Annotated in this window: 51 protein-coding genes and 1 pseudogene (1 of these 52 cut by a window edge); 28 read left to right on the plus strand and 24 right to left on the minus strand. The window is 73.9% G+C overall.

Annotation, left to right across the window (positions count from 1 at the left end):
- The first annotated feature begins 172 nt into the window (after positions 1-172).
- The 6 genes from FHX78_RS27860 (at position 173) to FHX78_RS27885 (ending at position 9,408) form a co-directional block, all read left to right on the plus strand.
- Positions 173-1,078, plus strand: coding sequence for a S1 family peptidase (locus FHX78_RS27860; protein WP_145870154.1), 906 nt, complete (start codon positions 173-175; stop codon positions 1,076-1,078).
- A 193-nt stretch (positions 1,079-1,271) separates the two neighbouring features.
- On the plus strand, positions 1,272-2,201 hold the full coding sequence (locus tag FHX78_RS27865; RefSeq protein WP_145872184.1) for a slipin family protein: 930 nt from the start codon (positions 1,272-1,274) through the stop codon (positions 2,199-2,201).
- A 243-nt stretch (positions 2,202-2,444) separates the two neighbouring features.
- Complete coding sequence (locus FHX78_RS27870; protein WP_145870155.1) at positions 2,445-3,527, plus strand: S1 family peptidase; 1,083 nt, start codon at positions 2,445-2,447, stop codon at positions 3,525-3,527.
- A gap of 193 nt (positions 3,528-3,720) precedes the next feature.
- Positions 3,721-7,248 carry a DNA polymerase III subunit alpha gene (locus FHX78_RS27875; protein ID WP_145870156.1) on the plus strand — a complete coding sequence of 1,176 codons (3,528 nt, stop codon included), beginning with the start codon at positions 3,721-3,723 and terminating at the stop codon, positions 7,246-7,248.
- Entirely contained in the window at positions 7,245-8,231 is a 987-nt protein-coding gene (locus tag FHX78_RS27880) for a DNA polymerase Y family protein (RefSeq protein WP_145870157.1), read from the plus strand. The genes FHX78_RS27875 and FHX78_RS27880 overlap by 4 nt, the downstream gene beginning before the upstream one ends.
- 316 nt (positions 8,232-8,547) lie before the next feature.
- Positions 8,548-9,408 carry an esterase/lipase family protein gene (locus FHX78_RS27885; RefSeq protein WP_145870158.1) on the plus strand — a complete coding sequence of 287 codons (861 nt, stop codon included), beginning with the start codon at positions 8,548-8,550 and terminating at the stop codon, positions 9,406-9,408.
- 71 nt (positions 9,409-9,479) lie between these two features.
- On the opposite strand, the gene FHX78_RS27890 is transcribed toward FHX78_RS27885, so the two are convergent.
- On the minus strand, positions 9,480-10,532 hold the full coding sequence (locus FHX78_RS27890; RefSeq protein ID WP_145870159.1) for a lytic polysaccharide monooxygenase auxiliary activity family 9 protein: 1,053 nt from the start codon (positions 10,530-10,532) through the stop codon (positions 9,480-9,482).
- A 195-nt stretch (positions 10,533-10,727) separates the two neighbouring features.
- On the opposite strand from FHX78_RS27890, the gene FHX78_RS37975 reads away from it, so the two are divergent.
- Positions 10,728-10,856 (plus strand): hypothetical protein, encoded by a 129-nt coding sequence (locus FHX78_RS37975; RefSeq protein WP_268257201.1) that lies wholly within the window; start codon positions 10,728-10,730, stop codon positions 10,854-10,856.
- 19 nt (positions 10,857-10,875) lie between these two features.
- Here FHX78_RS37975 and FHX78_RS37980 read toward each other — a convergent pair whose 3' ends face one another.
- Positions 10,876-11,010: a hypothetical protein gene (locus tag FHX78_RS37980; protein WP_145870160.1), complete on the minus strand. Its 135-nt coding sequence runs from the start codon at positions 11,008-11,010 to the stop codon at positions 10,876-10,878.
- 162 nt (positions 11,011-11,172) lie between these two features.
- Between FHX78_RS37980 and FHX78_RS37645 the strand changes: the two are divergent.
- Positions 11,173-11,268 (plus strand): annotated as a pseudogene (locus FHX78_RS37645) (SAM-dependent methyltransferase); the annotation flags it as partial.
- Between the two features lie 10 nt (positions 11,269-11,278).
- Here the strand turns inward: FHX78_RS37645 and FHX78_RS27905 are convergent.
- Together FHX78_RS27905 and FHX78_RS27910 are read right to left on the minus strand one after the other, a co-directional pair.
- Positions 11,279-11,788, minus strand: a complete 510-nt coding sequence (locus FHX78_RS27905; RefSeq protein ID WP_145870161.1) for a ribonuclease FAU-1 family protein — start codon at positions 11,786-11,788, stop codon at positions 11,279-11,281.
- Entirely contained in the window at positions 11,769-12,698 is a 930-nt protein-coding gene (locus FHX78_RS27910) for a GNAT family N-acetyltransferase (protein WP_145870162.1), read from the minus strand. Before FHX78_RS27910 ends, FHX78_RS27905 begins: the two co-directional genes overlap by 20 nt.
- A 71-nt stretch (positions 12,699-12,769) precedes the next feature.
- Between FHX78_RS27910 and FHX78_RS27915 the strand changes: the two genes are divergently transcribed.
- Positions 12,770-13,138, plus strand: coding sequence for a GntR family transcriptional regulator (locus FHX78_RS27915; RefSeq protein ID WP_167531871.1), 369 nt, complete (start codon positions 12,770-12,772; stop codon positions 13,136-13,138).
- Here the strand turns inward: FHX78_RS27915 and FHX78_RS27920 are convergent.
- From FHX78_RS27920 to FHX78_RS27940, 5 genes are all read right to left on the minus strand, one after another.
- Entirely contained in the window at positions 13,126-13,992 is an 867-nt protein-coding gene (locus FHX78_RS27920; protein WP_145870164.1) for a DUF72 domain-containing protein, read from the minus strand. The genes FHX78_RS27915 and FHX78_RS27920 overlap by 13 nt on opposite strands.
- 16 nt (positions 13,993-14,008) lie before the next feature.
- Entirely contained in the window at positions 14,009-15,103 is a 1,095-nt protein-coding gene (locus FHX78_RS27925; protein WP_145870165.1) for a DUF5925 domain-containing protein, read from the minus strand.
- 89 nt (positions 15,104-15,192) lie between these two features.
- Positions 15,193-15,984: a polysaccharide deacetylase family protein gene (locus tag FHX78_RS27930; protein ID WP_145870166.1), complete on the minus strand. Its 792-nt coding sequence runs from the start codon at positions 15,982-15,984 to the stop codon at positions 15,193-15,195.
- Positions 15,977-16,975 (minus strand): glycosyltransferase family 2 protein, encoded by a 999-nt coding sequence (locus tag FHX78_RS27935; protein WP_145870167.1) that lies wholly within the window; start codon positions 16,973-16,975, stop codon positions 15,977-15,979. Before FHX78_RS27935 ends, FHX78_RS27930 begins: the two co-directional genes overlap by 8 nt.
- Positions 16,972-17,796, minus strand: a complete 825-nt coding sequence (locus tag FHX78_RS27940) for a glycosyltransferase family 2 protein (protein WP_145870168.1) — start codon at positions 17,794-17,796, stop codon at positions 16,972-16,974. The genes FHX78_RS27935 and FHX78_RS27940 overlap by 4 nt, the downstream gene beginning before the upstream one ends.
- A gap of 610 nt (positions 17,797-18,406) precedes the next feature.
- Between FHX78_RS27940 and FHX78_RS27945 the strand changes: the two genes are divergently transcribed.
- A complete protein-coding gene (locus FHX78_RS27945) occupies positions 18,407-19,213 on the plus strand; it encodes an SGNH/GDSL hydrolase family protein (RefSeq protein ID WP_145870169.1) in 807 nt (268 codons plus the stop codon).
- A 4-nt stretch (positions 19,214-19,217) separates the two neighbouring features.
- Here FHX78_RS27945 and FHX78_RS27950 read toward each other — a convergent pair whose 3' ends face one another.
- From FHX78_RS27950 to FHX78_RS27965, 4 genes are all read right to left on the minus strand, one after another.
- Positions 19,218-20,900: a serine/threonine-protein kinase gene (locus tag FHX78_RS27950; RefSeq protein ID WP_145870170.1), complete on the minus strand. Its 1,683-nt coding sequence runs from the start codon at positions 20,898-20,900 to the stop codon at positions 19,218-19,220.
- A 34-nt stretch (positions 20,901-20,934) separates the two neighbouring features.
- Positions 20,935-22,431, minus strand: a complete 1,497-nt coding sequence (locus tag FHX78_RS27955; protein ID WP_145872185.1) for a nickel transporter — start codon at positions 22,429-22,431, stop codon at positions 20,935-20,937.
- Positions 22,431-24,005, minus strand: coding sequence for a tetratricopeptide repeat protein (locus tag FHX78_RS27960; RefSeq protein WP_145870171.1), 1,575 nt, complete (start codon positions 24,003-24,005; stop codon positions 22,431-22,433). The genes FHX78_RS27955 and FHX78_RS27960 overlap by 1 nt, the downstream gene beginning before the upstream one ends.
- 110 nt (positions 24,006-24,115) lie before the next feature.
- Positions 24,116-25,648, minus strand: a complete 1,533-nt coding sequence (locus FHX78_RS27965; protein WP_145870172.1) for a DUF4331 domain-containing protein — start codon at positions 25,646-25,648, stop codon at positions 24,116-24,118.
- A 246-nt stretch (positions 25,649-25,894) separates the two neighbouring features.
- Between FHX78_RS27965 and FHX78_RS27970 the strand changes: the two genes are divergently transcribed.
- The 3 genes from FHX78_RS27970 to FHX78_RS27980 all read left to right on the plus strand — a co-directional run bounded on the left by FHX78_RS27970 (position 25,895) and on the right by FHX78_RS27980 (position 27,627).
- Positions 25,895-26,437, plus strand: coding sequence for a sigma-70 family RNA polymerase sigma factor (locus tag FHX78_RS27970; protein WP_145872186.1), 543 nt, complete (start codon positions 25,895-25,897; stop codon positions 26,435-26,437).
- Complete coding sequence (locus tag FHX78_RS27975; RefSeq protein WP_145870173.1) at positions 26,434-27,225, plus strand: anti-sigma factor; 792 nt, start codon at positions 26,434-26,436, stop codon at positions 27,223-27,225. The genes FHX78_RS27970 and FHX78_RS27975 overlap by 4 nt, the downstream gene beginning before the upstream one ends.
- Positions 27,226-27,351: 126 nt before the next feature.
- Positions 27,352-27,627, plus strand: coding sequence for a hypothetical protein (locus FHX78_RS27980; protein ID WP_145870174.1), 276 nt, complete (start codon positions 27,352-27,354; stop codon positions 27,625-27,627).
- 169 nt (positions 27,628-27,796) lie between these two features.
- Here FHX78_RS27980 and FHX78_RS27985 read toward each other — a convergent pair whose 3' ends face one another.
- Positions 27,797-28,579, minus strand: a complete 783-nt coding sequence (locus tag FHX78_RS27985; RefSeq protein ID WP_167531872.1) for an ABC transporter permease — start codon at positions 28,577-28,579, stop codon at positions 27,797-27,799.
- A complete protein-coding gene (locus FHX78_RS27990; RefSeq protein ID WP_145870175.1) occupies positions 28,576-29,547 on the minus strand; it encodes an ATP-binding cassette domain-containing protein in 972 nt (323 codons plus the stop codon). The genes FHX78_RS27985 and FHX78_RS27990 overlap by 4 nt, the downstream gene beginning before the upstream one ends.
- Before the next feature lie 63 nt (positions 29,548-29,610).
- On the opposite strand from FHX78_RS27990, the gene FHX78_RS27995 reads away from it, so the two are divergent.
- Positions 29,611-30,324 (plus strand): TetR/AcrR family transcriptional regulator C-terminal domain-containing protein, encoded by a 714-nt coding sequence (locus FHX78_RS27995; protein WP_145870176.1) that lies wholly within the window; start codon positions 29,611-29,613, stop codon positions 30,322-30,324.
- Positions 30,325-30,343: 19 nt separating this feature from the next.
- Here FHX78_RS27995 and FHX78_RS28000 read toward each other — a convergent pair whose 3' ends face one another.
- The 3 genes from FHX78_RS28000 to hmgA form a co-directional block, all read right to left on the minus strand.
- A complete protein-coding gene (locus tag FHX78_RS28000) occupies positions 30,344-31,540 on the minus strand; it encodes a type ISP restriction/modification enzyme (RefSeq protein WP_145870177.1) in 1,197 nt (398 codons plus the stop codon).
- A gap of 25 nt (positions 31,541-31,565) precedes the next feature.
- Positions 31,566-32,315, minus strand: coding sequence for a GntR family transcriptional regulator (locus FHX78_RS28005; RefSeq protein WP_145870178.1), 750 nt, complete (start codon positions 32,313-32,315; stop codon positions 31,566-31,568).
- 147 nt (positions 32,316-32,462) lie between these two features.
- Entirely contained in the window at positions 32,463-33,776 is a 1,314-nt protein-coding gene (hmgA, locus tag FHX78_RS28010; RefSeq protein WP_145870179.1) for a homogentisate 1,2-dioxygenase, read from the minus strand.
- Positions 33,777-33,952: 176 nt separating this feature from the next.
- Between hmgA and FHX78_RS28015 the strand changes: the two genes are divergently transcribed.
- The 8 genes from FHX78_RS28015 (at position 33,953) to FHX78_RS28050 (ending at position 44,769) form a co-directional block, all read left to right on the plus strand.
- On the plus strand, positions 33,953-34,627 hold the full coding sequence (locus tag FHX78_RS28015; RefSeq protein ID WP_145870180.1) for a hypothetical protein: 675 nt from the start codon (positions 33,953-33,955) through the stop codon (positions 34,625-34,627).
- Positions 34,627-35,244, plus strand: coding sequence for a TetR/AcrR family transcriptional regulator (locus tag FHX78_RS28020; protein WP_145872188.1), 618 nt, complete (start codon positions 34,627-34,629; stop codon positions 35,242-35,244). The genes FHX78_RS28015 and FHX78_RS28020 overlap by 1 nt, the downstream gene beginning before the upstream one ends.
- A gap of 127 nt (positions 35,245-35,371) precedes the next feature.
- Positions 35,372-37,636, plus strand: coding sequence for a molybdopterin oxidoreductase family protein (locus FHX78_RS28025; RefSeq protein WP_145870181.1), 2,265 nt, complete (start codon positions 35,372-35,374; stop codon positions 37,634-37,636).
- 133 nt (positions 37,637-37,769) lie between these two features.
- The gene (locus FHX78_RS28030; RefSeq protein ID WP_145870182.1) at positions 37,770-39,203 is read left to right on the plus strand and encodes a CitMHS family transporter; all 1,434 of its coding nucleotides are present in this window, start codon (positions 37,770-37,772) and stop codon (positions 39,201-39,203) included.
- 61 nt (positions 39,204-39,264) lie between these two features.
- Entirely contained in the window at positions 39,265-40,521 is a 1,257-nt protein-coding gene (locus tag FHX78_RS28035) for an MFS transporter (protein WP_145870183.1), read from the plus strand.
- Positions 40,522-40,848: 327 nt separating this feature from the next.
- Positions 40,849-42,189 (plus strand): ABC transporter ATP-binding protein, encoded by a 1,341-nt coding sequence (locus FHX78_RS28040; protein WP_145870184.1) that lies wholly within the window; start codon positions 40,849-40,851, stop codon positions 42,187-42,189.
- An 89-nt stretch (positions 42,190-42,278) separates the two neighbouring features.
- Positions 42,279-43,667 (plus strand): aldehyde dehydrogenase family protein, encoded by a 1,389-nt coding sequence (locus FHX78_RS28045; RefSeq protein ID WP_145870185.1) that lies wholly within the window; start codon positions 42,279-42,281, stop codon positions 43,665-43,667.
- Between the two features lie 16 nt (positions 43,668-43,683).
- Complete coding sequence (locus FHX78_RS28050; protein WP_145870186.1) at positions 43,684-44,769, plus strand: Zn-dependent alcohol dehydrogenase; 1,086 nt, start codon at positions 43,684-43,686, stop codon at positions 44,767-44,769.
- Positions 44,770-44,808: 39 nt separating this feature from the next.
- On the opposite strand, the gene FHX78_RS28055 is transcribed toward FHX78_RS28050, so the two are convergent.
- The 3 genes from FHX78_RS28055 to FHX78_RS28065 form a co-directional block, all read right to left on the minus strand.
- Positions 44,809-45,771: a DMT family transporter gene (locus FHX78_RS28055; protein ID WP_373313039.1), complete on the minus strand. Its 963-nt coding sequence runs from the start codon at positions 45,769-45,771 to the stop codon at positions 44,809-44,811.
- Positions 45,772-45,842: 71 nt separating this feature from the next.
- A complete protein-coding gene (locus tag FHX78_RS28060) occupies positions 45,843-46,565 on the minus strand; it encodes an ArsR/SmtB family transcription factor (RefSeq protein ID WP_145870188.1) in 723 nt (240 codons plus the stop codon).
- A 48-nt stretch (positions 46,566-46,613) separates the two neighbouring features.
- The gene (locus FHX78_RS28065; RefSeq protein WP_145870189.1) at positions 46,614-47,255 is read right to left on the minus strand and encodes a TetR/AcrR family transcriptional regulator; all 642 of its coding nucleotides are present in this window, start codon (positions 47,253-47,255) and stop codon (positions 46,614-46,616) included.
- An 88-nt stretch (positions 47,256-47,343) separates the two neighbouring features.
- Here FHX78_RS28065 and FHX78_RS28070 point away from each other — a divergent pair, with 88 nt between their 5' ends.
- From FHX78_RS28070 to FHX78_RS28080, 3 genes are all read left to right on the plus strand, one after another.
- Positions 47,344-48,498: an acyl-CoA dehydrogenase family protein gene (locus FHX78_RS28070; RefSeq protein WP_145870190.1), complete on the plus strand. Its 1,155-nt coding sequence runs from the start codon at positions 47,344-47,346 to the stop codon at positions 48,496-48,498.
- A 60-nt stretch (positions 48,499-48,558) separates the two neighbouring features.
- Positions 48,559-48,846: a YiaA/YiaB family inner membrane protein gene (locus FHX78_RS28075; protein ID WP_145870191.1), complete on the plus strand. Its 288-nt coding sequence runs from the start codon at positions 48,559-48,561 to the stop codon at positions 48,844-48,846.
- A 76-nt stretch (positions 48,847-48,922) separates the two neighbouring features.
- On the plus strand, positions 48,923-49,561 hold the full coding sequence (locus FHX78_RS28080; RefSeq protein ID WP_145870192.1) for a TetR/AcrR family transcriptional regulator: 639 nt from the start codon (positions 48,923-48,925) through the stop codon (positions 49,559-49,561).
- On the opposite strand, the gene FHX78_RS28085 is transcribed toward FHX78_RS28080, so the two are convergent.
- Positions 49,552-50,013, minus strand: a complete 462-nt coding sequence (locus FHX78_RS28085) for a MaoC family dehydratase (protein WP_145870193.1) — start codon at positions 50,011-50,013, stop codon at positions 49,552-49,554. The genes FHX78_RS28080 and FHX78_RS28085 overlap by 10 nt on opposite strands.
- 131 nt (positions 50,014-50,144) lie before the next feature.
- Between FHX78_RS28085 and soxR the strand changes: the two genes are divergently transcribed.
- Entirely contained in the window at positions 50,145-50,642 is a 498-nt protein-coding gene (gene soxR / locus FHX78_RS28090; RefSeq protein ID WP_145870194.1) for a redox-sensitive transcriptional activator SoxR, read from the plus strand.
- Between the two features lie 702 nt (positions 50,643-51,344).
- Here the strand turns inward: soxR and FHX78_RS28095 are convergent.
- Together FHX78_RS28095 and FHX78_RS28100 are read right to left on the minus strand one after the other, a co-directional pair.
- Positions 51,345-51,947, minus strand: a complete 603-nt coding sequence (locus FHX78_RS28095; protein WP_145870195.1) for a hypothetical protein — start codon at positions 51,945-51,947, stop codon at positions 51,345-51,347.
- A gap of 444 nt (positions 51,948-52,391) precedes the next feature.
- Entirely contained in the window at positions 52,392-53,648 is a 1,257-nt protein-coding gene (locus FHX78_RS28100; protein WP_189908603.1) for an exo-beta-N-acetylmuramidase NamZ family protein, read from the minus strand.
- Between the two features lie 168 nt (positions 53,649-53,816).
- Between FHX78_RS28100 and FHX78_RS28105 the strand changes: the two genes are divergently transcribed.
- Both FHX78_RS28105 and FHX78_RS28110 read left to right on the plus strand, forming a co-directional pair.
- Complete coding sequence (locus FHX78_RS28105) at positions 53,817-54,590, plus strand: SDR family oxidoreductase (RefSeq protein ID WP_145870197.1); 774 nt, start codon at positions 53,817-53,819, stop codon at positions 54,588-54,590.
- On the plus strand, positions 54,587-55,908 hold the 5' portion of the coding sequence (locus tag FHX78_RS28110) for a class I adenylate-forming enzyme family protein (protein WP_145870198.1). The gene runs 340 nt beyond the window's last position; the window shows 1,322 of its 1,662 coding nt (coding positions 1-1,322); the start codon lies at positions 54,587-54,589; the stop codon falls past the right edge of the window. Before FHX78_RS28105 ends, FHX78_RS28110 begins: the two co-directional genes overlap by 4 nt.

The following is a 55,908-nucleotide window of genomic DNA, read 5'->3' on the forward strand; positions in this document are numbered from 1 at the left end:
GGCGACGTCCGAAAGGCACTCTTGCGCCGAACGGTCGGTCGGCCGAATACTCGCCCACAGCGCTTGTCAGGAGCACGCTGTGTTCGGAATCCGGGCACACGGTCCCTGGCTGCGCCTCACCGGGCCCACAACCCCACGAGGGCCCCCTACTTCCTTTGTGGAGGAACGAGAAGTGAGGATCAAGCGCACCACCCCCCGCAGCGGCATCTCGAGACGGACTCGGCTGATCGCCGTATCCACCGGCCTCGTGGCCGCTGCCGCGATCGCGATCCCCAGCGCGAACGCCGCCGACACCCCCGCCACCTTCAGCTCCGCCGAGCTCAAGAGCGTCAGCAGCTCGGTGCTGGAGGCCGACGTCCCGGGCACCGCCTGGGCCGTCGACAGCAAGACCAACCGGGTGCTCCTGACCGTCGACAGCACCGTCTCCCAGGCCGAGATCAACAAGATCAAGCAGCAGGCCGGGGACGACGCGGGCGCGATCACCGTCAAGCGCACCCCGGGCAAGTTCAACAAGCTCATCCAGGGCGGCGACGCCATCTACGCGAGCAGCTGGCGCTGCTCCCTCGGCTTCAACGTCCAGGACAGCAGCGGCGCCCAGTACTTCCTGACCGCCGGTCACTGCACCGACGGCGCCGGCACCTGGTACTCGAACTCCGCCCGCACCACGGCCATCGGTTCGACCGCCGGCTCCAGCTTCCCCGGCAACGACTACGGCATCGTGCGCTACAGCGGGTCCGTCAGCCGTCCCGGCACCGCGAACGGCGTGGACATCACCCGTGCGGCCACCCCGGCCGTGGGCACCACCGTCATCCGTGACGGCTCCACCACCGGCACCCACAGCGGCCGGGTCACCGCCCTCAACGCGACCGTCAACTACGGCGGCGGCGACATCGTCTCGGGTCTCATCCAGACGACCGTCTGCGCCGAGCCCGGCGACTCCGGCGGCTCGCTCTACGGCAGCAACGGCACCGCGTACGGTCTGACCTCCGGCGGCAGCGGCAACTGCAGCTCCGGCGGCACGACCTTCTTCCAGCCGGTGACCGAGGCCCTGAGCGCCTACGGGGTCAGCGTCTACTAGGACCGGCCCGCACCACCGGTCCCACGGGTCCCACCCGCAGCCGGCAGCACGAGGAGCCCCCGCACGCGATCGCCGTGCGGGGGCTCCCCCTCGTGGGCGGCGCGGAGTTACCGTCGAAGGACACACCAGGACGCGCCGGGCGGCACCGGACGCGGGATCACCTGATGCGCCACTTCGGACCCTGGGGGCCGTGATGGTCGAGGAACTGGTGACGGCGGGAGTGACGGCGGCCTCCGCCGGAGCGGTCTATCTGATGGCGGCGGCCCGGGTCGTCAAGCAGTACGAGCGGGGTGTGGTCTTCCGGCTCGGCCGGCTCCGCCCCGCGGTGCGCGGGCCCGGGTTCACCCTGATCGTTCCGTTCGTGGACCGGCTGCGGAAGGTCAACCTGCAGATCGTCACCATGCCGGTGCCGGCCCAGGAGGGCATCACCCGGGACAACGTGACCGTGCGGGTCGACGCGGTGGTGTACTTCAAGGTGGTCGACGCGGCCGACGCCGTGGTGCAGGTGGAGGACTACCGGTTCGCGGTCTCGCAGATGGCGCAGACCTCGCTGCGGTCGATCATCGGCAAGAGCGACCTCGACGACCTGCTCTCCAACCGCGAGAAGCTGAACCAGGGCCTGGAGCTGATGATCGACAGCCCCGCGATGGGGTGGGGCGTGCAGATCGACCGGGTCGAGATCAAGGACGTCTCGCTGCCCGACACGATGAAGCGGTCCATGGCCCGCCAGGCCGAGGCCGACCGCGAGCGCCGGGCCCGCGTCATCAACGCCGACGCCGAGCTCCAGGCGTCGAGGAAGCTGGCCGAGGCCGCCCAGCAGATGGCCGAGACCCCCTCCGCGCTGCAACTGCGCCTGCTCCAGACCATCGTCGCGGTCGCCGCCGAGAAGAACTCCACCCTCGTCCTGCCCTTCCCGGTGGAGCTGCTGCGCTTCCTCGAACGGGCCGCCCAGCCGGCGCCGGCGGCCGCCCAGCAGTCGGTCCCGGCGACCGCGCGGCCGGTGCCGGAAGCGGTGCAGGAGCAACGGCCGTCCGAGGCGGCCCGCATGGATCCGGACCCCGAGGGGTCGATTTTCGGCCACGACCAGATCCGGCGGACCGCACCGCCGGTTACTCCTTCGTAGCGTTTGCAGAGTGAACCTTCCTGCGTGTCCATGACCTGTCAGGACATAGGGGGCGCGCGGCCGTTGTCGCACGCGCGTCCTGAAGTCGACCTTGTGTGCTCCCTGTGGGGTTCGGAAGAGTAGGCGCCGTTCGACCGGCACGGGTGTGGGTTCTTTCGTGTTCCGCCCCCGTGGCCGTACGCCTTCCGGTTCGGTGGGGTCCCCACAACCTCCCCGGGCCGTCCCCCCACAGGAGGACGTGAGTTGAAGCACCGACGCATACCCAGGCGCCGTGCACTGATGGCGGGTGCGGGCATCGCCGCACTGGCCGCCGGCGCGGTCACCTTCCAGACTGCGAACGCCAGCGAGGCCCCGGCGGACTCCGCGCCCCGGACCCTCTCGATCACCGCGGCCGGAAAGCTCGCCTCGACGCTCGCCCAGGACCTGGGCGCCGACGCGGCGGGAACGTACTACGACGCGAAGAGCAAGGCCCTCGTGGTGAACGTGCTCGACGAGACCGCCGCCGAGGCCGTCGAGTCGGCCGGCGCCAGGGCGAGAGTCGTGGCGAACTCCCTCGCCGAACTGAAGAGCGCGCGCACCACCCTCCAGCAGGACGCCACCATCCCGGGCACCTCCTGGGTGACCGACCCGACCACCAACAAGGTCGTCGTCACCGCGGACCGCACCGTCTCCGAGGCCGAGTGGGCCAAGCTGACGAAGGTCGTCGACGGGCTGGGCGCCAAGGCCGAACTCCAGCGCACCAAGGGGGAGTACAAGCCCTTCATCGCGGGTGGTGACGCCATCACCGGCAACGGCGGGCGCTGCTCGCTCGGCTTCAACGTGACCAAGGGCGGCGAGCCGCACTTCCTCACCGCCGGGCACTGCACCGAGGGCATCACCACCTGGTCGGACTCCTCGGGCAACGTGATCGGCGAGAACGCCGCGTCCAGCTTCCCGGACGACGACTACGGCCTGGTGAAGTACACGGCCGAGGTGGACCACCCGAGCGAGGTGAACCTCTACGACGGCTCCACGCAGGCGATCTCCGGCGCCGCCGAGGCCACCGTCGGGATGCAGGTCACCCGCAGCGGCTCCACCACCCAGGTGCACTCCGGCACGGTCACCGGTCTGGACGCCACCGTGAACTACGGCAACGGCGACATCGTCAACGGTCTGATCCAGACCGACGTGTGCGCCGAGCCCGGCGACAGCGGCGGCTCGCTCTTCTCGGGCGACCAGGCGGTCGGCCTCACCTCCGGCGGCAGCGGCGACTGCTCCTCGGGCGGCGAGACCTTCTTCCAGCCGGTGACGGAGGCCCTCTCGGCGACCGGCACGCAGATCGGCTGAGCACAGCACGTCACGACGTCCCGCCCCTCCGTCGCGGAGGGGCGGGACGTTCGTGTGTCCGGGTGTTTGCGCAGGTGGGAAGGGGTCGAACGGATGTCGCACACGCATTCGAAAATTGGTCTATGGTGGGGGTGAGGTAGCTGGGAACAGATGTTCGAGAGCCGGTCGGGGCTCACGAGTGCGGGAGGTGCGTGTGCCGGGTTTCACGCATCTGCACACCGTCTCCGGGTTCTCCCTGCGCTACGGCGCCTCCCACCCGGAGCGGCTGGCCGAGCGCGCCGCCGAGCGGGGCATGGACGCCCTCGCCCTCACCGACCGGGACACGGTCGCGGGCTCGGTGCGGTTCGCCAAGGCCTGCGCCAAGGCGGGGGTGCGTCCGCTCTTCGGGGCGGAGCTGGCGGTGACCGCCCCGCCGTCCCCGGGCGCGCGCGGGGACGAGGCCGTACGGCGTGACCGGCGCCGTACCCCGGTGCGCGGGGGTGCCTTCATCGACGAGTCGACACCCCGCGTCACCTTCCTCGCCCGGGACGGCGCCCGCGGCTGGGCCGGCTTGTGCCGGCTGATCTCCGCCGCCCACACCGCCACCGGACTTCCCCGGCTGACCTGGGACGACAACTATGCCGACGGTCTGACCGTGCTGCTCGGCCCCGACTCCGACGTCGGCCGCGCCCTCGCCGCCGGCCGCCCCGACCGCGCGGCCCGGCTGCTCGCCCCCTGGCGGGAGGTCTACGGGGACGCCCTGCGCCTGGAGACCGTCTGGCACGGACGCGAGGGCACCGGACCCGGTTCCCTGCGGCTGGCCGCCCGCACCCTGGGCTTCGCCGCCGAACAGCGGATCCGGCCCGTGCTGAGCAACGCCGTCCGCTACGCCGACCCCGGCCTCGGCCCGGTCGCCGACGTCCTGGACGCCGCCCGCCGCCTGGTCCCCGTCGACCCGGCCAAGGGGCTCGACTCCGGTGAGGCCTGGCTCAAGGACGCGGGCGCCATGCTGGCGGCGGCCGAGCGGATCGTGGAGGCCGCCGGCTTCCGGCGCGAGGCGGCGTTGCGGCTGCTGGAGCAGACGCAGGCCACGGCCGCCGAGTGCCTGGTCGACCCCGACGACGACCTCGGCATGGGCAGCGTCCACTTCCCCGAACCGCACCTCGTCGGCGCCGGCCGCCGCACCGCCCAGCGGACCCTCGCCTCCCGGGCGGCGGCGGGCATGGTGCTGCGCGGCTACGCCGGGCGCCGCGAGTACTGGGAGCGGATGCACCACGAGCTGGACATCATCGCCCACCACGGCTTCGCCTCCTACTTCCTGACCGTCTCCCAGGTCGTCGACGACGTGCGGGACATGGGCATCCGGGTGGCCGCGCGCGGCTCGGGCGCCGGCTCCCTGGTCAACCACCTCCTCGGCATCGCGCACGCCGACCCGGTCGGGCACGGGCTGCTGATGGAGCGCTTCCTGTCCAAGGAGCGGGTGGTGCTGCCCGACATCGACATCGACGTGGAGTCCGCGCGCCGCCTGGAGGTCTACCGCGCGATCATCGGCCGGTTCGGCACCGAGCGGGTGGCCACGGTCGCCATGCCGGAGACCTACCGGGTGCGCCACGCCATCCGCGACGTCGGGGCGGCGCTGTCCATGGACCCGGCCGAGATCGACCGCGTCGCCAAGTCCTTCCCGCACATCCGCGCCCGCGACGCCCGCGCGGCCCTCGACGAACTGCCCGAGCTGCGGGAACTGGCGGGGGAGAGGGAGAAGTACGGCAGGCTGTGGGAGCTGGTCGAGGCGCTCGACGCGCTCCCGCGCGGTGTCGCCATGCACCCCTGCGGAGTGCTGCTGTCCGACGCCTCCCTGCTGACCCGTACGCCGGTCGTGCCGACCAGCGGCGAGGGCTTCCCCATGGCGCAGTTCGACAAGGACGACGTCGAGGACCTCGGGCTGCTCAAGCTCGACGTGCTGGGCGTGCGGATGCAGTCGGCGATGGCGCACGCGGTCGCGGAGGTGGAGCGGGCGTCGGGGGAGCGGATCGACCTGGACGCGGTGCCGGAGGACGACCCGGCGACGTACGGGCTCATCCGGTCCACCGAGACGCTCGGCTGCTTCCAGATCGAGTCGCCGGGCCAGCGGGACCTGGTCGGGCGGCTCCAGCCGTCCACCTTCCACGACCTGGTCGTGGACATCTCGCTCTTCCGGCCCGGCCCGGTCGCCGCCGACATGGTGCGGCCGTTCATCGAGGCCCGGCACGGACGGGCGCCGGTGCGGTACCCGCACCCGGACCTCCGGGAGCCGCTGGAGGGGACGTACGGGGTCGTCGTCTTCCACGAGCAGGTCATCGACATCGTCGCCACCCTGACCGGCTGCGGGCGCGGTGAGGCGGACCGGGTGCGGCGCGGGCTGTCCGACCCGGAGTCGCAGGGACGGATCAAGGTCTGGTTCGCGCAGCGCGCGGAGGCGAACGGCTATGACGCGGAAACGATTCAGCGGACCTGGGGGATCGTGGAGGCCTTCGGCTCCTACGGCTTCTGCAAGGCCCACGCGGTCGCCTTCGCCGTGCCGACGTACCAGTCGGCGTGGCTGAAGGCGCACCACCCGGCCGCCTTCTACGCGGGACTGCTCACCCACGACCCCGGGATGTACCCCAAGCGGCTGCTGCTGGCGGACGCGCGGCGGCGCGGGGTGCCCGTCCTGCCGCTGGACGTGAACAAGTCGGGGGTCGCCCACCGGATCGAACTGGTGTCCGACCCGAAGGGTCCGGCGGTGTGGGGGCTGCGGCTGGCGCTCTCCGACGTGCACAACATCAGCGAGGCCGAGGCCGCGCGGATCGCCGAGGGGCAGCCGTACGCCTCCCTGCTCGACTTCTGGGAGCGGGCCCGCCCCAGCCGTCCGCTCGCCGGACGCCTCGCCCAGGTCGGCGCGCTGGACGCGTTCGGCGCCAACCGCCGTGACCTGCAACTGCATCTGACCGAGCTGCACCGGGGCGCCCGCGGCGGACGCGGCGACCAGCTCCCGCTGGCCGGCGGCCGCAGGACCGCCCCGGCCGGGCTGCCCGACCTCACTCCGGAGGAGAGGCTCAGCGCCGAACTGGGCGTGCTGTCCATGGACGCCTCGCGCCACCTGATGGACGACCACGGCGCCTTCCTCGCCGAGCTGGGCGTGGTCTCCGCGCGGCGGCTGCGCGAGGCCCGGCACGGCGACACGGTGCTGGTCGCGGGCGCCAAGGCGGCCACCCAGACCCCGCCCATCCGCTCCGGCAAGCGGGTCATCTTCTCCACCCTGGACGACGGCACGGGCCTGGTCGACCTCGCCTTCTTCGACGACTCCCACGACACCTGCGCCCACACCGTCTTCCACTCCTGGCTGCTGCTGGTCCGCGGGGTGGTGCAGCGCCGCGGCCCGCGCAGCTTCAGCGTGGTCGGCTCCGCCGCCTGGAACCTCGCCGACCTGCTGGAGATCCGCCGCGAGGAGGGACTGGAGGGGGTCGCGGCCCGGCTGGCCGGAGCGGCAGGCACCGGCACCGGGCCCGCCGACGACGGCGACGGCCCGGCCCGCAGGCGGCTCGCCGGATCGGAGGGGCGGCCCGCGCCGGCCGGCTCCGCGGCCAAGGACCCCATGGAGGACCGCAGGATCCGCATGCCCACCGGGTACGAGATGCACCCCTGGGCCGATCTGCGCCCCGCGGGCGAAGGGCCCGCGGCGGGAAGGAAGTTGTGGCACCGGAGTCCGGGGAGTGCGGGATGACCATCCTCTGCGTACGTTTCCAGCTGCCTCCGGCGGACGAGGCCGCCCTGCCCCGGCTGCTCGGCCTGCTGGAGGAGTTCACGCCCGTGGTGCAGGCCCTGCCGCCGGACGGGGCGCTGGCCGATCTGCGCGGCGCCGAGCGGTACTTCGGGCGCACCGCCGTCGAACTGGCCTCGGTGATCCGCGTCCGCGCCCTCGCCCTGCACGGCGTCGACTGCGCGATCGGCGCCGGGCCGGGCCCGATGACCGCCCGCATGGCGGCGCGGGAGGCCCGGCCGGGACTGACCCGCGCGGTGACCGCGGACGGTGTGCGGGAGTTCCTCGCCGGGCGGCCCGTCGTCGCGCTGCCCGGCGTCGGCACCAGGACCGCCCGCACCCTGTGCGAGTACGGCCTGGACACCCTCGGCCGGGTCGCCGCCGCGCCGCTGTCCACGCTGCAGCGGCTGGTGGGCGCGAAGGCCGGACGCGACCTGCACGAGAGGGCGAACGGCGTCGACCGCGACCGGGTCGTCCCCAACGCCCTCTCCCGGTCCCTGGCCACCGAACGCCCCTTCACCCGCGACGAACTGGACCCCGACCGGCACCGCCGCGCCCTGCTCTCGGCCGCCGAGGAACTGGGCGGCAGGCTGCGCGTCCTCGACACGGTCTGCCGCAACCTGACCCTCACCGTCCGCTACGCCGACCGGCTCCGCCCCGGCGGGGGAAACCCCACCACCCGCACCCGTACGCTCCCGGAGCCGACCGCGCACTCGGCCGCGCTCACCGAGGCGGCGTACGGCCTGTACGAGGCGCTCGGCCTCCAGCGTGCCCGGGTGCGCGCGCTCGCCCTGCGCGCGGAGGGGCTCGACCCGGCCGGCCGGGCCTCCCACCAGCTCACCTTCGATCCGGTGGACGAGAAGGTGCGCCGGATCGAGGAGGTCGCGGACCGCCTGCGGGCGAGGTTCGGCCCCCGCGCGGTGATGCCGGGGACGCTGGCCGCATAGGACCCGGCCGCGTAGGACCCGGCCGGGGAGGCGGCGGGGGCCGTGCGGGCCCGGGGCGAGGTGCCGGGGAAGGCGGAGCCGCGCGCTGCGCGGGAAGCTGCCGCGTATCGCACCCGGCGGGCCGGTCCGGTCCACTTGGTGAGCCCCTACCAACAAGCGGCGGCCGGCCGCCGGTTGGCCCCGGGATTTTTTACTGACCCGTAACTTCCAGCTTTTACTACTCGCCCGTAACTTGATGGGTGAACAGCATCCTCGTGATCCGGATCACAGGGCGTACGGACCCCACCTCCCCCCTGCACCGCAAGGAGATCACACGATGCTGCCCTGGAAGCGAGTGATCAGACCCCTGGCCGCACTCCTGCTGGCCGCCGCCGTCACCGTCCCCACCGCGGCCGGCGCCCACGCCGCCGACGCGCCGAACTCGGGCTGGAACGACTACTCCTGCGAGCCCTCCGCCGCCCACCCCCGCCCCGTCGTCCTGGTCCACGGCACCTTCGGCAACTCCGTCGACAACTGGCTCGGCCTCGCGCCCTACTTGAAGCACCGCGGCTACTGCGTCTTCTCCCTCGACTACGGACAGCTCGACGGCGTCCCCTTCTTCCACGGCCTGGGCCCCGTGGAGAAGTCCGCGGAACAGCTCGACGCCTTCGTGGCCGAGGTGCTCACGGCGACCGGCGCCACCGAGACCGACATCGTCGGCCACTCCCAGGGCGGCATGATGCCCCGTCACTACCTCAAGTTCCTCGGCGGAGCCGACGAGGTGAACGCCCTCGTCGGCCTCGCGCCCAGCAACCACGGCACCACGCTCAACGGCCTCACCCGCCTGCTGCCGTACTTCCCGGGCGCCGAGGAGCTGCTGAACGACACCACCCCCGCCCTCGCCGACCAGGTCGCCGGCTCCGACTTCCTCACCCGGCTCAACGCGGGCGGCGACACCGTGCCCGGCGTCCGCTACACCGTCATCGCTACCCGCTACGACGAGGTCGTCACGCCGTACGGCAGCGGGTTCCTGACCGGGCCCGGCGTGCGCAACGTCCTGCTCCAGGACCTGTGTCCGCTCGATCTGTCCGAGCACCTGGCGATCGGGCTGTTCGACCGGATCGCCTTCCACGAGGTGGCCAACGCCCTCGACCCGGCCCACGCCGAACCCACCACGTGCGCCTCGGCGTTCGACTGACACGTGCGAACGGCGGGAAACACGCCGGTGCCCTGTCCGGCCCGAGCCGCCGGACAGGGCACCGAGCCGGTTCAGCGGCCGTGCCGCCCGCCCGCGGTGCGCCGCCGCGCGGAGGCGAACAGCGCCGCCGAGCCCAGCGCCAGCGCCGCGGCGCCGCCGATCATCAGGTACGGGGTGGTGGCGTCGCCGCCGGTCTCCGCGAGGTTCCGCGCGGCACCGGCCGCCTCGGGCCGGTTGGCGGTGCCCGCGCCGGAGGTGTCCGCGCCGGAGGTGTCCGGGGCGCTGTCGTTCGACGCGACGGCCGGCTCCGCCGAGGTGCTGGCGTCGTCGTCACCGTGCCCGTGGTTCTCGACGGTCGACTTGTCGCCGCCCTCCTCGATCTGCTCCTGGGACGGGGCGGACGCGACCGGCGCCGGGGCGGCCTCCTGCGCGGGGGCGTCACCGCCGCCGGCCCCCGCTTCGTCCGCCCCGGGTCCGTCGGCCCCGGCCCCGTCGCCCCCGAAGGTGACGTCCGAGCAGGAGTAGAACGCCTCCGGGCTGTCCGACCGCTGCCACACCGCGTACAGCAGCTGCTTGCCCGAGCGCTCGGGAAGGGTGCCGGTGAAGGTGTAGAAGCCGCCCGTGGCGGCGGGGTCGGTGGACGTCGCCACCGGGTTCGCCAGGTCCAGGTCGCCCCAGGCCAGCGGCTGCGACGGGTCGTAGCCGGGCTTGGTGATGTACACCTTGAACGTCCCCTTGTGCGGGGCCGTCACGCGGTACTTGAAGGTGTACCGACCGCTGCTCACGCTCGTCGCCGGCCAGTCGGCCCGGGCCAGGTCCAGGCCCTTGAACGCCTCGCTGTTGGCGCTGCACAGCTTGCCGTCGGGAATGAGCTCCTGATGGCGTCCGCCCGCGTCACCGATGCGGACGCCGTTCCAGTCGTAGAGCGCCTGGGTGCCGCCGGCCGCGACCGCCGCCCGGCACCCCTCGGACTTCGGGTTCTCCGGGCCCTCCGCGAAGCACTGCGCGACCCGGCTGACCGGGTCGCCCATCGAACCGTGCGCGGACGCCGGCGCGGCGGACAGTCCGGTGAGGGCGAGCGGGACGAGACCGGCGGCGACAGCGGCCTTGCGGCGTGCGGACATGGGGCAGCAACTCCTCGACAGCGATCACTGGATCGGGGTGGGGGGTGGATCCCGTGCGGGGGTGGATCCCGTGGGGTGCCTCAGAAACTAGCCCCGGAACAGCGCGAAATCGCCCGCGGAACGCCCGTGGGGGAGATCCTTATGGCCGCGTTAAGGGAGTGCTCAGGCTGCGCTCAGGTAGCCACCGCGCGGGGCATGACCCACGACCGGATCCGGCCCTCCGTCGCCGCCGACGTCCCGGCCGCGCGGGCGACCGTCGACGCCGTCGAACGAAGGGTCACCGGCCCGCACGACCGCCCGCACCACCGCGAGCGCCCGCGCTGAACGGGCCGGACGGCGGGGGTCACCCCTCGGGCCACCAGGTGCGGGCGACGTCCTCGCGCACCTCCGGCCGCCCCGCGGGGCGCTCGTCGGCCCGCTCACGGACCCGGCGGGCGTCCGTCTTCCTCAGGGGCTTCTGCACGGTGACACGGCGCATGGCTGCCTCCTTCCGGGCCCACCGGGTTCCGTGGTCCCACGGAGGCGGACCTTTCGGGGGACAGTTCCTCATCGGTCCCCCTCTGTCTGTGGCCGCCGTCACCACCGGGACTGTCAGTGGCGGGTGTCACCCCGGGGCCATGAGCATCGACGGCGGTGACGGGGGCAGGTCCGGGTGGAGCGGCTGTCACCGGACACGGCGCTGTGGGGCCGAGCCGTGGACGACGAGCGCTACGCGGTGGTCACGGTCCCGCACTGATCCGGCACCCTCACCCGAGCAGCCCGCCCAGCCCGCCCAGCCCGCCCCCGCGGGCCCGGGCGTCCAGCTCGTCGAGCGCGGCCACCGCCGCGGCCGCCGCCTCCGGGTCCGTCACCGCCAGGCCGCTCGCCGCGAACTCGTCCTCGTCCAGCCGCCGTACGTCCGTGCCGTCCGCGGAGACCCACAGGTCGAGGTCGAGGTCCTCGACGACCAGCCGGCCGGCGGAGAGGCCGGCCGGGCGGGTGATGTCGCAGTAGTGGCCCTTGAGGGTGCCGTCGGCGGCGCGGACCTCCTTCACGGAGTACCACCGGTCGCGCCAGTAGTGCTCCGTGAAGACGTCACCGGGCTCGAAGCGGACGAAGCCGAAGTCGCGCACGCCGTCCCCCGCCCAGGGGGCGCGCACGGTGACCCGGGTGCCGTCGTCGCCGAGCAGCTCCGCCGGGTAGCGGATCTTCACGCGCCCCGCCTTGACCAGCACGACCTCCACCAGGGGCGGCCGCTCAGCCGAGTGCGCGGACATGGCGCACCTCCGTGGCGCAGACCTCGTAGCCGAACCACTCGTTGATCGCGATCATCGGCCCGTTGCCGGTGTCGTTGCCGGTGAACGCCTCCGTGTACCCGGCCGCGCGGGCGCGGTGCAGGGAGTCGTTCTTGGCGAGCTTGGCCAGCCCCCGGCCGCGGTGCGCCCGCGCGGTGCCCGTCATGACCGTGCCGTAGCGGGTGCCGCCGTCCGTGCGGGCCGCGGAGAAGGCGGCGGGACGGCCGTCGACCAGCGCCACCGAGGTCAGCTCGGGGCTGAACAGGGGGTGCCGCCAGGTCTCCGCCAGCCAGGCCTCGTAGTCGGTGAACTCCGTGTCCACGTCGCTCGGTTCGTCCGCCGTCGTCTCCGCGTCCAGCGCGAACAGCGGGCGCGGGTCGCCGGCGAAGTCCGAACCCTTGCGCAACTCCACGCCGGGGGGCGGGTCCTGGAGCGGTGGGAGGGCGCCGCCGGCCAGGTCCAGGCGGAGGAAGTGGGCGGCGCGGCTCGCCCGGTAGCCGTGCCGCTCGGCGAAGGCGCGGTTGCCCGGCTCGTCCAGCACCCAGGCGAACAGCCTGGTCGCCCCGTGCGCGGCCAGGTGCTCCTCGGCGGCGCGCACCAGCAGCGTCCCGGCGCCCCGGCGGGTGTGCCCGGGGTGCACGTACACGTTGACGTTGCCCTGGCCCGGCTCGGGGCTCTCGTGGGTCAGGTGCACCTGCGCCGTGCCGATCACCTCGCCGTCGGCCACGGCGACGAGGGGACGGTAGTGGGCGTCGGGGTGCATATGGGTGAGGTCGTGGGCCAGAGAGGCCGGGGTGACGAGGAGGAACGGCAGCGCGGCCTGGCGGACGCGGGCGAAGCCCTCGAGATCGGCGCGGGCGTCGGGGCGGAGATCGCGAACGGTCACACTCATGAAGGCGCACGCTACGGGGGGACGCGCCGGGGGTGCCTCTCATTTTCCGCCGGGTGCGGGACAATCGGGCCGTGAACGTGAAGATCCGGATCGATGACGGCACGCCGCCGTACGAGCAGGTGCGGGCGCAGATCTCCGAGCAGGCCCGCTCGGGGGCGCTGCCCGTGGGGTACCGGCTGCCGACCGTGCGGGGGCTGGCCGAGACGCTCGGCCTCGCCGCGAACACGGTGGCCAAGGCATACCGCGCGCTGGAGGCCGACGGGGTGATCGAGACGCGGGGCCGCAACGGCACGGTGATCGCCGCCGCGGGGTCGGCGGCGCAGAAGGAGGCCGCGTCGGCGGCACAGGCGTACGCGGAGCGGGTTCGGCGGCTGGGACTGGGCGAGGACGAGGCGCTGGCCGCCGTGCGGGATGCCCTGCGGGCGGCTTACGGGGGGTGAGCGCGCCGGTGCGGTGCGGCCGGCTCAGGGGAGGTTTCGTGGGGGTGGGGGCTCGGCGCCGGCCGCGGGTCGGCGGGGGCCGGTCGCGCGGTTCCCCGCGCCTCGGGGGTGCGGGTGACCGTCAGCCGGGCCGTACGGGCCAGGTGGGCGAAGCGGATCGCGTCGGTCACCGCCGCCGCGTCCGGGTCGTTGTTGAAGTACGCGTGCACGTCCTCACCGGCGGGCCAGGTGGTCGCGACGCGGTCGACCCAGGTCCGCAGCGACCGCCGGCCGTAGTGCGGCCACGGCTGGGCGCGGCCCTGGTGGAAGCGGACGTACCCCCAGTCGGCGGTGCGCCACAGCGGGGTCGCGGGGCGCCCCAGGACATCGGCCCAGCACAGGGCGGCCCCCCGCGCTTCGAGCACCGAGCGCACCTGGGGCGTCCACCACGACGCGTGGCGCGGCTCGACCGCCACCCGGGCCGAGGCGGGGAAGCGGCGCAGGCACGCGTCCAGCAGCTCCGGGTCCGCCCGGAGGGTGGGCGGGAGCTGGAGGAGCACCGGACCGAGCCGGTCGCCCAGCCCGGCCGCGTGGGTCATCAGGCGTTCCACCGGCTCCTCGGGGTCCCGCAGCCGCTTGATGTGCGTCAGGTACCGGCTCGCCTTGACCGCGACGACGAAGCCCGGCGGGGTGCGCGCCCGCCAGGTGGCGAACGTGTCCCGCGACGGCAGCCGGTAGAAGGCGTTGTTGATCTCCACGGTGGCGAAGCGCGCCGCGTACTCCTCCAGCCAGAGCCGCATCGGCAGCCCGGCCGGATACAGCACCTCGCGCCAGTCCTTGTACTGCCACCCCGACGTCCCGACGAACAGGGTCATGACCCCATGGAAACACCTAGAGGTACAGTCCCGCGTCCGCGTCGCCCCGCGGCTCCGGCAGTGCCGTCGGGGACGTGCCCCGGCGCAGCGCGTACAGCTCGGCCAGGGTCGCGCCCTCGCGGCCGACGCCCTCCTCGCGGCCCAGCCAGTTCACCGCCTCCGGGCGGGTCAGCGGCCCGACCTCGACGCGGGCCAGGCAGCGGCCGGGGCGCACCACGGCCGGGTGGAGACGCTCCAGGTCCTCGTTGGTGGTGACCCCCACCAGCACGTTGCGCCCCTGGCCGAGCAGACCGTCCGTCAGGTTCAGCAGCCGGGACAGCGCCTGCCCGGCGGTGTGCTTGGCCTCGCCGCGGATCAGCTCGTCGCAGTCCTCCAGCAGCAGCAGCCGCCAGCGGCCCTTGCCCGCCGCGTCCTCCTCGCCGATGGCGATGTCCATCAGGTAGCCGACGTCGGTGAAGAGCCGCTCGGGGTCCAGGACGCAGTCCACCTGGCACCAGTCCCGCCAGGAACGGGCCAGGGTGCGCAGCGCGGAGGTCTTGCCGGTGCCCGGCGGGCCGTGCAGCAGGAGCAGCCGGCCGGAGATGTCCTCGGGGGTGGTCCGCATCAGACGGTCCATCGCGTCCGCCACCGGTGCGGTGTAGTTGGGCCGGATCTCCTCCCAGGTGCCCGCCGAGATCTGCCGGGTGGTGCGGTGCGGGCCGCGGCGCGGGGAGACGTACCAGAAGCCCATGGTGACGTTCTCCGGCTGCGGTTCGGGTTCGTCCGCCGCGCCGTCGGTGGCCTCGTCGAGGATCTTCGCCGCGAGCTCGGCGCTGGTCGCGGTGACGGTGACGTCGGCGCCCCGGTTCCAGCGGGACACCAGCAGGGTCCAGCCGTCGCCCTCGGCGAGGGTGGCGCTGCGGTCGTCGTCCCGGGCGAGCCGCAGCACCCGCGCGTCCGCGGGCAGCAGGGTCGCGCCGGACCGGACGCGGTCGATGTTGACGGCGTGCGAGTACGGCTGCTCGCCCGTCGCGAAGCGGCCGAGGAACAGCGCGTCGACGACGTCGGACGGGGAGTCGCTGTCGTCGACGGTGAGCCGGATCGGCAGTGCGTCGTGCGGGTGCGAGGACATGCGGCCATGATCGGTCACACGGGCGCCGCGTGCACCCAATTTCCGGGGTCGCGCGGATTGTCGCCCGTGTGCGGTCCGACCCGGCGTGTTCAGTCCGGCGGGCGGCGGAGCAGCCGCCGGGTGCGCCGTACCACCGCGTAGCCCTTGGTCAGGGCGCGGTCGCGGGCGAAGGCGCGGGCGACGGCCCGCCCCTGGACCAGCCGTTCGAACTCGGCGGTGTCCGTCGACCGCCGTACCGTGACGCGCCGCAGGGCGTACGGCCCCTGGGCGCGGCGGGCGAGGCCGTTGCCGACGGCGAGCGCCTGGGCGTACCCCGTCTCCCGCACCGCCTCGCGCACCCGGCGGCTGGAGTAGCCGTAGGGATACGCGAACGAGGCGGGTACGGTGCCCAGCTGGTCGGAGACGATCTCCTTGCACAGGATCAGCTCGGAGCGCAGCGTGCCGTCGTCGAGCTGGTCGAGCTGCGGGTGGCTGTGGCTGTGCCCGCCGATCTCGACCCCGCCGTCGGCCAGTTCGCGCACCTGGTCCCAGTCCAGCATGGTGTCCAGACCGCCGCCGGTGTCGTACGGGCCGCGCAGCCAGCCCGTGGTGACGAAAACGGTGGCCGGGAAGCCGTGCCGGGCGAGCACGGGCAGGGCGTGCCGGTGCACGCCCTCGTAGCCGTCGTCGAAGGTGACCAGGACCGGGCGGGCGGGCAGCGGGCGGCCCGAGCGCCAGTGGGCGGCCAGTTCGGCGGTGGTCACGGGGGTGAGGCCCCGGTCCGCGATCACCGCCATCTGCTCGGCGAACGCCTCCGGGGTCACGGACAGGGCGCGGGTCGCCTCGCCGGGATCCGACGAGACGGCGTGGTACATCAGGATCGGCACGCGTGCGTCAGTCACGACGGCCCTCCCCGATCGCCACCACGGAGAAGGTGACCCCGCCCCGCCTGGCCCGTACGCTGCCCACCAGGTAACCGCCCGCCGCCGTGAGCACCCCGGCGACGATCGCGCCCGCGCGGCCCGCGCCGCCCGGCCGGGTCAGCAGGGCGTCGCGCAGGCCCCGCGCCACCCCGGCCGGCAGCACCCGTGTGGTGTACCGGCGTTCGGACTCCAGCCCCTTCTGCGCGCCGACGCTGCGGGCCACCAGCGCCTTGGACAGCCCCTCGGCGTACGTCCGCGTCCGGAAGTAGCGGAAGTGCTCGCGGGCCTCGGGCACCCGGTGGTGGATCACCGCCCGGTCGTCGATCAGCAGGATCGCGTCCGGCCGGGCGCGGCTGAGGCGGATGCACAGCTCCGTCTCCTCCCCGCCCAGCGGGCGCTTGTTGCCGTCGCGTCCGATGCCGGTGGCGAAGCCGCCCGCCGCGTCGAAGGCGCTGCGCCGGAACGAGGCGTTGCCGCCGAGGACGTTGCGCACCCGCACCCGCCCGGGCGGCAGGCCGCGGTAGGTGCAGCCCACCACCCAGTCGAACTCCTCGGGGAACCAGTCCGGGCGCCGGCCCGACGCCCACACCGGCTCGGTGCGCCCGCCGACCGCCATCACGCGCGGATCGGCGTAGCCCTCGGCGAAGTGCTTCAGCCAGTCGCGTTCGGCCACGGCGTCGTCGTCGAGGAAGGCGATGATCTCGCCGCGCGCGGCGGCGATGCCGGTGTTGCGGCCGGCGGACAGGCCGCGGGGGCCCGCGTTGGCGAGCACCCGTACGTCCCCGGCCTCCTTGTACTCCTTGCCCAGACGGTCCAGGAGAGCCTGGTTGTGGTCGACGACCAGGAGGGTCTCCAGGGCCGGCCGTGACTGCGCCCGTACCGAGGCGACCGCCGCGAGGACGTCCTCCCAGCGGTCCTCGGTGTAGGCGCAGATCACGACCGAGATGCCCGGGGTTCCGGGATCGCTCAAGACACCTTCCCCCGGACCGTGTCGAGCAGCGGCGAGCGGTGCGGGCGCCGGCGCAGCGCACGCCGGTTGGAGCGTTCCTGGAGGATCACCTTCAGCACGCGGAACCCGTCGCGCACGGCCCGCAGGTTGCTGGTGCCGTGGATGCGGAGGTACTCGTGGCTGGGGATCTCCTGCACCTTCAGACCGGCCTTGACGACCCGGATGTTCATCAGGGTCTCGACCTCGAAACCGGTGCAGTCGAGGTCGATCTTGTCCAGGCAGTGCCGCCAGAAGGCGTTGTAGCCGTAGCAGAGGTCGGTGTACCGCGCGCCGAACTTGCGGTTGACGACGGCGCACAGCACCCGGTTGCCCAGCTTGCGGATGAAGGTCATGTCGTCGGTGCCGCCGCCGTTGGCGAAGCGGGACCCCTTGGCGAAGTCCGCGCCGGAGACCAGCGCGGAGACGTAGCTGACGATCTCGTTGCCGTCGGCCGAGCCGTCCGCGTCGACCATCACGATGATGTCGCCGGTGCAGGCCTCGAAGCCGGAGCGCAGCGCGTCCCCCTTGCCCTTGCCGCGCTGTCCGACGACCTTGACGCCGGCCCACAGTTCGCGGGCCACCTCGACGGTGTTGTCGGTGGAGTTGCCGTCGACCAGCACCACTTCGTGGATCCAGTCGGGAAGCGTCTTGAAGACGTACGGCAGGTTCTCCGCCTCGTTCATGGCCGGTATCACCACGCTCACCGGTGGCGCGATGGCCAGGTGCGAGGAGACGGGCCGGTACTTGGTGCCGACGGTGGGCGGATCCTGGTCCGCGGTCGCCGGCGGCAGAACGGAGCTCATGAGTCTGGTCCCTCTCGTCCGGTGGACCGCCCGCCCCTCGGGCGGCCCGGCATTTCGTCCGGTTCGAAAGGGGGGTTCTCACCCCACGGCATGACGGACGGAACCGCCCCGCACGCATGGGTGAGCTGGCAAAACTGGTCGGCCGCGGAAACGCCGGCCGACCGCGCGGCACGGCCCGGTCACCGTTGTGGTCACCGGGCGCGGCACCCCCCTACCGCGCCCCGCGCCGGTTCGTCGCGGTCCTGAGCCCTCCCCTGGAGCCACGTACTGACGGACCGGTGCGGGTGAGAACTATGACGTTATTGACGTTTGAACCTGTATGGCAAGACCTGAGCGGGGTCTCGCTTTGATCCTTGCGTGTGCTTCTTGTCCTGATGTGCGGTCGGCATGGCCGAGTTTGCCCCTCAAGGCGTCGGATGCCGGGCTTCAATGTGGCCCACCCCGTAAGGGGCGTCAAGGGTGGGCCGTTCCCGCGGCCGGAATCAGGCGGAGATTGAACGTGAACAGGCCGAGTGGTGTCCGGTGTTGCAAGTTTTGACATGGACACTACCGATCAACGCGCGTAGTCACTACAACGGATCGTGCAGCGAACCTGCTAAATGGAGGCTCCATGAGACATCTCCGCCCAATGACGCTTCTGGGCTCACTTCTCCTCGCCGTCGTCGCGGCCCTCACCGGGACCGCGGCGGCGCAGGCGGCGACACAGGCCGCCCGCGGGCCCTATGTGGCGCTCGGCGACTCCTACTCCTCCGGAGTGGGAGCGGGCAACTACATCGGTTCCAGCGGTGACTGCAAGCGCAGCACGAACGCCTACCCCTACCTCTGGGCCGGCCTCAACTCACCCTCGTCGTTCTCCTTCACCGCCTGCTCCGGCGCCCGTACGGGTGATGTCGTCGCCGGTCAGCTCGGCCCCCTCAACAGCGGCACGAGCCTCGTCTCGATCAGCGTCGGCGGCAACGACGCGGGCTTCGCCGACGTCATGACGACCTGTGTGACCAGCAGCGACAGCACCTGCCTCGACCGCGTCAACACCGCGCGGGCGTACGTGTCCTCGACCCTGCCCGGCAAGCTCAACACCGTCTACTCGGCGATCCGCAGCAAGGCCCCGAACGCCCGGGTCGCCGTGTTCGGCTACCCCCGCTTCTACAAGCTCGGCACCGTCTGCATCGGCCTCTCCGAGACCAAGCGGAAGGCGATCAACGACGCGGCGGACCACCTCAACTCCGTCATCTCCCAGCGCGCCGGCGCCTACGGCTACGTCTTCGCCGACGTGCGCGGCATGTTCACCGGCCACGAGATCTGCTCCGGCAACTCCTGGCTGCACAGCGTGGACTGGACCAACATCGGCAACTCCTACCACCCGAAGGCCGTCGGCCACTCCAGCGGCTACCTGCCGGTCCTCAGCTCCGTCGACTGACCCGTCAGTTCCCGTCCGCCGAACCGGAAGCCGAACCGGAAGCCGCATCCGACGCCGGACCGGAAGCCGAAGCGGAGGCCCCGCCCGTCGGGGTCTCCGTCTCGCACGTCACCGAGAACGGCACCGTCGCGGAGGCCGTCCGCACCGGCTCCCGCACCTCCACCCCGATCGCGCTCTCGAACGTCCCGGCCCCCGAGTACGTCGTCACGGCCACCGTGTCCTGCCGGGAACGCCCGCCCCCTTCGGGGAAGGAGAGCGTCCGCCAGCCCGGATCGGCCACCGATCCGTCCTCGGCCACCCAGCGGTAGGAGACCTCGGCCGGCACCCGCCCCACCGTGAACGTCGCCGTGAACGCGGGCGCCTCCTCCCGCGGGGGCGGACAGCCCCCGGCGTACTCCGTGCGCGCGCCGGTCACCGTCACCGAGACGGTGTGCGGCGGGGGAGAGCTCTCCTCGTCGTCACGCCCGGTGGGGGAGGGGCCCCGCCCGTCCGGCTCCGTCGTCGCGCCGTGGCCCCCGGTCCCGCCGCCGGTCCCGTCACCGGTCGGCGCGGGGGAACTCGCCCGCCCCGGAGACGTGCCGGCCCCGGAGCCGCCGTCCTCGCGGTCGAGCAGCGCGTACGTCAGCCCGGCCAGCGCCAGGGCGAGGACGACCACACCCGCGACCAGGACGACGACGGCACGCCGGCCGCGCCCGGACCCGGTGACCGCGGTGGTCCCGCCCGGCCCCGCCGGGACCGGCGGCCCGGGCGCGGGCGTGCGACGCTCCGGATCCGGCGGGGGAGGCGCGGTCACCACGGTCGGGGCGTACGGCGCCGAACGCGCCGTGTCCGTGCGGGGAGCGCCGCCCGAGCCGATGGCCCGCAGCTCCCGTTGCGCCCCCTCCGCCGACAGCCGCTCGGCCGGGTCCTTGCGCAACAGCCCCTCGATGACCGGCGCGAGCGGACCGGCCCGGCGCGGCGGCGGCACCTCCTCGTCCACGATCGCCCGCAGGGTGCTCAGCGGGGTGTCCCGCCGGAACGGCGAGGCGCCCTCCACCGCCGCGTACAGCAGCACACCGAGCGACCACAGGTCCGACTCCGGGCCCGGGGTGCGGCCCAGCGCCCGCTCCGGGGCGAGGAACTCGGGCGACCCGACGACCTCCCCGGTCATGGTCAGCGCCGAACTGCCCTCGACCCGGGCGATCCCGAAGTCGGTGAGCACGATCCGCCCGTCGTTCCCGATCAGCACATTGGCGGGTTTCACGTCCCGGTGCAGCACCCCCGCCCCGTGCGCCGCCCGCAGCGCGGCCAGCACCTCCGCGCCGATGTGCGCGGCACGCCGCGGCGGCAGCGGGCCCTCGGCCTCCAGCACCTCGGCCAGCGACAATCCGCGCACCAGCTCCATGACGATCCACGGACGCCCGTCCTCCAGGGCCACGTCGTACACCGTGACCACGTTGCGGTCGGCGATCCGGGCCGCCGCCCACGCCTCGCGCTCCAGCCGCGCGTACATCCGCTCGACGTCGGACGCCGGGAGTCCGGCCGGGGCGCGCACCTCTTTGACGGCGACCTCGCGGCGCAGCAGGTCGTCACGGGCGCGCCACACGGTCCCCATGCCGCCCTCGCCCAGCGGCGCCAGCAGCCGGTAGCGGCCCCCGATCACCCGCTCACTGCCCGGTTCCTCGGACACGGCGCCCCCAATTCGCATCCGGGCGAAATCTCCCTTTCCTGAAGAAAGTAGCTCAGCCGAGTGCGGATGCCGCCCCCCTGAACACCAATCCGGCTCCCAGCACCACCACGGCGAACGCCGACACCAGGGGCGCGCTCCGGCGCACGAGCGCCGCCCACGGCGCGCCCGTCCAGCGCGGGCGCCGGGCCAGCAGCCGGGCCGCTCCGCCGCCCGCCCCGACGACCGCGCAGCCGGCCGCGGTGAGGGTCAGGGCCAGCCCGGCCCCGTACGCCACCACGAGCAGCAGTCCGAACCACGCCCGGCCGAGCGCGGCGGCGCCGACCAGCACCACCACGGCGGACGGGCTGGGCACCAGCCCGCCGGCGAAACCGAGCAGCAGGGCGCCGCGCAGGGTGGGGGCGGCGGGATGGGTGTGGGGGTGACCGCCGTGGGTGTGCTCGACGGGCCCGTGCCCATGGTCGTCGGGGCGCCCGTGGTGCCTGTGGTGCTGCCTGTGGTGCCCATGGTGCTCGTGGTGCCGGTGGCGCAGGGCGCGGCGTACGAGGCCCGCGCCGGCCAGGGTGACGAGGACGCCGCTCGCGATGCCCAGCCAGGCGAGCGCCGAGGGCGCGGCGGCCGAACCGGCCGTGACCAGCAGGCCCAGGGCGACCACGCCGAGGGTGTGGGTGACCGTGACCGAGGCGGCCATGGGCAGCACGTCCCCGAGCCGTGCCCCGCCCCCGCGCGCCGCGGCGGCGGCCGCCATCAGGGTCTTGCCGTGGCCGGGCGCGAGCGCGTGCAGCGCGCCGAGGACGACGGAGATCAGCAGGGCGAGCGCGGCGGGACCGGCGGTCAGGTGCCGCCGGGCGACCAGGTCGTCGAGCGCACGCGTCCAGCGGTCGGCGGCGCGCGGCAGGACGGCGGAGGCGGGCGCGTCGCCCCGTTCCCCGGTCAGCGCCGGGCCGCCGGGCCGGACGGTCAGGGCCGCGGTCCCGGTGTCGGCCGGGGAGGACGCCGACCGCCGCGGATACCGGGTCAGCTCGGCGGACACCGACCGCTCCGGTACGTCCGAGGCGGTGAGCGTCGTACGGTCGCCCCGCGCGGTGATCTCCCGCCACCCCGGCCCGGACGACGCGCCCGCCCCACGGAAGCCGACGTCCACCGTCCTGCCCGCCGGGAGCGGAGCGGCCAGCCCGCACTCCACCCGCAGGGTGTCGAGCCCCGCCTGCCCGGGCCGTACGCGCGCGTGGGCGCCCCGTACGGTGAGCGGCACCGCCCGCCCGTCGACGCGCACCTCGCTGTCCCGCGCCGCCGCGGCGCAGCGCTGCCGGGCCCAGGTGTCCCGGCCCAGCCGGCCGATGTCCGGCCGGGCCTGCGCGGCCGGGATCTCGGCGAGGTCCTCGACGTGGCGGACGCGAAGTTCGCCGGGCGCGGCGACCAGACCGTCGTAGCGGTTGACGGTGAAGTCGCCGAGCGGGTGGGCGCCCGCCGTCGTGGCCGGGAGCAGCGCGAGCGCGCCCGCGGACGCGAGGACGGCGGCGGCGAGGGCGGCGGCGCGACGACGGGGGATCACCGTGCCCCCTCCAGGTCCTTCAGCGCGGCCCGGGCCGCACGGGCGCCGAGCGGCGAGAAGCCCGGGTTCAGCTCCAGTGCCTCGGTGAGGGAACTCCGGGCGGCGCGGTCGTGCCCCGTGGCCTTCTCGATCACGCCCCGGTGGTAGAGGAAGGCGGCGTCGCGGTATCCGGTGGCCGTGGCCCGGCGGGCGTACGCGAGGGCCTCCCGGTCGCGGCCGTTGACGTGCAGGGCCCAGGCGAGGGCGTCCGCCGTGTGCACGGTGTGCCGCCGGTCCCACTCCGCGCGGGCCGCGCGCAGTGCCTCACCGGCGTCGCCGTGATCGGCGGCGGCGAGCGCGGTGTCGAGGCCGGGCTCGACACCGCCGGCGCGGGCCAGCGCGGTCCAGGCGTCGACGAGGGCGTACTGCTCCCGTGCCCTCGCGCGGTCGCCGTCGGCGCCGCGCTCCTCGTACAGCTCGCCGAGGGCCACCAGGGGGCCGGGCAGCGGGGCGCGGACGACGACCCGCTCCAGCGTCTCCACGGCGCCGGGCCGGTCCCCGCTCGCGGCCAGCGCCCTGGCCCGGCCCTCCAGCGCGGGGAGGTGGTCCTCGTCGGCGGCGAGCGCCCGCGCGTAGTGCCGCAGGGCCGTCGCGTGGTCGCCCCGGCTCCAGGCGAGCCGGCCCAGCGCGGTCGCGACGTACGCCACGTCCGCGGGCGAGGACGCGCTGTCCAGGGCCCGTTCCAGCACCTTCCGCGCGGTGCCCGCCTCGCCGCGCAGCTCCCGCACGTAGGCGTACCGAGTGAACACCGGGATCCCGGGACGCCTGCGGTCGGCGGTGGCGGCGGCCGCGGCGGCCTCGTCGTACCGGCCGAGCTCGACCAACGCGTCGATACGGGAGCACAGGGCGCGTTCGCTGTAGGGGTTCTGCTCCAGGGCACGGTCGGCGTGGGCCAGGGCGGCGCTGAAGTCGTGCCGGGCGGCGGCGAGGGCGGCCCGTCCGGCGAGGGCCTGCTCGTTGCCCGGCTCCAGGGCGAGGGACCGCGCGAGGGCCCGCTCGGCGCGCGGGTAGGGCGAGGGGTCGCCCTGGGTCCGCGCCTGTTCCACGAGGGCGAGGCCGAGGGCCGCCCAGCCGCCGAAGTCCCGCGGCTGGGCCCGCAGATGGGCCTCCAGTGAGCGGATCCCGGCCACGGGACCGGCCCCGGCGAGCAGACCGGGCGCGAGCGCCCCGGCCGCCGGTGCCGCGCCGGTGCCGGACCGTGCCGCGTCCCGGACGCCTCCCGCCGCGACGGCCCCGCCGGTCAGGGCGACGGCCAGCAGGACGGCGCACGAGGCGCGACGCAGCCCCCGTCCGCGCCGGGCAGCGGCGGCGAAGCGCCGCAGGGCCGCGGCGCGCCCGGCGGGGTCCCCGTCAGCCTGGCCGCCGTCCGCCTCCGCCCCGAGCCCCGTCCCACCTCCCGGCGGATGCCCGTCGCACGGCGCGTGTCCCGGTGGTCCGTGCGGTGCCCTTCGGTGCCCGGACGGCGGCGCCGGTGCGGGCGGTGTGCCGCCCCGGTCGCTCTCGCGGGCGCTGTCGTGCGGGTGCGGAGCCATGGCCTCTCCTCGGGATCGGCGGCGCGGCCCGTGCCGTGGGGGGAAGGGGACGGGCCGCGCCTGTCGGGTGAGGGGCGGGCCGAAGGCACCGGCCCCTGGGGACGGCCGGGTCAGTACGCCCGGCCGCGCATCCGGCGCCACCACATCAGCGCCACGCCGATCAGCAGCAGCCCGCCGGCCCCCGCGCCCGCCGACGCGGCGATCAGCGTGGTGTCGCCGGAACCCTGCGCACCGGCCGGCCGCAGCGCGTCACCGAGCTGGTTGCGCACGTCGTCGCCGCCGTCCACGCCCTTGGCGAGCGGGCCGCGTGAACCCTCCGTGGGGTTCGCCAGATAGGGGAAGGCGGCACCGAACTCCTTGTCGTTGGCGTCGACCGCGTCACCGAGGTCGTTCTCCGCCCCGACCAGTTCCCCCTCGACGACCTGGAGCGAGGCGTCGATCACGTCGTCCGTCAGCCGGCGCCCGTTGGGGAAACCGGCGTTGTCCCCGTCCAGGACGCCCAGCCGCTTCGGCTCGGCGGCCGGCTCGATCGACGTGTTGAGGCGCAGCATCTCCGACGGCGTCCCGTGCGGCGGCCGGTTGAGTCCCTCGACGCCCTTCAGGAACACGTCGACGAGGTCGTCGCGCGGCTCGTCGGGCGCGTCGATCCGGTAGATCGCCTCGATGAGCCTCGGCAGCTCCGGTTCGGTGACGTTCTTCAGGAACCGCGCGTCGTCCCACGGCGCGGACGCGTTGAACACGTCCTTGTCCCTCAGCGGATTGACGACCTCGTTCACGAGCGGGTTGCCCAGCCGCGACACCTGCACGAAGTGCCCCTCGGCGTTCTCGCGCTGTGTCGTCGACCAGATGCCCACGACCGGCTGGTCCGCGGACTCGGTGATCATGTCGGTCGGCACCTGGAGCGCCAGGGAGTTGACGTTGTAGCCCTTGAGCGTGTCGTTGCCGACCTCGGAGAGGTTCCCGCCGTACAGCAGGTCGAAGACGCGCAGGTCGAGGAAGAACGGGTCGTCGGCCTGCCCGGCGAACGTCGTGGCGCCGCCCGCCAGTTCGCGCACCGCCTGCTTCCGCAGCGTGTCGTAGTCCGGCATGGACGCCCTGCCGACGTTCGACGGAGCCACCGGCACGTCGTCGGCGATCTTCGTGCGGGACACCGGGCGCTGGTCCCTCAGCTTCAGCAGCTCGATGTCGTAGGTCTGCGTGATGTTGAGGTCCGGGTCGTCCAGGGCGGTGACCGGGCCCGTGGCGTAGAGGAACGTCGCGTCGTTCTTCGTGTGGGTCCTGAAGGTGTAGCGGAACAGCAGATCGCCCTGCGCGTCACCGTCGTGGTCGATGTGGAGGTCGTACCGCGCGTCCTCGGCGAACGTGAAGAAGTTCGGTCCGCCGGCCGGCTCCTCGAAGGGGATCCAGTTCGCGATGATGGTCGTCGTGTCCGGCTTGTCGGGGCTGACGAACGCGTACAGGTCCGTGTTGTCGTACTGCGGGGTGCCCGAGATCAGCGGGGCCTCCCGGTGGCTGGAGGCGGAGGCCGCCTCGGGTTCCAGCGCGGTCACGCCGGCGGCCGCGAGCCCCCCGGCGGCCAGCGCACCGCAGATCAGGGCCGCGACACCGCCGCGCCCCGCGCCAATCCTGGAAGTAGGTGCCATGCCGTCCGTCCTCAGTGCCGACTTGCCTGACGCCCTGGCATTCGGAACGCGCGGCGGGCCGGATTGGTCGCATCCCGGAACGCGCTGCCGGACCCCTCCGTACGACGCTGTCCGCCCGTGGCATTTCCCGCTGCCGACCCGCGTTTTCCGCTCCCTCGTCCGTACTTACCGTGCGGAGGCGCGCACGCCGCGCACGCCTCGTGTGACCGGGCGGCCCGGCCGGGCCGGGAGATGGGGGGACGCGCGTTGGAGGCGGACGAACTGTTGACGCGGGTGGCCGCGGGTGACCAGAAGGCGTTCGAGGACCTGTACGGGCTGGTCTCCGGACCGGTGTACGGACTGGTGCGCCGCGTGGTGCGCGACCCCGCCCAGTCCGAGGAGGTCGCCCAGGAGGTGCTGCTGGAACTCTGGCGCTCCGCCGCGCGGTTCGACCCCGGCCGGGGCAGCGCGCTCTCCTGGGTCCTCACCCTCGCCCACCGCCGCGCCGTCGACCGGGTGCGCAGCGCCCGCGCGGCGGGCGAACGCGAGCAGCGCGAGGCCCGGCGCGGTCACGGCCCCGCCTTCGACCAGGTCGCCGAGGAGGTCGAGGCCGGACTCGAACGCGAGTGGGTGCGCCGCTGCCTGGACCGCCTCACCGCGCTCCAGCGCCAGTCGGTCACCCTCGCCTACTACGACGGCTACACCTACCGGGAGGTGGCCGAGCGGCTGTCGCTGCCGCTGGGCACGGTCAAGACCCGTATGCGCGACGGCCTGACCCGGCTGCGCGACTGCCTGGGAGGCGCGGCATGAGCCTGTTCGGCCGACTGGTGTCCCGCGGGGACCCGCACTCGCTCGCCGCCCCCTACGCCCTCGACGCCCTCGAACCCGCCGAGCGGGTCCGCTTCGAGAGGCATCTGACGTCCTGCGGCCGCTGCGCCGCCGAGGTGCGCGCCCTCACCGAGGACGCCGTCCGCCTCGCCTGGTCCACGGCCGCCCCCGCACCGCCGGCGATGCGCGACCGGGTGCTGACCGCCGTACGGGCCACTCCGCAGGAACCTGCACCCGCGCGGGGGGCGCACCCCCCGCCGTCCGTCCGGGGCGCCCGCCCCGCGCCCCGGGTCCGGGCGGCGCTGTTCGTGCCGTTCGCCACGGCCACCGCCGCCGCGGCGCTCGTCGTCGCCTCGCTCTTCGCCGTCCAGGCGGACCGGACCCGGGACCGGCTGGACGCCGAACGCGACCGGTCACGTGAGATCGCCCACGTTCTCGCGGCTCCCGACGCCCGTGCGAGCAGCGGACGGGACGCGCGGGGCCGCACGATCGGAGTGATCGCTTCCGTATCGGCCCGGAGCGCCGTCGTCACCCTGGGGGGATACGAGGACCCTCCGAACGGACGTGTGCGCCAGCTCTGGCTCATGGACCGGGACGCCCGGCCGCTCTCCCTCGGGCTTTTCGAGGGCGACACGCCCCTGGTGGCGTCCGGTCTCGACCCCGCCGCCACGTCACTCGCCGTAACCGTCGAGCCGGACGGCGGGTCGCCGCGGCCCACCTCCCGGCCCATCGCCCAACTCGCCCTGAAAACGGTTGGATTCGGAGAGTAGTCGACGCGTGTTCGTCAACCCCCTTATGGGGAAGGTGAATCCTGTGACCTCGATACGCGAGTGCCCGGACGGGGCGATAGGGTTACCCTGCCCGGGCCGGGTGGACTCGTACGGGTGGGGAGTGACATGGAACAGATAACAGTGCGCAGCAGGGCAAGGGTCCCTGCGATCACTTGCGGTAGCAGCGCGACCAGCTCGCGCCTCGACCGCCACCTCTCGGTTCTCGCGGGACCCGCCGTCCCGCAGCGGGAGACGGCTGAGGCGACGTCGCTGATGCGTGAGCTGACCGCGCGTGACACGGCGCACGACCGCGGCGCCAGGGGCGCACGGGCCCGGGCGAGCCGCGTCTCGCTCTTCGCCCCGCTGCGTCGACTGCGCCGCTCCCTGTTCGGCAGCCGGTAGCGTCCGCGCCGGACGGGTCCACCGTCCCGGCGCGGCGCCCGCCCCCGTCCGTCGTCCCCGCGGCACCCGCGGCATCCGGCGCCCACCGCACACCGGCCCGTCCCCACGTCGGCCCCCGATCCCACCCGGCAGAGTCACCGGGATCGGCCGGCCTCCCCCGCCCCGCGCCTCACCGCTCCCCGTGCGCGTACCGTCGCACCGCGAGCGGCACGAACACCGCCAGCAGCACCGCACACCAGGCCAGCGATCCCGCGACCGGGTGCGCCACCGGCCAGGCCGCCCCCTCCGGCACCGGGGCGTTGCCGAACAGCTCCCGCAGCGCCGTCGCCACCGCGCTGATCGGATTCCACTCCGCGACCGTCCGCAGCCCCTGGGGCAGCCCGTCCGCCGGGATGTACGCGCTGGACAGCAGCGGCAGCAGGAAGGTCGCCCCGCCCAGCTGACCGGCCGCCTCCTCGTTCCGGGTGAGCAGACCGAGGAGGATCCCGGCCCACACGCACGCGAACCGGAACAGCAGCAACAGGGCCAGGGCGCCGACCGCTTCGAGAACGGTCCCCTCCACCCGCCAGCCCACCGCGAGTCCCACCAGCAGGAACGGCACCGTCCCGGCCGCCGTCACCAGCACGTCCGCCACGGCCTGGCCCAACGGCACGGCCGCCCGGCTCACCGGCAGCGTACGGAACCGGTCCGTCACCCCGCGGTGGACGTCCTGGGCCGACTGGAACATGCCGGTCATGACCCCGCCCGCCGCCGTCGCCACCAGCAGCCCCGGGACCAGGAAGGACCGGTACGCGGTGCCCGGCACGGCGAGCGCGCTGCCGAAGACGTAGCCGAAGAACAGCAGCATGCTGACCGGCATCGTCTGGGTGAGGACCAGCAGCCCCGGGTTGTTCCGCATCCGCCGCAGCTGCCGGCCCGCCATCGCGGTGCCGTCGTACGCCAACGTGCTCACGCGGCACGCTCCTTGTCGTCGTCGCAGGGGTGGAAGGCCCGCGCGTCGGTCAGCCGCAGGAACACGTCGTCGAGGCTCGGGGGCCTCAGGCTCGCGTCGAGCAGCGGCACGCCCGCCGCGTCCAGCGTGCGCACCAGGTGCGGGAGGGTGAGCGTGGGGTCGCGGGAGACCACGCCGACCGCGTCGCGCTCCCGGTCGAGGGACGGCCGCGCGCCGGTGAGCCGGTCCAGCACCCCGGCCGCCGCCACCAGCGCGCCCGGATCCGCGACGACGACCTCGGCGTGCGCGCCGACGAGCGCCTTGAGCTGCCCCGGGGACCCGGTGTGCGCGACCCTGCCCCGGTCCACCAGGGCGATGGCGTCGGCGAGCCGGTCGGCCTCCTCCAGGTACTGGGTGGTGAGCAGCACCGTCGTGCCCCCGCCGGTCAGTTCGCGCACCGCGTCCCAGATCAGACCGCGGCCGGCCGGGTCCAGACCGGTCGTCGGCTCGTCCAGGAACAGCACCTCGGGACGCCGGATCAGGCTCGCCGCCAGGTCCAGCCGGCGCCGCATGCCGCCCGAGTAGCCGGAGGCCGGCCGGTCGGCCGCCGGCGCGAGCCCGAAGCGGTCGAGCAGTTCCCCGGCCCGCCCGGCCGCCCCGCCCACCCGGTGCAGCCGGGCGAACAGCCGCAGGTTCTCCCGGCCGGTGAGGTCCCCGTCGATCGAGGTGTCCTGCCCGGTGACGGCGATGGCGCGCCGTACGGCCGCGGCCTCCCGCACCAGGTCGTGGCCCGCGACCCGCGCGGAGCCCGCGTCGGGGCGCAGCAGCGTGGTCAGCAGCCGGACCGCCGTCGTCTTGCCCGCCCCGTTGGGCCCGAGCAGCCCGCACACCGTGCCCTCGGCCACCGCCAGATCCAGCCCGCGCAGGGCACGGACCTCCCCGAAACGCTTCTCCAGACCCTCACTAAGTACAGCGTACGTAGTAGTCATGGGGTGACCATAGCGCACTACGTACGGTGTACGTAACTACGATGGTGGGCGAGGTGATGACCGATGGCGGGCCGAGCGGCCGAACCCGAAGTGATCTGGGCGCGCCCCGAGCGCACCGGCCGTGGACCCAGACCGGCGTACACGCGCGCCGACATCGCGGCCGCGGCGGTGCGGATCGCCGACGCCGAGGGCCTGGACGCGGTCTCCATGCGCCGCGTCGCCGCCGAACTGGGCTGCGGCACCATGTCGCTCTACAACTACGTCCCCCGCAAGGAGGACCTGTACGAGCTGATGGTGGACGCGGCCGGCGGCGAGCACGAGCTGTGGGAACCCAGCGGTGACTGGCGCGCCGACATGCTCCGCGCGGCCCACCAGACCCGCGCGCTGATGCACCGCCACCCGTGGCTGCCGAGGCTGATGTCCCCGGTCTACGGCTTCAGCCCCAACGCCCTGCGCTACCTGGAGCACTGCCTGGCCTGCCTGGACCCGCTCCCCGAGCCCTACGGCACCAAACTGGAGCTGATCGCGATGCTGAACGGCATCGTGACCACCTACGTCACCAACGAACTGGCCACCGCCGAGCGCACCCGCTCGCTGCCCTGGACGCCGGAGCAGGAGAACGCGGCCCGGATCGCCTACCTGGGCGGCCGGATCGCGACCGGCGCGTATCCGCGGATGGCGGCGGCCTTCGCGGAGGACGCGGGGCCCATCGATCTGGAGGCGGTCTTCGAGCGGGCGCTCGGCCGGATGCTCGACGGCTTCGCGCCCCGGCCCTGAGCTTCGGACCGGGCGGCCGTCAGAGCAGGGCGAGCTGGCCCTCCGGGCCCTCCTCGCGCGCGTCCAGCACCGAGGCGGGGCGGCGCGCGGCGGCGGGTACCGGGAGCACGCCCGCCGCGCGCAGCTCCGCCGGGGTGACCGGGTCGGGGACCTCGGCGCCGGCCGCCCGCGGCGGGCGCCCTTCGGCCAGCAGCGCGAGGACCGTGATCAGCTCCAGCAGCTCCGAGGTCCAGGCCTGCGGCCAGGTGGGCGGCCGGATCGCGGCCAGGGTCCCCGGCTCGGCGGACTCCGTGCGGGCCGTGAACCACTGCTCCAGCACCCTGACCCCGCCGGCCTCGAAGTCCCAGGCCCCGGGCGGCACCGGCGCGACGCGGCCCCCGTCGAGCAGCAGGGCCTCCTCGTCCCGGTCGTAGCGCAGGGTCAGCGGCCGGGAGGGCAGCGGGGCGCGCACGTAGGGGCGGCGCCCGCCGGGCAGCCTGGGGCGTTCGCCGTCGCGCCGCATCAGCCACAGCATCCTGCGGCCCACCGCCACACCCTCCTCCCAGGCGCCGGCGTCGCCGGTGAGCGGCACCACGAGGCCGCCGGGCGAGGGGCGCGCCGCGGCCATCACCCAGGCCAGGACGTCCATCGCCGAGGTGTCACGGCCGAGCCGGGCGGCCAGGTGCCCGGTGAGCCCCGGGGCCAGATTGGGTTCGACGGCACCGGGCCGGCGGTACAGGGGGCGGATCCGGCCGGTGCGGAGCACGGGCAGCAGGGAGGTGGCGAGCAGCGGGGGACCGGCGGGGCCCTGGGCGGCGCCGCCGCCCCGCGCGGCGGCCGCCTCGACCACGAAGACCTGCCGCTCGTCCGCCACCCGCCACAGCTCCGGGCGGGCCGCGTCGATCAGCCGCTGGTCGGGGATGAGCCACTGCTCGTCGAACGGGGCGTGCAGCACCCGCACCGGTTCCGGGCACGGGCCCGAGGCGCGGGCCAGCTTCCGCGTGCCCCCGCTCCCTCCCGGCAGCTGCGCGACCGCCGTGTGCGGGGTGCGGGAACGGCTCGGCTGGAACAGGGCCTCGCGGTCCGGTCCCTCGGCCCGCACCAGGGCGTCCCAACGGGCCCCCAGGGACGCCGCGTCGGGCGCCGCCGGCCAGCCCCGGCCGAGCCGCGGCGGTGCGACGGACCACGGCATGAGGTCCGCCAGCAGCGGAGCGTCGTCGTGCGTCACGCTGGGCATCGTACGACCTGGGGGAGCGGGCGGATCAGGTGGCGTCCAGGGTCACCGTGAAGGAGAAGCGGTCGCCCCGGTAGTTGATGACGGCCACGTCCAGCGGCCGGCCGGCGGTGTCGTACGTGATGCCCGTGTAGTGCAGGATCGGGCTGAGCAGCGGGACCTGGAGCAGGCGCGCCGTCTCCGGGTCCGCGAGTCGCGCCTCCACCGTGTCCGTGATGCGGCTGATGTCCGCGCCGACCACGTCCCGCAGCACCTTGGTCATCGGCCAGCGGACCAGGTCGTCCAGGTCGATGCGGGCGGCCAGTTCGGGGCGCACGTAGTTGCGGGCGTGGTTGGTCGGCTCGCCCGTCTTCTCGTCGCTGCGCAGCCGGTGGTACGCCGCCACCCGCGGCACGCCGGGGAAGTACTCGGCGAGGCCGGCCGGCACCGGTGCCGGCCCGTGCTCCAGCAACTCGGTCGTCATACCGGACTGCTGGGCCACGATCGCGTCCACCGAGCCCAGCAGCCGGACCGGCGTGCCCCGCCGGGCGCCGGGCTCGATGAAGGTGCCGCGCCGCCGATGGCGGGTGATCAGCCCCTCGTCCTCCAGCTCCTTCAGCGCCTGCCGCATGGTCAGCACGCTCACGCCGTAGTGCCCGGCCAGCTGTTCCTCGGTGGGCAGGCGCAAGGGGTCCTGGGGCGAGCGGCCGAGGATCGAGGCGCGCAGCGACTGCGACACCTGATACCAGAGCGGCAACTTGCGGTTCAGGACGATCGAGTCCGGGGCGAATGAGGTCACGGGCTATCCGTACCGGTCGGGGAACGGTCAGTGCAATGTCGGGCGCAGGGGTGGGCGGGGGCCGGGAGTCCGAGCGCGCGGCGGCCCGGGGGGCGGAGCGCGGCCGGGCTCCCGGCACCGTCCGTGGTGCGGGGGGAGCACACCGGGTCACGGGGCGCGGTAGTGACGCTCCAGGCCCTGCCACACATCGTCGTAGCCCCGCTGCAGGTGGTCCGCCCGGGCCGCGTGCGGGGTGAGCGACACCGGCCAGCGGGTTTCGAACATGAAGGCCAGGCCGTCGTCGATCTTCTGCGGGCGCAGTTCCGCCGCGCTGGCCCGTTCGAAGGTCTCCCGGTCCGGTCCGTGCGCCGACATCATGTTGTGCAACGAGCCGCCGCCCGGCACGAAGCCCTCCGCCTTCGCGTCGTACGCGCCCTCGATCAGGCCCATGTACTCGCTCATCACGTTCCGGTGGAAGTACGGCGGGCGGAAGGTGTCCTCGCCCACCAGCCAGCGCGGGGCGAAGACCACGAAGTCCACCCCGGCCAGCCCGGGGGTGTCGCTCGGCGAGGTCAGGACCGTGAAGATCGACGGGTCCGGGTGGTCGTACGAGATGGTGCCCATCACATTGAAACGGCGCAGGTCATAGGCGTACGGCACATGGTTGCCGTGCCAGGCGACGACATCCAGCGGGGAGTGGTCGTACGTCGCCGACCAGAGGTTGCCGCAGTACTTGTTCACCACCTCCACCGGGCCCTCGACGTCCTCGTACGCGGCGACGGGCGCCCGGAAGTCCCGGGCGTTGGCCAGCCCGTTGGCGCCGATCGGGCCGAGGTCGGGGAGGCGGAACGGCGCCCCGTAGTTCTCGCACACATAACCGCGGGCAGAGTCGTCGAGGAGGTCCACACGGAACCGCACACCACGAGGCACCAGCGCGATGTGTCCTGGCTCCACATGCAGCAGACCGAACTCCGTGCGCAGCAGCAGCCCGCCGCGCTCGGGGACGATCAGCAGCTCGCCGTCGGCGTCGCTGAAGACGCGGTCCATCGAGGCGGTGGCGTGGTACAGGTGCACGGCCATGCCCGTGCGCTGGGTGACGTCGCCGTTGCCCCCCAGGGTCCACAGACCGGCCAGGAAGTCGGTGCCCCCGGCCGGTTCCGGCAGCGGGTTCCAGCGCAGGCGGTTGGGGTCGGGCACGGTCTGGTTGAAGGGGGCCGAGCGCAGCGCCCCGTTGCCCGTGCGGGTGAACGCCGGGTGGGCGGCCGACGGGCGGATCCGGTACAGCCAGGAGCGGCGGTTCTCCGCGCGGGGCTCGGTGAACGCCGTGCCGCTCAGCTGCTCCGCGTACAGCCCGAGGGGGGCGCGCTGCGGCGCGTTGCGGCCCACGGGCAGGGCGCCCGGCACCGCCTCGGAGCTGTGCTCGTTGCCGAAACCGGAGAGGTGTTCCAGTCCTTCGGCGGCCTTGCGCGCGTCCCCGCTCATCTTCGGTACTCCCTTGCGATCCGATTCCTATGGAACACCGTAGGATTGCGTTTTCCCGGGCGCAAGAGGGCCGCGCGATCCCGCCGCCGTCCGGCCCCTCCTCCTCTCGGTGGAGGATCCGGAACCCGACTTCAGGTGGATTCGCTCGTTCGGACCGGTGTTCTACGCTCCCCGGCATGTCGTGGAAGCGGAACCTGATCACCGCGCTCGCGGTCTGTGTCGCGCTGGCCGGATCCGCGGGCTGCGTCTCCCGTGATGCCCGGGGGCAGGACGGGGCGTCGCCCTCGCCGGCGGGCCGGCTCCTGGACGAGCGGGACGCGGAGGGGCGCCCCTACCGAGAGGTCGACGCGCAGGACGCGCCCGAGGTCGGCGTCGAGGTGGTGCCCGACGCGGGCGGCGGCTGGGACGTACGGCTGCGGGTGCGCAACTTCCGCTTCTCGCCGGACGGGACGGGCGGACGGGCGGTGGCCGGCCGGGGTCTGGCGCACCTCGAGGTGGACGGCCGCCGCGTCGCCCTGCTGCGCACCCCCGAGTACCACCTCTCCGGCCGTCTGGTCCCGCGCGGCACCCACCAGGTCACCGCCCGCCTGTACGCCGACGACGGCTCGGTGTGGGCCGTGGACGGCGAGCCCGTGGAGAGCACGGCCGACATCACCGTGTCGGAGCGCTCGCCGGAACCGGACCCGAGCGCGGAACCGATCGCGACGGGGACGGCCACCGGGGCGGCGGTGTCCGCGTCGGCGCGGGCAGGGGTGCCGGTGCCCCCCGCGACCGGCGGACGGGTGTACGAAACGGGCGGCAGGGGCGGAACCGGAACGCGAGGTTCACCGGACGGCTCCGAACAGGCATGATGAGGCCCGTGCCCCACGCGACATCGCTCCGCCGAGCGCCGGTGCAGCGGCGCAGCGCCGAACGGCTGGCCAGAATCCTCGACGCCTGCGCCGAACTCCTCGACGAGGTCGGCTACGACGACCTCAGCACCCGCGCCGTCGCCGAGCGCGCTGGTGTGCCCATCGGCTCCGTCTACCGCTTCTTCGGCAACAAGCGCCAGATGGCCGACGCGCTCGCCCAGCGCAACCTGGAGCGCTTCTCGGAGCGGGTCACCGAACGCCTCAAGGTCACCGGCGAGCAGGGCTGGCGGCACGCCATGGACGTCGTGCTCGACGAGTACCTGGACATGAAGCGCACCGCGCCCGGCTTCTCCCTCGTCGACTTCGGCAACCAGATACCCGTCGGCGCCCGCCGGGCCGAACCCAACCACCGGGTCGCCGACCGCCTCACCGATCTGCTCTCCCTCTACCTGGGCCGCGACACCGACGAGGACCTGCGCCGCACCTTCCTCATCGCCGTCGAGACCGCCGACGCCCTCGTCCACCTGGCGTTCCGGATCTCGCCCGAGGGGGACGAGCGGGTCATCGGGGAGCTGAGGGAGATGCTGCGGGCGTACCTGGCCCGCGTCCTGGACTGAGCGGCCGGCGGGGCCGATTCCCGGCGCCGCCCTGTCCGTCCGCGCACGACCCCTCCCCTCCGTGCATACCGGTCGGTATGCTCGGTGCGCCCGTGCGTCACCTTCGCCGCCGTACCCGGGAGGCCCCGTGCCCCGCACCGCCCTTCGTATCTGCCCGCTGTGCGAGGCCACCTGCGGCCTGACGCTCACCGTCGACGGCGGCAGGGTCACCGGCGCCCGCGGCGACCGCGACGACGTGTTCAGCAAGGGCTTCATCTGCCCCAAGGGCGCCGCCTTCGGCGACCTGGACGCGGACCCCGACCGGCTGCGCGCCCCGCTCGTCCGCGTCGACGGCGAACTGCGCGAGGCCACCTGGGCGGAGGCGTTCGACGCGGTGGCCGCCGGGATCCGGCCCGTCGTCGAGACGTACGGCCCGCACGCCGTCGGCGTCGTCCTCGGCAACCCCAACGTCCACACCATGGCCGGCGCCCTCTACCCGCCCGTGCTGATCGCCGGCCTCGGCACCCGGAGCCTGTTCACCGCCTCCACGGTCGACCAGATGCCCAAGCACGTCTCCAGCGGACTGCTCTTCGGCGACGCGAACGCCATCCCCGTACCCGACCTCGACCGCACCGACCACCTCCTGCTGATCGGCGCCAACCCCCTGGAGTCCAACGGCAGTCTGTGCACCGCCCCCGACTTCCCCGGCCGCCTCAAGGCCCTCAGGGCCCGCGGCGGCACCCTCACCGTCATCGACCCGCGCCGCACCCGCACCGCCCGCCTCGCCGACCGGCACATCGCCGTCCGGCCCGGCACCGACGCGCTGCTCCTCGCGGCGACGGCGCACACGCTGTTCGCCGAGGGCCTCGTCGACCCCGGGGACCTCGCGCCGCACCTCCAGGGGCTCGGCGAACTGGCCGCGGCCCTCGACGCCTTCACGCCCGAGGCGGTGGCCGACGCCTGCGACGTCGACGCCGACACGATCCGCGCCCTCGCCCGGGAGCTCGCCGCCGCCCCCACGGCCGCCGTCTACGGCCGCATCGGCAGCTGCACCGTCCCGCACGGCACCCTGGCCAGCTGGCTCGTCGACGTCCTCAACATCCTCACCGGCAACCTCGACCGGCCCGGCGGAGCCCTCTTCCCGCAGGCCGCCACCGACCGCACCCCGCGCCCCGCCGGGCCCGGCCGCGGCTTCGCCCTCGGCCGCTGGCACTCCCGGGTGAGCCGGCATCCCGAGGCCAAGGGCGAACTGCCGCTCGCCGCCCTCGCCGAGGAGATCGACACCGCCACCGGCCGGGGCGAGCCGATCCGCGCCGTCATCGCCGTCGCCGCCAATCCGGTGCTCTCCGCACCGGACGGCGACCGGCTCGACAAGGCGCTCGGCTCACTCGACTTCATGGTGAGCGTCGACCCGTACCTCAACGAGACCTCACGCCACGCGCACGTCGTCCTGCCGCCGCCCCCGCCCGCGCAGAGCCCGCACCACGACTTCGCCTTCAACACCCTCGCCGTGCGCAACCAGGTCCGCTACACCCGGCCCGCCGTCCCCCTGGAGCCCGGCCGCATGGCCGAGACGGAGATCCTCGCCCGTCTCGTCCTGGCCGCGACGGGCATGCACGGCGCCGACCCCGCCGCCGTGGACGCCCTGGTGATCGACCAGACCCTCGGCAGGGCGGCCCGGGAACCGCACTCCCCGGTCCACGGCCGCGACCCGGAGGAACTCGCCGGCCTGCTCACCGGCGAGAACGGCCCCGAACGCCGCCTCGACATGATGCTCCGCCTCGGCCCCTACGGCGACGGCTTCGGCGCCGACCCGGACGGACTCACCCTGGACAGGCTGCTCGCCCACCCGCACGGCATCGACCTCGGCCCGCTGCGCCCGCGCCTGCCCCAGCCGCTGAGGACCCGCAGCGGCAAGGTGGAGCTGCTGCCCGGACCGATCGCCGCCGACCTCCCGCGCCTGCGCGCCGCCCTCGACGAACGCCCCGGCGGACTCGTCCTCGTCGGCCGCCGCCACCTGCGCTCCAACAACAGCTGGATGCACAACGTGCCCGCCCTCACCGGCGGCTCCAACCGCTGCACCCTGCACCTGCACCCCGAGGACGCCGAAGCCCTCGGCGTACGGGACGGGGAGCCGGTGCGGATCAAGGGCGCCGGGGGAGAGGTGACCGCCCCCGCCGAGGTCACCGACGTCGTGCGCCGGGGCGTGGTCAGCCTGCCGCACGGGTGGGGCCACGACCGCCCCGGCACCCGTACGCGGCACGCCGCCGCCGACCCCGGCGCCAACGTCAACCAGCTCCTCGACGGCAGCCTCCTCGACCCGCTGTCGGGCAACGCCGTCCTCAACGGCGTGCCCGTCGAGGTGGCCCCGCTGACCGCCGCCGTGACCAAAACGTTCCGTGCTCTGACCTGAGCAAAGCTGTGACCTGGGGTTTTGCGCTTATTGCTCGCAGGTCAACGTCTTGTTAACGCCGCTTTACGGAACCTAACGTCGACCCACCGCCGGCCCTGGTGGGAGTTCAAGGGCGAACGTTAGGTGTCCATTCATGCTGACCATCCTCGGCTTCACCATGATCGCGACCTTCCTGGTCCTGATCATGCTGAAGAAGATGTCGCCGATCGCGGCGCTCGTGCTGATCCCCGCGCTGTTCTGCGTGTTCGTCGGCAAGGGCGCACACCTCGGTGACTACGTCATCGACGGCGTGTCCACGCTCGCCCCCACCGCGGCGATGCTCATGTTCGCGATCGTCTACTTCGGGGTGATGATCGACGTCGGTCTCTTCGACCCGATCGTCCGCGGGATCCTGAGGTTCTGCAAAGCGGACCCGATGCGGATCGTCGTCGGCACCGCGGTGCTCGCCGCGATCGTGTCGCTGGACGGCGACGGGTCCACCACCTTCATGATCACCGTCTCGGCGATGTATCCGCTGTACAAGCGCCTGAAGATGAGCCTGGTCGTGATGACGGGTGTCGCCGCCATGGCCAACGGCGTGATGAACACCCTGCCCTGGGGCGGCCCGACGGCCCGTGCGGCGACGGCGCTGAAGCTCGACGCCGGCGACATCTTCGTCCCGATGATCCCGGCCCTGCTGGTCGGTCTGCTGGGCGTCTTCTTCCTGGCGTACGTGCTGGGTCTGCGGGAGCGCAAGCGGCTGGGCGTGCTGACGCTGGACGAGGCGCTGGAGCAGGAGGAGGCCGAGGAGACGGAGACCGTGCTGGTCGGCGCGGGTTCCGGCACCGTTGCCGGTTCCGGTTCCGGTTCCGGTTTCGAGAAGGGCGCCCGCCCGGCCGGGGGTTCCGGTTCCGGTACGGACGCCGACGCGACCGAGGACGGCGGCTTCCAGGGACTCGACCCCCACCGCCCCACGCTGCGGCCCAAGCTCTACTGGTTCAACGCGCTGCTCACGGTCGCCCTGCTCACCGCCATGATCACGGAACTGCTGCCGATCCCGGTGCTGTTCCTGCTCGGCGCCGCGATCGCGCTCACCGTCAACTTCCCGCACATCCCCGACCAGAAGGCCCGTATCGCGGCCCACGCCGACAACGTCCTGAACGTCTCCGGCATGGTCTTCGCCGCCGCCGTCTTCACCGGCGTCCTCCAGGGCACCGGCATGGTCGACCACATGGCCAAGTGGCTGGTGGACATCATCCCGGACGCCATGGGCCCCCACATGGCCCTCGTCACCGGTGTGCTGAGCCTGCCGCTGACCTACTTCATGTCCAACGACGGCTTCTACTTCGGTGTCCTGCCCGTGCTCACAGAGGCCGGCGCGGCACACGGCGTCTCCCCGCTGGAGATGGCCCGCGCCTCCCTCGTCGGCCAGCCGCTGCACATGTCCAGCCCGCTCGTCCCCGCGGTGTACGTCCTCGTCGGCATGGCCAAGGTCGAATTCGGCGACCACACCCGGTTCGTGGTGAAGTGGGCCGCCCTCACCTGCCTCCTGATCCTCGGGGCCGGATTCCTGTTCGGCATCATCTAGGTCCGGGGCACCCGGACATCCGGGTCCGGAACGTCCGGTACACCTCAGGGAGGACACGATCATGGCGCCCGGTGGGAACCGCGGCTGGCTGCTCCGCCTCGTCATCGCCTTCACCTTCGCGCAGGGGGCGGTGTCGATGGCCCGGCCCGCCGTCTCCTACCGGGCGCTGGCGCTGGGGGCGGACGAGCGGGCGATCGGCGTGATCGCGGGGGTGTACGCGCTGCTTCCGCTGTTCGCCGCCGTACCGCTCGGCCGGCGCACCGACCACGGCCGGTGCGCGCCCCTGCTCCCGGTCGGCGTCGTCCTCATCTCCGGTGGCTGCGCGCTGAGCGGCATCGCCGGCTCGCTGTGGACGATGGCCCTGTGGAGCGGGGTGATGGGCCTCGGCCACCTGTGTTTCGTCATCGGCGCGCAGTCGCTCGTCGCCCGCCAGTCGGCGCCGCACGAACAGGACCGCAACTTCGGCCACTTCACCATCGGGGCGTCGCTCGGACAGCTGATCGGACCGGTCGCGGCGGGAGCGCTGATCGGCGCGGACATGGCCCGCACCAGCGCGCTCGCCCTGCTGGTGGCGGGGGCGGGCGGTGCGGTGGCGCTGACGTCGCTGTGGCGCATAGAGCGGCCCGGGGCCCCGAAGTCCCGTACGGAACGGGGCGAACGGGTGCCGGTCCGCGGCATCCTGCGGTCCCGGGGCGTGCCCGCGGGCATCCTCATCAGCCTGGCGGTGCTGTCCGCGACCGACATCCTCACCGCCTACCTGCCCGTGGTCGGCGAGCACCGGGGCATCGACCCGGCCGTCATCGGCCTGCTGCTCAGCCTCCGCGCGGCGGCCACGATCGCCTGCCGGCTGGTGCTCACACCGCTGCTGCGGCTGCTCGGCCGCAAGGTGCTGCTGACCATGACCTGTCTGCTGGGGGCGCTGCTGTGCGCGGGCGTGGCGCTGCCGGTGCCGGTCTGGGCACTGGCGCTGGTCCTGGCGGTCCTCGGCTTCTGCCTGGGCGTCGGCCAGCCGCTGTCGATGACGACGGTCGTCCAGGCCGCCCCCGCCGGGGCCCGCTCCACCGCCCTCGCCCTGCGCCTGACCGGCAACCGCCTGGGCCAGGTCGCGGCGCCCGCGTCGGCCGGCCTGATCGCCGGGGTCGCGGGCGTGGCCGCCCCGTTCGTGATGCTGGGCGTCCTGCTGTTCCTCTCCGCGGGCGTCGCCCTCCGCACCCCGTCGGGCCCGCCCGCCGGTCCGGACACCGGTCCGGACACCGGGGCCGGGCCGGCTGCCGGGTCGGACGCCGAGGCCCGGCCCCGGCGCGGTACGGCGCGGTAGCCGGTAGCCGGTGGCCGACGGGCGCGCCCCCGCGCGCGCCCGAGCGCCCCCAGCCTTGGCGATTCCGCGCCGCAGCGCCCGCGCCCCGGCGATTCCGCGCCGCAGCGCCCGCGCCCCGGCGATTCCGCGCCGCAGCGCCCGCGCCCCCCGCGCTGAACGTGGGCGTCCGTTTTCTCGCGGATCGGACGGTGCTGCCAAATTCCGCCCATGTCTTCCCCCGGACGCCTACTTTCCGTTAGCTTCCGTGACTCACGCGCCCCGTACGACCCGCACGAGGCGTCCGACCGTGGAGCACCAGCGACCTGACGAGCCCCCGGGGGCAGCCTCATGACACGCGCCATCTCCTTGCACGACGTGAGCAAGTCCTACTCGCGCGGCGTCCGCGTGGTGGACCGGCTGTCGCTGGACATCGCGCCGGGCGAGTTCCTCGTCCTGCTCGGCCCGTCCGGCTGCGGCAAGTCCACCGTGCTCCGGATGATCGCCGGACTGGAGGACATCGACGAGGGCCGCCTCTTCCTCGACGGCGAGCTGGGCAACGACCTGCCCCCGTCCGACCGGGACATGGCGATGGTGTTCCAGAACTTCGCCCTGTACCCGAGCATGACCAGCCGCGACAACATCGGTTTCCCGCTGCGCATCGAGGCACCCGGCACCGACCCCGCCCCGCGCGTGGACGCCACCGCCCGCATGCTCGGCATCGAGGACCTCCTCGACCGCTTCCCCGCCCAGCTCTCCGGCGGCGAGCGCCAGCGGGTCGCCATGGGCCGGGCCATCGCCCGCCACCCCTCCGCCTTCCTGATGGACGAGCCGCTGTCCAACCTCGACGCCAAGCTCCGCAACCGTCTGCGCGCCGAGATCTCCCAGCTCACCCGCGAGCTGGGCGTCACCACCGTCTACGTCACCCACGACCAGTCCGAGGCGATGTCGCTCGGCGACCGCGTCGCCGTGCTGCGCGGCGGCGTCCTCCAGCAGGTCGGCACCCCGCGCGCGGTGTACTCCCTGCCGGGCAACGTCTTCGTCGCCGCCTTCATCGGCACCCCGCGCATCAACCTGCTGCGCGGTCTGGTCCGCGCCCCGCTGGACGGCGCGATGACCATCAGCCTGGGCAAGCAGTTCCTCCGGCTGCCCGAACCGCTCTCCCTGGACCACCAGTTGCTGCGGGTGCAGCAGGGCCGCGAGGTCATCGTGGGCCTGCGCTCCGAGGCCGTCCGGATCGCCAAGCCCGCCGCCGCCCGCCCCGGCGAGGTCGTGCTCACCGGCCTGGTGGAGCACCTGGAGTTCCAGGGCCACGAGGTCCTGGTCCACTTCGACACCGGCTCCCGCCCCGCCGTCGTACCCGAGCTGGAGGCCCCGCGTCCGCGCCCCGGCCGCCCGGCCCGGCGCCGCCGCCGCGACGGCACGGTCCTGGGCCGCCTGCGGGAGCGGGCGGGCGCCCTGCGGGCCGGGCCCGTGGTGGCCCTGGACGACCCCGAGCAGGACGGGCCGCAGCCGGCCGCCGCGGAGCCACGGGTCCCCGGTGACCTCATCGTCCGCACCACCCCCGACATCCGTCTGCGGCACGGCATGCAGGTCCCGCTCCTCGTCGATCTGGCCCACCTCTTCGTCTTCGACCGGAACGGCGAACGGATCTGCCCGAACCCGGCGCGGCTGCCCGACCTGGAGGAGTGACCCGACGCGCGCACACCCCCTCTGGCGCCGAAAAACTAACATCGCTAGTTTAGGAGTGGCAGACGACGCCCCGTCCCGGAGGAAGCGCGATGAAGGCATACGACGGCATGTACATCGACGGCGCCTGGCGCCCCGCCGCGGGACCGGACGTGATCGAGGTCGTGAACCCGGCCGACGAGCAGGTGATCGCCACCGTCCCCGCCGGCACCGTGGAGGACGTCGACGCCGCCGTACGCGCCGCCCGTGCCGCCCTCCCCGCCTGGGCCGCCACCCCGCCCGCCGAGCGCGCCGCCCGCCTCGCCACCCTCCGGGACGTCCTGACGGCCCGCCGGGACGAGATCGCCGAGACGGTGACCGCCGAACTCGGCGCGCCCCTCAAGCTCTCCCAGACCGTCCACGCCGGCGTGCCGATCGCCGTGGCGGGTTCGTACGCCGAGCTGGCGGCGGCGTACGCCTTCGAGGAGCGGACCGGCAACTCGACGGTCCTGCACGAGCCGGTCGGCGTGGTCGGCGCGATCACCCCCTGGAACTACCCGCTGCACCAGATCGTCGCCAAGGCCGCCCCCGCCCTCGCGGCCGGCTGCACCGTCGTCGTCAAGCCCGCCGAGGACACCCCGCTGGTCGCCCGGCTCTTCGCCGAGGCCGTGCACGAGGCCGGCATCCCGGCCGGCGTGTTCAACCTCGTCACCGGCCTCGGCCCGGTGGCCGGGCAGGCCCTCGCCGAACACCCGGGCGTCGACCTGGTCTCCTTCACCGGCTCCACCGCCGTCGGCCGCCGCATCGGCGCCCTCGCCTCCGGCATGGTGAAGAGGGTCGCCCTCGAACTCGGCGGCAAGTCCGCCAACGTCATCCTGCCCAGCGCCGACCTGGCCCGCGCCGTCAACGTCGGCGTCGCCAACGTCATGTCCAACTCCGGCCAGACCTGCAGCGCCTGGACCCGCATGCTGGTCCACCGCGACCGCTACGACGAGGCCGTGGAACTCGCCGCGGCCGCCGCCGCCAAGTACGGCGACCGCATCGGCCCGCTCGTCAACGCCCGCCAGCAGGAACGCGTACGCGGCTACATCGAGAAGGGCGTCGCCGAGGGCGCCCGCCTCGTCGCGGGCGGCCCCGACTCCCCGCACGCCCGCGGCTACCACGTCAGCCCCACCGTCTTCGCCGACGTCACCCCGGAGATGACCATCGCCCAGGAGGAGATCTTCGGCCCGGTCCTGTCGATCCTGCGCTACGAGGACGAGGACGACGCCCTGCGCATCGCCAACGGCACCGTGTACGGCCTGGCCGGCGCGGTCTGGGCGGGCGACGAGGCGGAGGCGGTGGCGTTCGCCCGCCGCATGGAGACCGGCCAGGTCGACATCAACGGCGGCCGCTTCAACCCCCTCGCGCCGTTCGGCGGTTACAAGCAGTCCGGTGTGGGCCGCGAACTCGGCGTGCACGGCCTGACCGAGTACCTCCAGACCAAGTCCCTCCAGTTCTAGGGGAGTCGAATCCGCCATGGCCGTACGTGCCGCCGTCCTGCCCGCCGTCGGTGCCCCGCTGGAGATCACCGGGATCGACCTGCCCGAACCCGGCCCCGGCCGGGTCCGGGTCCGGCTCGCCGCCGCCGGGGTCTGCCACTCCGACCTGTCCCTGTCCAACGGCACCATGCGCCTGCCGGTCCCGGCCGTCCTCGGCCACGAGGGCGCCGGCACGGTCGTCGCCGTCGGCGAGGGCGTCACCCATGTCGCGCCCGGTGACGGCGTGGTCCTCAACTGGGCCCCGTCCTGCGGCGCCTGCCCCGCCTGCGCGCGCGGCGAGGTCTGGCTGTGCGCGGACGCCCTGGCCGGCGCCGCCGAGGTGCACGCCCGCCGCGCCGACGACGGCACCGACCTGTACCCCGGCCTCAACGTCGCCGCGTTCGCCGAGGAGACGGTGGTGGCCGCCTCCTGCGTGCTGCCCGCACCGGACGGCGTCCCGCTGGCCGACGCCGCGCTGCTCGGCTGCGCCGTCCTCACCGGCTACGGCGCGGTCCACCACTCCGCCCGGGTCCGGCGGGGCGAGACGGTCGCGGTCTTCGGCGTCGGGGGAGTGGGCCTGGCCGCCCTCCAGTCCGCCCGGATCGCGGGCGCGTCGAAGATCGTCGCGGTCGACGTCTCCCCGGCGAAGGAGGAGCTCGCACGGTCCGCTGGCGCCACCGACTACCTGGTCGCCTCCGACACCACCGCCCGCGAGATCCGCGCCCTCACCGGCAAGGAGGGCGTGGACGTCGCCGTCGAGTGCGTCGGCCGGGCGACCACCATCCGTACGGCCTGGGAGTCCACCCGGCGCGGCGGACGCACCACGGTCGTCGGCATCGGCGGCAAGGACCAGCAGGTCACCTTCAACGCCCTGGAGATCTTCCACTGGGGCAGGACCCTGTCCGGCTGCGTCTACGGCAACTCCGACCCCGCCCGCGACCTCCCGGTGCTCGCCGACCACGTCAGGGCCGGCCGCCTCGACCTGGGCGCCCTGGTCACCGAGCGGATCACCCTGGACGGCGTCCCGGCCGCCCTCGACACCATGCCGGCCGGCAAGGGCGGACGGGCACTGGTGATCTTCTAGCCCGTCCCGCACCGGCCGCCCCGGACCGGGCCCGGCGGCTCACGCCGAGTCCCGGGCCCGGTCCGGGCGCGGCTCCCCGGCCCCCCGCCGCGGAGCCGCGGCCGCCGCCTCGGCCCGGGACCGCGACACCGCCACACCCGCGAGACACAGGGCGCCGCCCACCAGGGTGAGCGGGCCCGGTACCTCGCCGAGCGCCAGCCACGACATCAGCACCACCAGGGCGGGCACCGCGTACGTCGTCGCCCCCATCCGCCCGGCGGTCGTCCGGGCCAGGGCGTAGGCCCAGGTGGTGAACGCCAGGGCGGTCGGAAAGACGCCCAGGTAGACCATGTTGAGCGTGGCGGACACGGGTGCGTCGGCGACCTCACCGGCCAGCTGCCCGGCGAACGGCAGACAGGCCACCGCCCCCACCAGACAGCCGTACGTCGTCACCTGGAGCGGGCTCGCCGCGCTCAGCGCCGGCTTCTGCGCGACGACCCCGGCCGCGTACGCCACCGCCGCCAGCAGGCAGAGCACCACGCCGAGCACCGAGGACCCGCCCTCGCCGGACATCGACAGCCCGACCGTCACCGCGCCGGCGAACGACACGGCCATGCCCGCCAGCAGCCGCGGCGGCAGCGCGTCCCCGAACAGCCGGGCGCCGAGCAGGGCGATGAGGATCGGCCCCACGTTCACCACCAGCGCGGCCGTCCCGGCGTCGACCTGCTGCTCGCCCCAGTTGAGGGCCACCATGTAGAACCCGAACCACAGCAGCCCCGAGACCAGGATCCCCCGCCAGGCCGCCCTGGGGGGCAGCCCTTCCCGCCGCAGCAGGCAGATCGCGCCCAGCGTCAGCGCCCCGGCCAGCAGCCGCCCGAGGGCGAGCGCCCCCGGCGAGTACGCGGTCCCGGCGCTGCGGATGGACACGAAGGCGGAGGCCCACAGCACGACGGTGACGCCGGCCGCGCAGGCCGCCGTCACGTCCGCGCGACGGCCGGGATCGGGGGTGGAGAGGCGCATCATGCTCCAGAACATAGGAAGGGGAGAGGCCGGGACGCTCGCGGTTTCCGGACGGGGGCCTGCTGACCCGCCGCTCACCGCAGCGCCTCCGCCTCGATGCCCAGCAGGTCGTGGAGCGCGTGTGCGCCCGTCTCCGTCACCTTCACCGCCCGCTCCGAGCCGATGCGCACGCACCACCGTGCCCCGAGGGCGTGCCCGCACAGGGCGGCGCCCGCCACCCCGGCGAGGTGGGGGCGGCGTTCCGTCCAGTCCAGGCAGGCGCGGGCCAGCGGGCGGCGGCCGCGCAGGTCGAGGGCGATCCCGGCGGCACCGAACCAGCGCAGTCCCGCGTCGGTGAGCGCGAACCCGGTGTCCTGGCGCAGCAGCCCCCGCGCCGTGAGCGCGTCGGTGAGAGCGATGCCGAGCCGTCCGGCGAGATGGTCGTAACAGGTGCGGCCCCGGGCCATCGCCGACCCGGCGCCCGCCTGCCGCAGCGTGCGCGGGCGTTCGGCGGCGCCCGGGGCGACCTGCGCCGCCAGGTCCTCCACCAGCTGCGCGACCCGGGTGCCGGCCAGCCGCACGTACCGGTGCCGCCCTTGCCGTTCCTCGGCCAGCAGTCCGCCCGCGACCAGCTTGCCCAGGTGCTCGCTCAGCGTGGAGGCGGCGACGCCGCAGTGCCGGGCCAGCTCGCCCGCGGTCCAGGCCCGGCCGTCCAGCAGGGCCAGCAGACACGCGGCCCGGGTCTCGTCGGCGGCCAGCGCGGCGAGCCGGGCCAGCCCCGCCGCCCGGGGGTCCTTGGTGCTCATGTCCCCCAGCATGCGGCAGGGACACTTCGGCCTTCACCGAAGTGTCCGGCAGCCCGTCGTCTAGGCCCCGCCCGTGACCTGCTCGTACTGGAGCGCCAGCCCGTCCAGCAGCGCGGTCAGGCCCGTCTCGAAGGCCCGCTCGTCGATCTTCTCCTGCTGCTCGGCGAGCAGGTGGGCCTGTCCGAGGTGCGGGTAGTCGGCGGGGTCGTAGGCGCTGGCGTCGTCGACGAAGCCGCCTGCGAAGGAGCCGAGGGCGGAGCCCATGATGAAGTACCGCATCAGCGCGCCGATGGAGGTGGCCTGCGCGGGCGGCCAGCCGGCCTCGACCATCGCGCCGTAGGCCGCGTCGGCCAGCCGCAGCGCCGCCGGACGGCGGCCCGGGCCGCGGGCGAGCACCGGGACGATGTTGGGGTGGTCGCGCAGCGCCGCCCGGTAGGAGACCGCCCAGTCGTGCAGCGCGGTCCGCCAGTCCCGCCCGTCCTCGAACATCGACAGGTCGACCAGCGCGCTCACCGAGTCGGCCACCGCCTCCAGGATCTCGTCCTTGGTGCGGAAGTGGTTGTAGAGGGAGGGGCCGCTGACGCCCAGTTCCGCGGCGAGCCGGCGGGTGGAGACGGCCGCCAGGCCCTCGGAGTCCACGAGCGCACGCGCCGTCTCCACGATCCGGTCGGTGCTGAGCAGGGGCTTGCGCGGTCGGGCCATGGCGCACATAGTAGGGCTGCGACCATAAACTAGCAGTGCTAATTTAAAGGTCCGGATTTCAAGCGGCTCTCACTTGGGGTGACTCGGTATGAACCTGGAGCTCAGCGAGGAGCAGGAGGCGGTCCGCCGGCTCGCGCGGGACTTCGTGGAGCGCGAGGTCGTGCCCCACGCCGCCGCCTGGGACCGCGCCGAGGAGGTGGACCGGGGCATCGTGGAGAAGCTCGGCGAGGTCGGCTTCCTAGGCCTGACGGTCGACGAGGAGTACGGCGGCTCCGGCGGCGACCACCTCGCGTACTGCCTGGTGACCGAGGAGCTCGGGCGCGGCGACTCCTCCGTGCGCGGCATCGTCTCGGTCTCCCTCGGCCTGGTCGCCAAGACCGTCGCCGCCTGGGGGAGCGAGGAGCAGAAGCGGACCTGGCTGCCGGGGCTCACCTCCGGCGCGTCCGTCGGCTGCTTCGGCCTCACCGAGCCCGGCACCGGCTCCGACGCCGGCCACCTCACCACCCGCGCGGTGCGCGACGGCGCGGGGGACTACGTCATCAACGGCACCAAGATGTTCATCACCAACGGCACCTGGGCCGACGTCGTCCTGCTCTTCGCCCGCTCCACCGACGCCCCCGGCCACAAGGGCGTCACGGCGTTCCTCGTGCCCACCGACACCCCCGGACTGACCCGCCGCACCGTCCACGGCAAACTCGGCCTGCGTGGCCAGGCCACCGCCGAACTGGTCCTCGAGGACGTCCGGGTGCCCGCCTCCGCGATCCTGGGTGAGGAGGGCAAGGGCTTCTCGGTCGCCATGTCGGCCCTGGCCAAGGGGCGGATGTCGGTCGCGGCCGGCTGCGTCGGGATAGCCCAGGCCGCCCTGGACGCGGCCGTGCGCTACGCCGGTGAGCGCGAGCAGTTCGGCAAGAGCATCGCCCGCCACCAGCTCGTCCAGGAACTCCTCAGCGACATCGCCGTCGACGTCGACGCGGCCCGGTTGCTGACCTGGCGGGTCGCCGACCTGATCGACCGCGGGCAGCCGTTCGCCGTCGAGTCCTCCAAGGCCAAGCTCTTCGCCTCCGAGGCGGCCGTGCGCGCCGCCAACAACGCCCTCCAGGTCTTCGGCGGCTACGGCTACATCGACGAGTACCCCGTCGGCAAACTCCTGCGCGACGCCCGCGTGATGACCCTCTACGAGGGCACCAGCCAGATCCAGAAACTGGTCATCGGCCGTGCGCTGACGGGGGTTTCGGCGTTCTGAGTACGCCTCTGAGTACGTGAGCGGATGTGGCCGCGGCCACATCCGCCGACCCTTGTCCCCATGAGCGACACACCGGTCAAGCAGCAGAGCACGGCCGCCTTCTACGGTCAGGCCGTCGCGTCCTTCGCGGTCGCCCTGGGCGCCACCGCGATCGGTATCTTCAACCTCCGGACGGACGCCTGGGTCCGTGCCTTCCTGGCCATCGCGGTCCTGTACCTGGTGACCTCCGCCTTCACCCTGGCCAAGGTCATCCGCGACCGCCAGGAGGCCGGGCAGATCGTGAACCGGGTCGACCAGGCCCGCCTGGAGAAGCTCCTCGCCGACCACGACCCCCTGCAGAAGCTGTGATCTTCGAGCGGGCGCACTAAGCGCCCGCTCACCCACGGCGGTATGGTGTTACCCCTGCCAGTGAATGGGGTGAGCGATGAGTACGGCGCAGGAGACGGCCGACGGCGAGGCGCAGCCGTGGGGTGAGGTCACGCCCGACGCGGCCCGACGGCTGCTGCTCGCCGCCGTGGAGGCGTTCGCCGAGCGCGGCTACCACGCCACGACGACCCGTGACATCGCGAGCCGTGCCGGAATGAGCCCGGCCGCGCTCTACATCCACTACAAGACCAAGGAAGAGCTGCTCCACCGCATCAGCAGGATCGGCCACGAGAAGGCCCTGGACATCCTGCGCACCGCGTCCCGCGCCGAGGGCGGCCCGGCCGAGCGGCTCGCCGACGCGGTCAGCTCCTTCGTCCGCTGGCACGCGGGCGGCCGGACCACCGCACGGGTCGTGCAGTACGAACTCGACTCGCTGGGACCCGAGGCCCGCGCCGAGATCGTCGGACTGCGTCGGCAGGTCAACGCCGAGGTGCGCGGGATCATCGAGGACGGTGTGCGCTCCGGCGACTTCGACGTGGCCGACGTGCAGGGCACCACCCTCGCCGTGCTCTCCCTCTGCATCGACGTGGCCCGCTGGTTCAACGTCAACGGCCCCCGCACCCCGGAGGAGGTCGGCGCGCTCTACGCCGACCTCACGCTCCGCATGGTCGGGGTCACCGGCGCCGGTCAGAGGTAGTAGCGGGCCACCGACTCGGCGACGCACACCGGCTTGTCGCCGCCCTCGCGCTCCACGGTGAACGCCGTGGCCACCTGCACGCCGCCCGGCACCTCGTCCACGGCGCTGATCCTCGCGGTGGCGCGGAGGCGGGAGCCGACCGGGACCGGGGCGGGGAAACGCACCTTGTTCGTCCCGTAGTTGACGCCCATCGTCACGCCCTCGACGGAGATCAGCTGCGGTCCGAACAGCGGCAGCAGCGACAGCGTCAGGTACCCGTGCGCGATGGTCGTCCCGAACGGCCCCGCCGCGGCCTTCTCCGGGTCCACGTGGATCCACTGGTGGTCCCCGGTGGCCTCGGCGAACAGGTCGATCCGCTTCTGGTCGACCTCCAGCCAGTCGGTGTACCCCAGCTGCTCGCCCACCGCCGCCTTCAGGTCGTCGACGGACGTGAAGATCCTCGGCTCTGCCATGTCCCGGCCTCTCGCGTCACGTAGTCGCAGGCGCGTTCCCGCGCGCATGCCTAAGCAACTGCTTAGCATGGTCGCCGCCGGGGCCCCTGTCAACGGACCGGGCCCCGGACCGGGTCGGTAGGGTTCGAGGAGTGCAACGGATTCCAGAGAAGATCCACGAGCTCACGGTCGGCCAGCTCGCCGCCCGCAGCGGCGCCGCCGTCTCGGCCCTGCACTTCTACGAGGCCAAGGGCCTGATCAGCAGCCGCCGCACCCCGGGCAACCAGCGCCGCTACAGCCGGGACACCCTGCGCAGGGTCGCCTTCATCCGGGCCGCCCAGCGCGTCGGCATCCCGCTCGCCACCATCCGCGAGGCGCTCGCCGAACTCCCCGAGGAGCGCACGCCCACCCGCGACGACTGGGCCCGCCTCTCCGAGGCATGGCGCTCGGAACTGGACGAGCGCATCAGGCAGCTCAACCGGCTGCGCGACCACCTCACGGACTGCATCGGCTGCGGCTGCCTCTCCCTGGAGGCGTGCGTCCTGTCCAACCCGGACGACATCTTCGGCGAACGCCGTGCCGGCTCCCGCCTGATGACCGAGAACGGCACCGGACGACGACACGAGGACAGCCGGCGCGGCGCCGACTGAACGGGGCGGACCCGGGCCCGCCCCGGCGCCCGCGCCCGGGTGAGCGCCCTCCCCTTCCCCCTCGGCACCGCCCACCTTGGGTGAGGCGACCGCCTCCGCCGTGGTCGGCTGGTTTCGCTGCGGGGGCGGCCGCTTTCGCGGTGGTCGGCTGGGCTGGTTGCCGGGTCGGCTGCTTTCGCGGTGGTCGGCTGGGCTGGTTGCCGGGTCGGCTGCTTTCGCGGTGGTCGGCTGGGCTGGTTGCCGGGCTGGCCGCTTTCGCCGTGGTCGGCTGGCCCCGTCGCCGGCTGGCCACCTTCGCCGCGGTCCTGACGCCCGGCACCGGGTCGGCCGCCTGCGCCGTGACCCGGGACCCCGGCACCGGGCTCGGTGTTCACCGGCGGGCCGGGCTTCCCGCCACGAGCGCGAGGGTCGGGTCGTATGCGCGCGAGGGCCGTGACATGCGCCCGAGGGGCGTGTCGGTCGGGCGGGGCCTCCGTCCCGATCGTGCCCGGCGCCCACCGCGTCCCGGCCGCCGGCGCATCGCCCGCACGGGCCGTCCAGGCCCCGCCGCGGTCCGGACGGGCGGTACGGGTGGGCGGGAACCCCGCCACGGCCGATGCGACGCCCGGTGCGGGCGTCGGGGCCAGCGGGTGCGGCATCCCCGGCGCACCCCCTGGCCCCCAAACTCCCCGTGCTCTCCTGTCGCTCCGTCGCTCCCGTCGCTCAGGCCGAGACCAGCAGCCTCACCCGTCGGGCGTCCGCCAGGGCTCCGGGCGTGAGCACGGGGCGCGGCACGAGGATGCCGCAGTCCGTGCAGACCGGGCCCGCCGAGGGCTCGTGGTCCAGGTCGTGGCGCCACATGAGCCGTTCCCCCCGGCACACGGGGCAGGCCGTACCCGGCTCGCGCTCCAGTGCGGCGATCAGCCGCCGCAGCACCTCGGCCAGCGGCTCCCGCGGGTGCACCCGCGGGTCGTCGCACCAGGCCACACCGAAACCGCCCCAGGTCAGCCGGTGCCAGTCGTCCACACTGCCCGGCCTGCGCAGCCCGTCGTGCTTCTCCTTCCTGCGGCGCTCGGCGAACTCCACCTCATAGGCCAGCCAGACCGCCCGGGCCTCCTCCAGTTCCTCCAGTGCGGCCACGAGCCGCGCCGGGTCGACGGAGCGGTCCTCGGGATCGAACCCGGCCCGCGAGCACAGATGGTCCCAGGTCGCCCTGTGCCCGTAGGGCGCGAATCGCTCAAGGCACTTGCGCAGCGAATAGCGCCGCAGCGCCAGATCGCACCGTGGATCGCGGACCTGTCTCGCCAGACTCCGGAAACCGGCCATCGTCCTGCACCTCCGTCACACCTGCACCTGTAATCCGGTCACTTCGGCGTCGTCGAACGGACGTCGCCGAATAGACGTATCGACACGCGATTCGGCTCCATCCTTTTTTCGATGGCCCCGTCAGCCGGTCGCGGGGACTCACGGGTCAACTCCCGTGACCCGCGCTTCAGTTGTGGTCGTTCCACGGAGATACCGGCGGTAACCCGCTCCGTTCCTTCCCGTAGGAAGGAGCCCTCCACGACAGCCTGAGAACTCCCCGCGGCTTCCCCGGGTTCCTTGAAGTGCCCGTCGATATGCACACGGGTCACCGGTGCCGTACTCCGGACGGCCCGTGCGACGGCGGAAGGGGCGGTGACATCGCAGGTCACGGCGCTATCGGCGGGGTGAAAGAACGACGGCGGCGGGCCGCCGTCCGCGACCCGCCGCCGTCCCCCGCCACTGCGCTCAGCGGTAGAGCAGGTACTCCCGCCGCATCCGCCGGAACCCCGTCAGCTCCTCCTGCCAGCCGGCCACCACCTCGTCCGTGTCCGCGCCCGCGTCGATCATCGTGCGCACCCGGGCGGAGCCGGTGAGCTTGTCGATCCAGTTGTCCGCACGCCAGGCGAAGCCGCTCCACGACCGCCTGGCCGTGATCAGCAGCCCGATCCCCGTCCGCACCGGATCGAACGCCTCCCGGTCGTGCACGTGCAACTGGACGCCCCCGATGGTCTTCCCCTGGAATTTGGAGAACACCGGCGCGAAGTACGCCTCCCGGAACCGCACGCCCGCGAGGCCCAGCCCGTTCGCCTCGGCCGCCCAGCGTCCGTCGAGGCCCTCCGCCCCGAGCAGCTCGAACGGCCGGGTGGTCCCGCGCCCCTCGGACAGGTTGGTGCCCTCGAACAGGCACGTCCCCGAGTACACCAGCGCCGTCTCCGGCGTCGGCATGTTCGGGCTAGGCGGCACCCACGGCAGCCCGGAGGCGTCGTAGAAGTCCGAGCGCTTCCAGCCCGACATGCGCACGGTCTCCAGCGGCACCGGCGCGGTGAGGAACTCGCCGTTGAACAGCAGCGCCAGCTCCGCCACCGTCATCCCGTGCGCCTGCGAGACGGGCTGCCGCCCCACGAAGGTCGCGAACTCCTTGTGCAGCACCGGACCCAGCGCCGCCCGCCCGGTCACCGGGTTCGGCCGGTCGAGCACGACGAACCGCTTGCCCGCGAGCCGAGCCGCCTCCATGCAGTCGAACAGCGTCCAGATGTACGTGTAGAAGCGCGCGCCGACGTCCTGGATGTCGAAGACGACCGTGTCCACGCCGGACGCGGTGAAGATGTCGGCCAGCGCCTGACCGCTCTTCAGGTACGTGTCGTAGACGGGCAGGCCGGTGGCCGGGTCGTCGTAGCGGCCCTCGGAGCCGCCCGCCTGGGCGGTGCCCCGGAAGCCGTGCTCCGGGCCGAAGACGGCGGTCAGCTCCACGCGGTCGTCGGCGTGCATGACGTCGACGATGTGCCGCACGTCCCGGGTGATGCCCGTCGGGTTGGTGACCACGCCCACGCGTTGCCCGTCGAGCGGCGCGTAGCCGTCCGCGGCGAGCCGTTCGAACCCGGTGCGCAGCCGCCGGCCGCCACCCTCCCGCGACGCCTGCCCGGACGCGGCGTGCGCGGGCGCCGCGGAGGCCGCGACCGCGGCCGTGGTGGTGGCGAGCAGGGCCCGTCTGGACAGCTTCATGCGGTGACCTCCGTGATCCCGGCGGGTGTCATGGCCACGCACGCTAGCGCGCCGGGCCGCCCCGGGGAACGAACCGGACCGACCCCGCGCGGAACACCTCTTCCGCCGAGCATACCGACCGGTTAGTCTGACGCGGGTAGCCGCTGGGAGCCGCGTCGAAGGAGACCGATGGTGCAAGCCGTGCAAGGTGCGAAGGTGGTCGTCACGGGAGCCGGGGGCGGGATCGGAGCGGCCCTCGCCCGCCGCTTCGCCGCCCACGGGGCGCAGGTCGTCGTCAACGACCTGGACGCCGACCGCGCGAAGGCGGTCGCCGAGGAGATCGGCGGCCTCGCCGTCCCGGGCGACGCCTCCACGGTCGTCGCCGAGGCCCGCGACGCCCTCGGCGGCACGGTCGACGTCTACTGCGCCAACGCGGGCGTCGGCCGCGACGGCGGGGAGCCCGGTGAACCGCTCGACGAACAGGGCTGGGCGCTCTCCTGGGACGTCAACGTCATGGCGCACGTCCGCGCGGCGCACGAACTGCTCCCGGACTGGCTGGAGCGCGGCAGCGGGCGCTTCGTCTCCACCGTCTCCGCCGCCGGACTGCTCACCATGATCGGCACCGCCCCCTACAGCGTCACCAAGCACGGCGCCCACGCCTTCGCCGAGTGGCTGTCGCTGACCTACCGCCACCGCGGGGTGAAGGTCCACGCGATCTGCCCGCAGGGGGTGCGCACCGACATGCTCGACGCCACCGGCAGCGCGGGCGACCTGGTCCTCAGGCCGACCGCGATCGCACCGGACGACGTGGCCGACGCCCTCTTCCGCGGCATCGAGGAGGACCGCTTCCTGATCCTGCCGCACCCCGAGGTCGCCGAGTACTACCGGGCCCGCGCCACCGAACCCGAGCGCTGGCTGGCCGGCATGAACCGCCTCCAGCGGCAGTGGGAGGCCACCCGGTGACCGCCTCCCGCTACGCGGCCAAGCCCTGGCTGTCCCTGCTCACCGACGCCCAGCGCGCCCCCGTCGACCCCGCCGACTCCCTGGTGCACGCCCTGCGCCGCGCGGCGGCCGAGACCCCCGACCGCACCTTCCTCGCCTACTTCGACGGCCGTCTGACCTACCGGGAGGCCGACCGGCTCAGCGACTCCGTCGCCGGCCACCTCGCCGCACGCGGCCTGGAACGCGGCGAGAGGGTGGCCGTCCTGCTCCAGAACTCCCCGCTCTTCGTGCTCGCCCTGCTCGGCGCCTGGAAGGCCGGGGCGGTGGTCGTGCCCGTCAACCCGATGTACAAGTCGGGCGAGGTGACCCACGTCCTGCGGGACGCCGGCGTGGCCGCGCTGATCTGCTCCGACCGGGCCTGGGAGGCGTACCTGCGCGACACCGCGGCCGGCTCGCCGGTGCGGATCGTGCTCACCGGCTGCGAGCTGGACTTCCAGACCCGCGGCGACGCGCGCGTGCTCACCTTCGAACGGCTGCCGCAGGCGCCGGACGCCGACGACCTCACCACCGTCGCCCGGCGGGGCCACCCGGCCCCCGGGGACCGCGATCCCGCGCCCGACGGCACGGCCCTCATCAGCTACACCTCGGGCACCAGTGGCACCCCCAAGGGCGCCACCAACACGCACCGCAACATCATGTACAACGCCGAGCGGCAGCGCACCGGCCTGGGCCTGCCCGAGGCCCCGGTCTACTTCGCGCTCGCCCCGCTGTTCCACATCACCGGCATGGTGTGCCAGCTCGGCGCCTGCCTGAACAGCGCGGGCACCCTCGTCCTGGCGTACCGCTTCGACGCGGGAGCCGTGCTGGACGCCTTCGCCGAGCACCGGCCGCACTACACCGTCGGCCCGTCCACCGCCTTCATGGCGCTCGCCGCCCACCCCGGCGTGAGCCGCGACCACTTCTCCTCCTTCCGGGTGATCTCCTCCGGCGGGGCCCCGCTGCCGCCCGCCCTGGTGGAGCGGTTCCGGACCGGCTTCGGGCCGTACCTCCGCAACGGCTACGGCCTGACCGAGTGCACCGCCCCCTGCGCCTCCGTCCCGCCGCACCTCGAGGCGCCCGTGGACGAGGCCTCCGGGACGCTGGCCGTCGGCGTCCCCGGACCCGACACCGTCGTACGGATCGTCGACGACCGGGGCGAGGAGGTGCCCTTCGGCGAGCAGGGCGAGATCGTCGTGCGCGGGCCGCAGGTCGTGCCCGGGTACTGGGGACGCCCCGACGCCACCGCCGAGACCTTCCCGGACGGCGAGCTGCGCACCGGCGACATCGGCTTCATGGACCC

Origin of the sequence: Streptomyces capillispiralis (assembly GCF_007829875.1) — a bacterium.
Classification (GTDB): domain Bacteria; phylum Actinomycetota; class Actinomycetes; order Streptomycetales; family Streptomycetaceae; genus Streptomyces; species Streptomyces capillispiralis.

Coding starts and splice junctions, on each gene's coding strand:
- FHX78_RS27865 (WP_145872184.1), top strand. CDS start 1,272: ATGGTCGAGGAACTGGTGACGGCGGGAGTGACGGCGGCCTCCGCCGGA.
- FHX78_RS27880 (WP_145870157.1), top strand. CDS start 7,245: ATGACCATCCTCTGCGTACGTTTCCAGCTGCCTCCGGCGGACGAGGCC.
- FHX78_RS27885 (WP_145870158.1), top strand. CDS start 8,548: ATGCTGCCCTGGAAGCGAGTGATCAGACCCCTGGCCGCACTCCTGCTG.
- FHX78_RS27890 (WP_145870159.1), bottom strand. CDS start 10,532: ATGTCCGCACGCCGCAAGGCCGCTGTCGCCGCCGGTCTCGTCCCGCTC.
- FHX78_RS37975 (WP_268257201.1), top strand. CDS start 10,728: ATGACCCACGACCGGATCCGGCCCTCCGTCGCCGCCGACGTCCCGGCC.
- FHX78_RS37980 (WP_145870160.1), bottom strand. CDS start 11,010: ATGCGCCGTGTCACCGTGCAGAAGCCCCTGAGGAAGACGGACGCCCGC.
- FHX78_RS27905 (WP_145870161.1), bottom strand. CDS start 11,788: ATGTCCGCGCACTCGGCTGAGCGGCCGCCCCTGGTGGAGGTCGTGCTG.
- FHX78_RS27910 (WP_145870162.1), bottom strand. CDS start 12,698: ATGAGTGTGACCGTTCGCGATCTCCGCCCCGACGCCCGCGCCGATCTC.
- FHX78_RS27920 (WP_145870164.1), bottom strand. CDS start 13,992: ATGACCCTGTTCGTCGGGACGTCGGGGTGGCAGTACAAGGACTGGCGC.
- FHX78_RS27925 (WP_145870165.1), bottom strand. CDS start 15,103: ATGTCCTCGCACCCGCACGACGCACTGCCGATCCGGCTCACCGTCGAC.
- FHX78_RS27940 (WP_145870168.1), bottom strand. CDS start 17,796: ATGAGCTCCGTTCTGCCGCCGGCGACCGCGGACCAGGATCCGCCCACC.
- FHX78_RS27945 (WP_145870169.1), top strand. CDS start 18,407: ATGAGACATCTCCGCCCAATGACGCTTCTGGGCTCACTTCTCCTCGCC.
- FHX78_RS27950 (WP_145870170.1), bottom strand. CDS start 20,900: ATGCGAATTGGGGGCGCCGTGTCCGAGGAACCGGGCAGTGAGCGGGTG.
- FHX78_RS27960 (WP_145870171.1), bottom strand. CDS start 24,005: ATGGCTCCGCACCCGCACGACAGCGCCCGCGAGAGCGACCGGGGCGGC.
- FHX78_RS27965 (WP_145870172.1), bottom strand. CDS start 25,648: ATGGCACCTACTTCCAGGATTGGCGCGGGGCGCGGCGGTGTCGCGGCC.
- FHX78_RS27975 (WP_145870173.1), top strand. CDS start 26,434: ATGAGCCTGTTCGGCCGACTGGTGTCCCGCGGGGACCCGCACTCGCTC.
- FHX78_RS27980 (WP_145870174.1), top strand. CDS start 27,352: ATGGAACAGATAACAGTGCGCAGCAGGGCAAGGGTCCCTGCGATCACT.
- FHX78_RS27990 (WP_145870175.1), bottom strand. CDS start 29,547: ATGACTACTACGTACGCTGTACTTAGTGAGGGTCTGGAGAAGCGTTTC.
- FHX78_RS27995 (WP_145870176.1), top strand. CDS start 29,611: ATGGCGGGCCGAGCGGCCGAACCCGAAGTGATCTGGGCGCGCCCCGAG.
- FHX78_RS28000 (WP_145870177.1), bottom strand. CDS start 31,540: ATGCCCAGCGTGACGCACGACGACGCTCCGCTGCTGGCGGACCTCATG.
- hmgA (WP_145870179.1), bottom strand. CDS start 33,776: ATGAGCGGGGACGCGCGCAAGGCCGCCGAAGGACTGGAACACCTCTCC.
- FHX78_RS28015 (WP_145870180.1), top strand. CDS start 33,953: ATGTCGTGGAAGCGGAACCTGATCACCGCGCTCGCGGTCTGTGTCGCG.
- FHX78_RS28020 (WP_145872188.1), top strand. CDS start 34,627: ATGAGGCCCGTGCCCCACGCGACATCGCTCCGCCGAGCGCCGGTGCAG.
- FHX78_RS28030 (WP_145870182.1), top strand. CDS start 37,770: ATGCTGACCATCCTCGGCTTCACCATGATCGCGACCTTCCTGGTCCTG.
- FHX78_RS28035 (WP_145870183.1), top strand. CDS start 39,265: ATGGCGCCCGGTGGGAACCGCGGCTGGCTGCTCCGCCTCGTCATCGCC.
- FHX78_RS28040 (WP_145870184.1), top strand. CDS start 40,849: ATGACACGCGCCATCTCCTTGCACGACGTGAGCAAGTCCTACTCGCGC.
- FHX78_RS28045 (WP_145870185.1), top strand. CDS start 42,279: ATGAAGGCATACGACGGCATGTACATCGACGGCGCCTGGCGCCCCGCC.
- FHX78_RS28050 (WP_145870186.1), top strand. CDS start 43,684: ATGGCCGTACGTGCCGCCGTCCTGCCCGCCGTCGGTGCCCCGCTGGAG.
- FHX78_RS28055 (WP_373313039.1), bottom strand. CDS start 45,771: ATGATGCGCCTCTCCACCCCCGATCCCGGCCGTCGCGCGGACGTGACG.
- FHX78_RS28060 (WP_145870188.1), bottom strand. CDS start 46,565: ATGCTGGGGGACATGAGCACCAAGGACCCCCGGGCGGCGGGGCTGGCC.
- FHX78_RS28065 (WP_145870189.1), bottom strand. CDS start 47,255: ATGGCCCGACCGCGCAAGCCCCTGCTCAGCACCGACCGGATCGTGGAG.
- FHX78_RS28070 (WP_145870190.1), top strand. CDS start 47,344: ATGAACCTGGAGCTCAGCGAGGAGCAGGAGGCGGTCCGCCGGCTCGCG.
- FHX78_RS28075 (WP_145870191.1), top strand. CDS start 48,559: ATGAGCGACACACCGGTCAAGCAGCAGAGCACGGCCGCCTTCTACGGT.
- FHX78_RS28080 (WP_145870192.1), top strand. CDS start 48,923: ATGAGTACGGCGCAGGAGACGGCCGACGGCGAGGCGCAGCCGTGGGGT.
- FHX78_RS28085 (WP_145870193.1), bottom strand. CDS start 50,013: ATGGCAGAGCCGAGGATCTTCACGTCCGTCGACGACCTGAAGGCGGCG.
- FHX78_RS28095 (WP_145870195.1), bottom strand. CDS start 51,947: ATGGCCGGTTTCCGGAGTCTGGCGAGACAGGTCCGCGATCCACGGTGC.
- FHX78_RS28100 (WP_189908603.1), bottom strand. CDS start 53,648: ATGAAGCTGTCCAGACGGGCCCTGCTCGCCACCACCACGGCCGCGGTC.
- FHX78_RS28105 (WP_145870197.1), top strand. CDS start 53,817: ATGGTGCAAGCCGTGCAAGGTGCGAAGGTGGTCGTCACGGGAGCCGGG.